This is a genomic window from Shewanella xiamenensis (assembly GCF_014647135.1).
Taxonomy (GTDB): domain Bacteria; phylum Pseudomonadota; class Gammaproteobacteria; order Enterobacterales; family Shewanellaceae; genus Shewanella; species Shewanella xiamenensis.
The window spans coordinates 1-57,671 of record NZ_BMOP01000014.1 but is presented as its reverse complement, the minus strand read 5'-3'; the positions used below and the strand labels follow the sequence as shown (position 1 = coordinate 57,671).

The 57,671-nt window shown below is 45.2% G+C and carries 49 protein-coding genes (1 of these 49 running past the window's edge); 20 read left to right on the top strand and 29 right to left on the bottom strand.

Annotated features, from left to right (window positions below; translation table 11 throughout):
- Positions 1 to 416, top strand: the end of a protein-coding gene (locus tag IEY09_RS13150) for a lipopolysaccharide biosynthesis protein (RefSeq protein ID WP_144375961.1). 844 nt of this gene lie to the left of the window's left edge; only the last 416 of its 1,260 coding nucleotides appear in the window; its start codon lies off the left edge, out of view; its stop codon occupies positions 414 to 416.
- A 121-nt stretch (positions 417 to 537) separates the two neighbouring features.
- On the opposite strand, the gene IEY09_RS13145 is transcribed toward IEY09_RS13150, so the two are convergent.
- A complete protein-coding gene (locus tag IEY09_RS13145; protein ID WP_144346315.1) occupies positions 538 to 1,332 on the bottom strand; it encodes a TIGR00266 family protein in 795 nt (264 codons plus the stop codon).
- Positions 1,333 to 1,480: 148 nt separating this feature from the next.
- Positions 1,481 to 2,395: a LysR family transcriptional regulator gene (locus tag IEY09_RS13140; protein WP_037417642.1), complete on the bottom strand. Its 915-nt coding sequence runs from the start codon at positions 2,393 to 2,395 to the stop codon at positions 1,481 to 1,483.
- A gap of 216 nt (positions 2,396 to 2,611) precedes the next feature.
- Here IEY09_RS13140 and IEY09_RS13135 point away from each other — a divergent pair, with 216 nt between their 5' ends.
- Positions 2,612 to 3,772 carry a homogentisate 1,2-dioxygenase gene (locus tag IEY09_RS13135; protein WP_037417639.1) on the top strand — a complete coding sequence of 387 codons (1,161 nt, stop codon included), beginning with the start codon at positions 2,612 to 2,614 and terminating at the stop codon, positions 3,770 to 3,772.
- Between the two features lie 115 nt (positions 3,773 to 3,887).
- Positions 3,888 to 4,928 carry a 4-hydroxyphenylpyruvate dioxygenase gene (gene hppD / locus IEY09_RS13130; protein ID WP_037417636.1) on the top strand — a complete coding sequence of 347 codons (1,041 nt, stop codon included), beginning with the start codon at positions 3,888 to 3,890 and terminating at the stop codon, positions 4,926 to 4,928.
- A 94-nt stretch (positions 4,929 to 5,022) separates the two neighbouring features.
- Here the strand turns inward: hppD and IEY09_RS13125 are convergent, their stop codons facing one another.
- From IEY09_RS13125 to IEY09_RS13105, 5 genes are all read right to left on the bottom strand, one after another.
- Positions 5,023 to 5,517: an Atu1372/SO_1960 family protein gene (locus IEY09_RS13125; RefSeq protein ID WP_037417633.1), complete on the bottom strand. Its 495-nt coding sequence runs from the start codon at positions 5,515 to 5,517 to the stop codon at positions 5,023 to 5,025.
- Positions 5,514 to 6,425 carry a glycine betaine ABC transporter substrate-binding protein gene (locus IEY09_RS13120; protein WP_229777909.1) on the bottom strand — a complete coding sequence of 304 codons (912 nt, stop codon included), beginning with the start codon at positions 6,423 to 6,425 and terminating at the stop codon, positions 5,514 to 5,516. Before IEY09_RS13120 ends, IEY09_RS13125 begins: the two co-directional genes overlap by 4 nt.
- A gap of 88 nt (positions 6,426 to 6,513) precedes the next feature.
- Entirely contained in the window at positions 6,514 to 6,975 is a 462-nt protein-coding gene (locus IEY09_RS13115) for a VOC family protein (protein ID WP_037417625.1), read from the bottom strand.
- Between the two features lie 24 nt (positions 6,976 to 6,999).
- Positions 7,000 to 8,160 carry an L-dopachrome tautomerase-related protein gene (locus tag IEY09_RS13110; RefSeq protein WP_188871389.1) on the bottom strand — a complete coding sequence of 387 codons (1,161 nt, stop codon included), beginning with the start codon at positions 8,158 to 8,160 and terminating at the stop codon, positions 7,000 to 7,002.
- Positions 8,161 to 8,170: 10 nt separating this feature from the next.
- Positions 8,171 to 8,698 carry a YbhB/YbcL family Raf kinase inhibitor-like protein gene (locus IEY09_RS13105; RefSeq protein ID WP_229777908.1) on the bottom strand — a complete coding sequence of 176 codons (528 nt, stop codon included), beginning with the start codon at positions 8,696 to 8,698 and terminating at the stop codon, positions 8,171 to 8,173.
- Positions 8,699 to 9,054: 356 nt separating this feature from the next.
- Between IEY09_RS13105 and IEY09_RS13100 the strand changes: the two genes are divergently transcribed.
- Both IEY09_RS13100 and IEY09_RS13095 read left to right on the top strand, forming a co-directional pair.
- Entirely contained in the window at positions 9,055 to 9,483 is a 429-nt protein-coding gene (locus IEY09_RS13100) for a hypothetical protein (RefSeq protein WP_188871386.1), read from the top strand.
- Positions 9,484 to 9,850: 367 nt separating this feature from the next.
- Positions 9,851 to 10,474 carry a LysE family translocator gene (locus IEY09_RS13095; RefSeq protein ID WP_023265678.1) on the top strand — a complete coding sequence of 208 codons (624 nt, stop codon included), beginning with the start codon at positions 9,851 to 9,853 and terminating at the stop codon, positions 10,472 to 10,474.
- 109 nt (positions 10,475 to 10,583) lie between these two features.
- Here the strand turns inward: IEY09_RS13095 and IEY09_RS13090 are convergent, their stop codons facing one another.
- Positions 10,584 to 11,852 (bottom strand): GNAT family N-acetyltransferase, encoded by a 1,269-nt coding sequence (locus tag IEY09_RS13090; RefSeq protein ID WP_188871384.1) that lies wholly within the window; start codon positions 11,850 to 11,852, stop codon positions 10,584 to 10,586.
- Between the two features lie 109 nt (positions 11,853 to 11,961).
- On the opposite strand from IEY09_RS13090, the gene ggt reads away from it, so the two are divergent.
- Positions 11,962 to 13,701, top strand: coding sequence for a gamma-glutamyltransferase (ggt, locus tag IEY09_RS13085; RefSeq protein ID WP_037417613.1), 1,740 nt, complete (start codon positions 11,962 to 11,964; stop codon positions 13,699 to 13,701).
- A 264-nt stretch (positions 13,702 to 13,965) separates the two neighbouring features.
- Here ggt and IEY09_RS13080 read toward each other — a convergent pair whose 3' ends face one another.
- The gene (locus IEY09_RS13080; protein WP_188871427.1) at positions 13,966 to 16,059 is read right to left on the bottom strand and encodes a TonB-dependent siderophore receptor; all 2,094 of its coding nucleotides are present in this window, start codon (positions 16,057 to 16,059) and stop codon (positions 13,966 to 13,968) included.
- 354 nt (positions 16,060 to 16,413) lie between these two features.
- Between IEY09_RS13080 and IEY09_RS13075 the strand changes: the two genes are divergently transcribed.
- On the top strand, positions 16,414 to 16,629 hold the full coding sequence (locus IEY09_RS13075) for a hypothetical protein (protein ID WP_144375970.1): 216 nt from the start codon (positions 16,414 to 16,416) through the stop codon (positions 16,627 to 16,629).
- Positions 16,630 to 17,151: 522 nt separating this feature from the next.
- Here the strand turns inward: IEY09_RS13075 and IEY09_RS13070 are convergent.
- Positions 17,152 to 17,814, bottom strand: a complete 663-nt coding sequence (locus IEY09_RS13070) for a RelA/SpoT domain-containing protein (protein ID WP_188871383.1) — start codon at positions 17,812 to 17,814, stop codon at positions 17,152 to 17,154.
- 3 nt (positions 17,815 to 17,817) lie between these two features.
- Complete coding sequence (locus IEY09_RS13065; RefSeq protein WP_188871381.1) at positions 17,818 to 18,924, bottom strand: ParA family protein; 1,107 nt, start codon at positions 18,922 to 18,924, stop codon at positions 17,818 to 17,820.
- Between the two features lie 381 nt (positions 18,925 to 19,305).
- On the opposite strand from IEY09_RS13065, the gene IEY09_RS13060 reads away from it, so the two are divergent.
- Positions 19,306 to 19,548: a hypothetical protein gene (locus tag IEY09_RS13060; RefSeq protein WP_188871379.1), complete on the top strand. Its 243-nt coding sequence runs from the start codon at positions 19,306 to 19,308 to the stop codon at positions 19,546 to 19,548.
- Between the two features lie 89 nt (positions 19,549 to 19,637).
- On the opposite strand, the gene IEY09_RS13055 is transcribed toward IEY09_RS13060, so the two are convergent.
- Positions 19,638 to 21,233 carry a dipeptidase gene (locus IEY09_RS13055; RefSeq protein ID WP_144375973.1) on the bottom strand — a complete coding sequence of 532 codons (1,596 nt, stop codon included), beginning with the start codon at positions 21,231 to 21,233 and terminating at the stop codon, positions 19,638 to 19,640.
- A gap of 273 nt (positions 21,234 to 21,506) precedes the next feature.
- Here IEY09_RS13055 and IEY09_RS13050 point away from each other — a divergent pair, with 273 nt between their 5' ends.
- A complete protein-coding gene (locus IEY09_RS13050) occupies positions 21,507 to 23,735 on the top strand; it encodes a M3 family metallopeptidase (RefSeq protein ID WP_188871377.1) in 2,229 nt (742 codons plus the stop codon).
- An 86-nt stretch (positions 23,736 to 23,821) separates the two neighbouring features.
- Here IEY09_RS13050 and IEY09_RS13045 read toward each other — a convergent pair whose 3' ends face one another.
- On the bottom strand, positions 23,822 to 26,353 hold the full coding sequence (locus IEY09_RS13045; RefSeq protein ID WP_188871375.1) for an Ig-like domain-containing protein: 2,532 nt from the start codon (positions 26,351 to 26,353) through the stop codon (positions 23,822 to 23,824).
- Positions 26,354 to 26,573: 220 nt separating this feature from the next.
- On the opposite strand from IEY09_RS13045, the gene IEY09_RS13040 reads away from it, so the two are divergent.
- The 4 genes from IEY09_RS13040 (at position 26,574) to IEY09_RS13025 (ending at position 30,572) form a co-directional block, all read left to right on the top strand.
- Positions 26,574 to 27,887 carry a dicarboxylate/amino acid:cation symporter gene (locus IEY09_RS13040; RefSeq protein ID WP_169546781.1) on the top strand — a complete coding sequence of 438 codons (1,314 nt, stop codon included), beginning with the start codon at positions 26,574 to 26,576 and terminating at the stop codon, positions 27,885 to 27,887.
- 157 nt (positions 27,888 to 28,044) lie between these two features.
- On the top strand, positions 28,045 to 28,371 hold the full coding sequence (locus tag IEY09_RS13035; protein ID WP_099457929.1) for a hypothetical protein: 327 nt from the start codon (positions 28,045 to 28,047) through the stop codon (positions 28,369 to 28,371).
- Positions 28,372 to 28,557: 186 nt separating this feature from the next.
- Positions 28,558 to 29,232, top strand: coding sequence for a response regulator (locus IEY09_RS13030; RefSeq protein ID WP_011072043.1), 675 nt, complete (start codon positions 28,558 to 28,560; stop codon positions 29,230 to 29,232).
- Positions 29,223 to 30,572, top strand: coding sequence for an ATP-binding protein (locus IEY09_RS13025; RefSeq protein WP_188871373.1), 1,350 nt, complete (start codon positions 29,223 to 29,225; stop codon positions 30,570 to 30,572). The genes IEY09_RS13030 and IEY09_RS13025 overlap by 10 nt, the downstream gene beginning before the upstream one ends.
- A 5-nt stretch (positions 30,573 to 30,577) precedes the next feature.
- On the opposite strand, the gene IEY09_RS13020 is transcribed toward IEY09_RS13025, so the two are convergent.
- Positions 30,578 to 31,273 (bottom strand): 2OG-Fe(II) oxygenase, encoded by a 696-nt coding sequence (locus tag IEY09_RS13020; protein WP_037417437.1) that lies wholly within the window; start codon positions 31,271 to 31,273, stop codon positions 30,578 to 30,580.
- Positions 31,274 to 31,389: 116 nt separating this feature from the next.
- Between IEY09_RS13020 and IEY09_RS13015 the strand changes: the two genes are divergently transcribed.
- Entirely contained in the window at positions 31,390 to 32,652 is a 1,263-nt protein-coding gene (locus tag IEY09_RS13015; RefSeq protein ID WP_037417439.1) for an HD-GYP domain-containing protein, read from the top strand.
- Between the two features lie 68 nt (positions 32,653 to 32,720).
- On the opposite strand, the gene corA is transcribed toward IEY09_RS13015, so the two are convergent.
- From corA to cobB, 4 genes are all read right to left on the bottom strand, one after another.
- Complete coding sequence (gene corA / locus IEY09_RS13010) at positions 32,721 to 33,668, bottom strand: magnesium/cobalt transporter CorA (RefSeq protein ID WP_037417441.1); 948 nt, start codon at positions 33,666 to 33,668, stop codon at positions 32,721 to 32,723.
- A gap of 126 nt (positions 33,669 to 33,794) precedes the next feature.
- Positions 33,795 to 34,157, bottom strand: coding sequence for a hypothetical protein (locus IEY09_RS13005; protein WP_055648120.1), 363 nt, complete (start codon positions 34,155 to 34,157; stop codon positions 33,795 to 33,797).
- A gap of 151 nt (positions 34,158 to 34,308) precedes the next feature.
- A complete protein-coding gene (locus IEY09_RS13000; RefSeq protein WP_144375976.1) occupies positions 34,309 to 34,758 on the bottom strand; it encodes an ATP-binding protein in 450 nt (149 codons plus the stop codon).
- Positions 34,759 to 34,769: 11 nt separating this feature from the next.
- A complete protein-coding gene (gene cobB, locus IEY09_RS12995; protein WP_144375977.1) occupies positions 34,770 to 35,516 on the bottom strand; it encodes a Sir2 family NAD+-dependent deacetylase in 747 nt (248 codons plus the stop codon).
- A 256-nt stretch (positions 35,517 to 35,772) separates the two neighbouring features.
- Here cobB and fur point away from each other — a divergent pair, with 256 nt between their 5' ends.
- Positions 35,773 to 36,204: a ferric iron uptake transcriptional regulator gene (gene fur, locus IEY09_RS12990; protein WP_037417447.1), complete on the top strand. Its 432-nt coding sequence runs from the start codon at positions 35,773 to 35,775 to the stop codon at positions 36,202 to 36,204.
- A gap of 98 nt (positions 36,205 to 36,302) precedes the next feature.
- On the opposite strand, the gene IEY09_RS12985 is transcribed toward fur, so the two are convergent.
- From IEY09_RS12985 to sdhC, 10 genes are all read right to left on the bottom strand, one after another.
- Positions 36,303 to 36,800: a GNAT family N-acetyltransferase gene (locus IEY09_RS12985; protein WP_037417581.1), complete on the bottom strand. Its 498-nt coding sequence runs from the start codon at positions 36,798 to 36,800 to the stop codon at positions 36,303 to 36,305.
- Between the two features lie 53 nt (positions 36,801 to 36,853).
- The gene (gene rnk, locus IEY09_RS12980; RefSeq protein WP_037417450.1) at positions 36,854 to 37,261 is read right to left on the bottom strand and encodes a nucleoside diphosphate kinase regulator; all 408 of its coding nucleotides are present in this window, start codon (positions 37,259 to 37,261) and stop codon (positions 36,854 to 36,856) included.
- Between the two features lie 377 nt (positions 37,262 to 37,638).
- Positions 37,639 to 38,511, bottom strand: a complete 873-nt coding sequence (gene sucD, locus IEY09_RS12975) for a succinate--CoA ligase subunit alpha (RefSeq protein WP_037417452.1) — start codon at positions 38,509 to 38,511, stop codon at positions 37,639 to 37,641.
- Entirely contained in the window at positions 38,511 to 39,677 is a 1,167-nt protein-coding gene (gene sucC / locus IEY09_RS12970) for an ADP-forming succinate--CoA ligase subunit beta (RefSeq protein WP_037417455.1), read from the bottom strand. The genes sucD and sucC overlap by 1 nt, the downstream gene beginning before the upstream one ends.
- Before the next feature lie 118 nt (positions 39,678 to 39,795).
- Positions 39,796 to 40,986, bottom strand: a complete 1,191-nt coding sequence (gene odhB / locus IEY09_RS12965; RefSeq protein ID WP_037425611.1) for a 2-oxoglutarate dehydrogenase complex dihydrolipoyllysine-residue succinyltransferase — start codon at positions 40,984 to 40,986, stop codon at positions 39,796 to 39,798.
- A 47-nt stretch (positions 40,987 to 41,033) separates the two neighbouring features.
- Positions 41,034 to 43,853 carry a 2-oxoglutarate dehydrogenase E1 component gene (sucA, locus tag IEY09_RS12960; protein WP_037417459.1) on the bottom strand — a complete coding sequence of 940 codons (2,820 nt, stop codon included), beginning with the start codon at positions 43,851 to 43,853 and terminating at the stop codon, positions 41,034 to 41,036.
- A 215-nt stretch (positions 43,854 to 44,068) separates the two neighbouring features.
- Positions 44,069 to 44,776, bottom strand: coding sequence for a succinate dehydrogenase iron-sulfur subunit (locus IEY09_RS12955; RefSeq protein ID WP_037417461.1), 708 nt, complete (start codon positions 44,774 to 44,776; stop codon positions 44,069 to 44,071).
- Between the two features lie 14 nt (positions 44,777 to 44,790).
- A complete protein-coding gene (gene sdhA, locus IEY09_RS12950) occupies positions 44,791 to 46,557 on the bottom strand; it encodes a succinate dehydrogenase flavoprotein subunit (protein ID WP_069454768.1) in 1,767 nt (588 codons plus the stop codon).
- Positions 46,558 to 46,905 (bottom strand): succinate dehydrogenase, hydrophobic membrane anchor protein, encoded by a 348-nt coding sequence (gene sdhD, locus IEY09_RS12945; RefSeq protein WP_011622411.1) that lies wholly within the window; start codon positions 46,903 to 46,905, stop codon positions 46,558 to 46,560. It abuts the gene before it with no gap.
- Positions 46,899 to 47,294 carry a succinate dehydrogenase, cytochrome b556 subunit gene (sdhC, locus tag IEY09_RS12940; protein ID WP_037417467.1) on the bottom strand — a complete coding sequence of 132 codons (396 nt, stop codon included), beginning with the start codon at positions 47,292 to 47,294 and terminating at the stop codon, positions 46,899 to 46,901. The genes sdhD and sdhC overlap by 7 nt, the downstream gene beginning before the upstream one ends.
- A 416-nt stretch (positions 47,295 to 47,710) precedes the next feature.
- Here sdhC and IEY09_RS12935 point away from each other — a divergent pair, with 416 nt between their 5' ends.
- From IEY09_RS12935 to IEY09_RS12920, 4 genes are all read left to right on the top strand, one after another.
- On the top strand, positions 47,711 to 48,997 hold the full coding sequence (locus IEY09_RS12935) for a citrate synthase (protein ID WP_037425617.1): 1,287 nt from the start codon (positions 47,711 to 47,713) through the stop codon (positions 48,995 to 48,997).
- 305 nt (positions 48,998 to 49,302) lie between these two features.
- Positions 49,303 to 50,367, top strand: a complete 1,065-nt coding sequence (locus IEY09_RS12930) for an efflux RND transporter periplasmic adaptor subunit (RefSeq protein ID WP_037425620.1) — start codon at positions 49,303 to 49,305, stop codon at positions 50,365 to 50,367.
- A gap of 12 nt (positions 50,368 to 50,379) precedes the next feature.
- Entirely contained in the window at positions 50,380 to 53,643 is a 3,264-nt protein-coding gene (locus IEY09_RS12925; protein ID WP_188871371.1) for an efflux RND transporter permease subunit, read from the top strand.
- Positions 53,640 to 56,705 carry an efflux RND transporter permease subunit gene (locus IEY09_RS12920; protein WP_188871369.1) on the top strand — a complete coding sequence of 1,022 codons (3,066 nt, stop codon included), beginning with the start codon at positions 53,640 to 53,642 and terminating at the stop codon, positions 56,703 to 56,705. Before IEY09_RS12925 ends, IEY09_RS12920 begins: the two co-directional genes overlap by 4 nt.
- Before the next feature lie 53 nt (positions 56,706 to 56,758).
- Here IEY09_RS12920 and yqfB read toward each other — a convergent pair whose 3' ends face one another.
- Complete coding sequence (gene yqfB, locus IEY09_RS12915) at positions 56,759 to 57,076, bottom strand: N(4)-acetylcytidine aminohydrolase (RefSeq protein ID WP_069454765.1); 318 nt, start codon at positions 57,074 to 57,076, stop codon at positions 56,759 to 56,761.
- A 156-nt stretch (positions 57,077 to 57,232) separates the two neighbouring features.
- On the opposite strand from yqfB, the gene IEY09_RS12910 reads away from it, so the two are divergent.
- A complete protein-coding gene (locus IEY09_RS12910; RefSeq protein ID WP_069454764.1) occupies positions 57,233 to 57,436 on the top strand; it encodes a DUF2986 domain-containing protein in 204 nt (67 codons plus the stop codon).
- The last annotated feature ends 235 nt before the right edge of the window (positions 57,437 to 57,671 follow it).

Below are 57,671 nucleotides of genomic sequence, written 5' to 3'. Positions count from 1 at the left end.
AAAAACGCTTTGAGGAGGTTCAGCAAATCAAATCATGGCTGACAAAGGTTTCGTTGTGGGTCAGCGGAATATTTTTCGTGATGATGTTATTCGCAAGTAAGCCATTGGTGGCTTGGTTGTTTCCTGAGCAATACCTTAAAGCCGCTCCGGTATTAATGCATTTCTCCATGTTCTTTATCTTTATGATGCTTAATGGCTATCAGTTAGCCAATCTCAAAGCCCATGGCTATTTTACCCAAAGCCTACTCATACGCCTTAGTGGTATCGTCGTACTGATTGGCACTTTCTACGCTTATCGATTGTATACAGAAAATGTTGTGGCGGTGATTTTGGCCTTAGGCACAGGTTATTTAATGATGTATTTGATATCGAGACAGGTTGAAAAGCGCATTCAGCAAGGTCTTAAACACAAATAAAACCCGCTTAATCAAACCAAAAACGACAATAAAAAGGCATCCCATAAGCTAGTTTGGGATGCCAGACCAATAGAAAGCGCGATTACTCGAGTGTGCAGTTTATGTCGATTTGACCGATAACTTAACGGCCATCAATCATACGACCAAGACCGCCGAGGACTGAACCTTCACCGCGGTCGCTACCGCCAGCAGAAGGGGCGTGAGCAATAATACGATCGGCCATACGCGAGAACGGCAGACTCTGCAACCATACCGTGCCATGGCCCTTTAAGGTCGCTAAAAATAACCCCTCGCCACCAAAAAACATCGATTTTAATGAGCCTGCACGCTCAATATCATAGTCAATGCCTGGGGTAAAACCGACGAGACAACCGGTATCGACCCTTAAGGTCTCACCTTTTAGTTCCTTTTTAATCAGCGTGCCACCTGCATGGATAAACGCCATGCCATCGCCTTGTAAACTCTGCAAAATAAACCCTTCACCACCAAAAAAGCCTGTACCTAAGCGGCGGTTAAACTTCATGCTAACGCGAGTTCCGAGGGCCGCAGCGAGAAAACTGTCTTTCTGACAAACCAGCTCGCCACCATATTGGGCAAGATCTATCGCCAAAATCGTACCAGGATAAGGCGCAGCAAAGGCGACTTTGCGTTTTTGATGTCCGAGGTTCGTAAAGTGCGTCATAAAGATGCTCTCCCCGGTCAACGCCCGCTTACCCGCTCCCATTAATTTGCCAAAAAAGCCTGACTCTGGCTCGGAGCCATCGCCCATCTTAGCCTCGAAGCTAATGTCCTGCTCCAGATAATTCATTGCCCCCGCTTCAGCTATTACGGTTTCGTTTGGGTCAAGTTCTACCTCAACCAACTGCATACTGTGGCCGATGATTTCATAATCCACTTCATGACAACGTCTAGACATACGATTCCCCTTTATTCTGTCGGTCCTTATTGACTGGGCGTACTACATCCACATCGCCCACTTCTGTGAGTCACTTTATGACATAAAATGTCAAAAGGCGATTATTTTTATTGTTCTCGTTGTTTCAAATCATTTCGTAATATGAGGTTTATCCTAATCCAACGCCGTTAAACTGCTCTGCTTTAGCAAATTCCTCTAAAATCAACTCCGTAAATAGCTTACCCGCACGCCCTAGGGGCCGCTCAAGGGTCGATACTAATTGGGGGATAAAGGTATAACGACTGCCACCGACAAAGTCGACCTCCACCAACTCACCGCTCAAAAGTTCCTCTTGCACTAAAAAGTCTGGCAGCCAGCCAAAGCCGAGTCCTTTTAATAACGCATTCTTTTTCATAATAAAACCAGAAAGATAAAACACTTTATCGCCGCCGAATTGCAGCTCATCTCGATAGGTTTTATTGGGAGAGGAATCTTCGATAGTCAACTCAACGTGCTGCTGTAACTCGGATAAACTGATTTTGTTTAATTGCGCCAACGGATGTGACGCGCTAGTCACCAGCACGCTAGTAATCGCTGGCAGCGGCTGTGGATGATAATAGGGGCCGGTGCGATAATCTTTAACTAACATCAGATCCGCATTATCACGTTCGAATCTATGCTGCACACCGCCCAAAAACTCCATATTAAGCTGAATTTTTGTCGGGATTTGATGCTCAGCCATTCGTTTCAGCGCCGTCATAATCGGCTCCATCGGCAAGGCGCCATCGATCACTAACTCAAGCTTAGGTTCCCAACCTTCACTAAAACGACTGGCTAGATGTTCAATATTGGCAAGGTGTTGCAGCAATCTTTGACCTTCAGCCAAGATCACCCGTCCCTCACTTGTTAATTCGGCGCGGTATTGGTCACGGCTAAAAAGCTGCACACCTAAATGTTCCTCTAGCTTTTTAACCTGATAGCTCACCGCCGATTGCGCCTTATGCAAACGCTCGGCAGCCTTAGCAAAACTACCCTCTTCCACCAGCACTTGCAGCACATTAAAAGCATCAATATCGATGCGCATGGGGACTCCTTAGCCGAATAAAAATGTCACGCAATCGCTACGAAGCGTAAAGTAGTTAATACCATCTATTTTTTAGATTGAGATGACAGATTTATTATTCTTTTTTTTGTTCATCTAAGCAACTAAATTGATAAGAAGATCACAGTAATGCAACTTGCAACATAACAATAAGCACTGTAGGCACAGCTCACAGCGCATAAAACTCAAGGATCCACCATGCCATTTTATGTGAAACAAGGCCAAGTACCCCATAAGCGCCATATCGCATTTGAGAAGGAAAACGGCGAGCTATACCGTGAGGAGCTGTTTTCAACCCATGGTTTTTCCAATATTTACTCGAATAAATATCACCACAATATGCCGACGAAGGCCTTGGAAGTCGCGCCCTACCACCTCGGTCACGGTGCCCAATGGGAAGATTCATTAGTCCAAAACTATAAACTGGATTCGCGCACAGCCGATCGTGAAGGCAACTTCTTTAGCGCCCGCAATAAAATCTTCTATAACAATGATGTGGCACTTTACACCGCGAAAGTCACCCAAGACACCGCTGAGTTTTACCGCAATGCCTACGCCGATGAAGTGGTGTTTGTGCACGAAGGTGAAGGCACGCTCTACAGTGAATACGGCACCCTAGAGATTAAAAAATGGGACTACTTAGTGATCCCACGCGGCACTACGCATCAGCTCAAATTTAACGATTACAGCAATGTACGTTTATTCGTGATTGAAGCCTTTTCAATGGTGGAAGTGCCTAAGCATTTTCGTAATGAATACGGTCAGTTACTCGAGTCTGCCCCCTATTGTGAACGCGATCTGCGTACACCCGTATTACAAGCTGCTGTGGTTGAGCGTGGCGCCTTCCCGCTAGTCTGTAAATTTGGTGATAAGTACCAACTGACCACCTTAGAGTGGCATCCCTTTGACCTTGTAGGTTGGGACGGTTGTGTTTACCCCTGGGCATTTAACATCACCGAATACGCGCCTAAAGTCGGCAAAATTCACTTACCCCCTTCAGATCACTTAGTGTTTACCGCCCACAACTTTGTGGTGTGTAACTTTGTGCCGCGCCCCTATGACTTCCATGAGCGCGCCATTCCCGCGCCTTACTACCACAACAACATCGATAGTGACGAAGTACTGTACTACGTCGATGGCGACTTTATGAGCCGCACCGGGATTGAAGCTGGCTACATTACCCTACACCAAAAAGGCGTAGCGCACGGCCCGCAGCCCGGCCGCACCGAAGCCTCGATTGGCAAAAAAGAAACCTATGAATATGCAGTGATGGTGGACACCTTCGCCCCACTGAAACTAACCGAACATGTGCAAAATTGCATGAGTAAAGACTACAACCGCTCCTGGCTAGAAAACTAAATCTGCGCAGCAGAACTAGTGAAGGGTTTATTAACTAAGCAACTAGCCGTAAGTCACCACCGCAAACAAGGCAAAAAGAGTGACTGCGTGTTGAATTAATCAAGAGGAACAGATCATGGCAAGCGAACTTAATCCATTGGGCCTACTCGGTATCGAATTTACCGAATTCGCCAGCCCCGACAGCGATTTTATGCACAAAGTGTTTATCGACTTTGGTTTTTCACTGCTGAAAAAAGCCAAGAATAAAGACATTTTGTACTACAAACAAAATGATATTAACTTCCTGCTCAATAAGGAGCGCGAAGGGTTTTCGGCAGAATTTGCCAAATCCCACGGTCCTGCAATTTGCTCTATGGGCTGGCGTGTAGAAGATGCAAGCTTTGCTCACCGCGTAGCGGTGGAGCGCGGCGCCAAAGCCGTAGCCGATTCGGCCAAGGATCTGCCCTATCCTGCAATTTATGGTATTGGCGATAGCTTAATTTATTTTATCGACACCTTCGGTGCCGACAACAATATCTATGCCACTGACTTTGAAGACTTAAGTGAACAAGTTATCACCCAAGAGAAAGGCTTTATTGAAGTCGACCACTTAACCAATAACGTCTATAAAGGCACCATGGAACATTGGGCCAACTTCTACAAAAACATCTTTGGGTTTACCGAAGTCCGCTACTTCGACATCAGCGGCGTACAAACCGCACTGGTGTCTTACGCCCTGCGCTCACCCGATGGCAGCTTCTGCATTCCGATTAACGAAGGTAAAGGCAACGATAAGAACCAAATCGATGAATACCTGAAGGAATACAATGGTCCTGGCGTACAACACTTAGCCTTTAGAAGCCGTGATATCGTAAAATCCTTGGATGCGATGGAAGGCAGCTCAATCCAATGCTTGGATATTATTCCCGAATATTACGACACCATTTTCGATAAAGTCCCGCAAGTGACCGAAAATCGTGAACGTATCAAGCATCACCAAATTCTGGTGGACGGTGACGAATCAGGCTATTTATTGCAGATCTTCACTAAGAACCTGTTTGGCCCAATCTTTATCGAAATCATTCAACGTAAGAACAACTTAGGTTTTGGTGAAGGTAACTTTACCGCCCTGTTCCAATCGATTGAACGCGATCAAATGCGCCGCGGCGTACTGTAACAACAGTGAGTGAGATAGATTGAATGATGCCGCTCGCTTTACTGCGAGCGGCATTTTTATCGCTAAGCTTTTTAACCGCAAACATGGGTTAGGTTTATGCCGTCTGCTGCGCGAGTTGAGAATCCTCATGTAACTCGGCAAATAAATAGACCAAACACAAACTGTTTAACGGCATGACGGGGTTAGTCCAAATCATTCGGCTGTGACGCCCAGCGTCGCCGAAAATCTCGAGCAATAAATCCGAAGCGCCATCGAGTGCTTTGGGATGTTCAAAGCAAGATTGATGAACATTTAGCACCCCTTCTAAGCGGTAAATTTGTTTTATTCGCGACAGCTCACCACAAGCCTGTTTCAATTGCGCTATGGCATTTAGGGTAGCAAGACGACAGGCCGCGTAACCTTCAGCAACAGTATGATCTGCGCCCAATTGTCCTTGATACTTAAGCTTCCCCTGTAAATAGGGAAACTGACCCGAAGTCATTAATTGGCTACCAACAATTGAATAAGGTTCGTAATTTCCAAGCGCCGCTGCAACTTCAGGTAATTCAAGCCCAGCAGCCACTAACCGCGATTCGGGAGTGTTCATCATAATGTCACCTCCTGAGATGTGACATTCGAAGGATTAAGCAGCGGAGCTAACCACGTCGTCAAATGCGAAGGATTGGCTTCCAGCCAGTTCGCAGCGGCCTCATCTTCCGTCATTCCTTGTCGATTAACCGCATAATCGAGTTCTGCAACAATTTGATTCGATAACACTATGCTATCAAGTACTTGAATTTGTGCAGGCGAGAAATTAATCGCTAACTCGCGTTCACGGGCGAGCAAAACCGCTTTATCTTTTCCCCCGAGTAACCCTTTTGAGTCCTGAAGATCACGAATACCATATTGATGGTGTAAAAATTGCGGATGCCACAATGGCACAATGACCCAGTCCCGTACTGACACTGCCGATTCAAATGCCGCCACACAATCGGCCTGAGTACCCGTTCTAAACTGATAACCTGCCGCAGCTAATCCATATTGCGCCATGATATTTTTAGAAAAACGGGTGATACCTGCACCTTCACCAATACCTTGAATAATCGGCCGCATCCGTTGTTTTACCTCAGGTTTAAGCAAGTCTTCGATGCGTGAAACCGCATCTTCAGGCACATAATCTGGTACACCCCAAAGTGCGTAAGGCTCATAATGTAGCCCTAATTCACGCGTTGCGGCTTGAGTCTCAACCTCCTGCCGATACACGCCATGACTGTGAGGTAACCAAGCCGAGCAAAGCAAATCTATCTGCCCAAGCTTGAGCCGATTAAAATTGGCCTCATGCAGGGCATAACTTAGCTCAACTTGTTTGCCCATCCGTCGCATTACTTGGGCAACAACTGCCGCCGTTACCCGATGAAAGCTTAAATCCGTTACACCTAAACGAATTGGCATTGTGTGATGATGGGCATGTTGGTCATTACATAATTGTTTTTGTTGAAGATCATCGATTAAGTTCATTGCTATCGCTCCAAGGGAAAACAAGCTAGATGAGGCAACACGCCCACGGTTATCAATTGTGCTATCGTGCGAGATCGACTTGCGACATTTAGGCTGATCCCTCAGGCAAAATTGCCAGTCTTTCCATCGCGACACCCACGATGGCGTTATCTCTTGCATAGGGAAAAATCATTTCCACCGTAATGCCATTGGGATCTTCAATAAATAATTGATGCTCTCCAATCTCTGGGACAATTCGCTCCCTAAATGGGCATTGTTGTCGACATAGATGCTGCTGCATTTGGGCCAAATTCGTCCCCCGAAAAGAAAGGTGATCAACCCGACCCGAACCAAACAGTGCACTGCTCTCGCCCAAATAAGCATCTAACGCTCGACTGCCAACTTCCACTAAATGCAAAATAGGTTTCTCTTGCGCATAAAGCCAATGACCAGGAAAACCAAACCGTGGCCGCCAACCTTGCGTTAATCCAAGGATGACTTGATAAAACTGAACCGTTTCAGCCAATATCGGGGTACGGATCGTAAAGTGGTCTAATCCAACAATATTCATGTGATTTACTCCTGGTTTTAACAGTTAGTTACCCGGAACACCGGCAGCTAATGGCTTAAAGCGGAAGATATAATAAGGTGGACGATTTTCTGCTTTGCCATTGTTTAATGCAGCGGACAGCGGCAGTTGGGCAGCGCCAGTATACAGGTAGCCCTCTTTGCCAAAGCTCACACCATCAGGCCATACCATGCGCTCGTCATGCACATAGGTTTGATATTGGCGACCCGTGGCACGGATAATGCCGATAGCGCGCTCACCCACATCGGTTAGATAAAGATTATCTGCTGAATCAATGCTTAACCCGCCGTTATTTGGCTTATCCGCGTATTCTTCAACCTTGGCGGATAGCGCCTTCGGGCTGAGATCCGGGTTAAGTAGATCTGCCATCGCGACACGATAGACTTTGTCCTTATTCATCGGCGCAAAATAAAGCCAATGTTGGGCACTGTCTAAGGCAATACCATCGGCGCCAACAAACACGTCAATACGCTTTGGATTGGCACTGGTACTATCAATAATCAGTGGTCGCTTCAGATCAGGCATCACGCTAGTATCCCCCTGTAATACACGCCGACTCTTACCCGTGGTTAAATCCACGACAACTAAGGCAGCCTTATCACCAACAGGACCCGTTGCAATACCTTCATCAGCAATCACAATCGCTTGATGACGGTTTGAAATAACAAAGTCATTGTGCTGCGATTCAGGAATAGACACAGGGAATGGCAACGGAATAATCCGGTCTAATTGATTTTTACGGGTATCCCATGCCACCAACTTAGGCTCAATTCGGGGTTCAGCTTGGCCAGAATCGAGCAACCATACTCGGTCCCGATCGTCGGTTCGCAAACCTAAAACCCAATTTAAACAAGTATTAGGATCTTTCGGTTTTCCTTGAGGATCATGACATTGTTGCCAATCTGAATTAGGAAATGGGTTTACTTTGCCATCTGCCAACAATTCACCCACCTTGACTTTAGGTTGATAAAAAGGGTGATAACTAAAGATAAGCCTATCGGTTGAGGTAAAACTAATGCCGCCAACAGCACCATCAAGTGTGGCATAAACCTCAGGTTGTGCCTGTGGTATTGCAGCTTGCTGAGCCATCAGGTTAGGTGAGATAAATGCTTGGCCTGTTAACATGACGAGCGAAGCGATGAGGGGGTGATAAGAATTAAATTTCATAAGCTTGCTCCTATTTTGAACCCGCTAATACAGTCAAGTTCGCTTCAGCTAAGCGATGTTGCCATAGATAAAAACCCACTAAGGCAGGACTAGCATTGGCGTCAATCGGTAACTTCGCAACATCCAAGGCATGCACTGTCCATACATATCGGTGTTCACGTCCCTTAGGTGGGCAAGGGCCAAAAAATCCTGGCTTACCTAAATCCGTATTGGCCTCAATCGCCTCAGCGGGTAATGTTCCTCCATTTACCCCACCTTCCAATTGATTGATTTGTGATGGAATGTTGTAAACCACTCGATGCCAGAAACCACTACCAGTGGGGGCATCTTTATCATAAAAAGTGACCGCAAAACTTTGAGTACCTTTTGGGGCGTGTTCCCAGGTTAACTTTGGAGCCAGATTGGCACCCGAACAACCAAATTGATTCCAATAATAATCGGCCGGAATAGAGGTATTAGGTGCTAAATTACTCTGCAAGCTAAACGTTGTAGCGCTATGTAATGAAGTCGTTTTAATGGGCTTATCTTGCGCACTCATGCTTGCCGGACTTAATAACATAGCACTGGTTATAAGAGACAATTGAAACAAATAAGCAGTAGAAAATCCTTGTATCATCGTATTCACTCACTATAGAAATAGAATTGTGAACAAGCATAACCTGAGTTCTTAGTTTGATAAGTCACGCTTTATTGATATTAGTTTCAAAAATTATTAGATAATCTCTTAAGGTTTTTTTTAATTGAATAAGTTATGCTGCATTCTAATCACTAAATCACATCAACATAATTTACCGTATCTCGCTGCCATAAAACTGCAATGCCACTTAATATGACCTTTATGCTTAGGCTGCTTTCTATTCAGCTGCTTTCTATTCAAAAAATGAGGAAAAATCCATGTATCAGCCTTGGTTTCCACTTAATACTCCGCTAAAGCTCTATCCACTTGTACATTGCCAACTAGATAATCTTTCATTAACACTTAGTTGGCAGCAAGACTCTGTGACCATGACAATCCATTTCGATACCATTGCGGGATTACAGGTAGTTGATGAATCAAGCTATCAGACTTATTTGAGTCATGTTGGTAATCGTAATATTACCTTTCCGTTAGATGAAGACCTAAACATCAGCGCAAAAAGCAGTGAATATTTTAGGTTGCCATGGCCGATATGGAAGTCGGTAAAAAATACCCGGCTTGATTGTTATGGTGAGCTAGGCAAACACATTTACACTCAGTTATACAGTTATTATATTGTTAGCCAAGAATGCGTATATTTAATTGATACCGAATGCGAACCTGAAGTTACACAATTGCTCATTTAAACATAATTGATTATTTTAAAAGCACTGTTTTAAAAGTCTTATATCAATATCAGCCTAATTGGGTTCACGGTTAATCACATGTAAAAACGCGAGCATAGCCTGCTCATCTTTAAACGATACGATTACAAGAGACTTGTTTACAGGAAATCCTATTTAAACAAGCCATAACCGTTCTTTTTGTAAATTGGACAACTAGCTCTTGGCAATCATCCTGATGGTTCACTCCTCCCTCGTTCGAAACAGAGAGTTAGCGGTAAGTAACCCCATTCAGCCATAGAAAAAGAAACATCATCCTGTCTACGTTGGCTAACTTAAGCATTTTCATTACACTAGCGTTCCAGTTAATTTAATATAGACCGCTTAGACCATGCCAGACTTTGCCTTACTCGCTGTTTTTATTCCGACGTTCTTTTTTGTTTCTATCACACCGGGTATGTGTATGACACTTGCCATGACGCTTGGGATGAGCATTGGTGTGCGCCGTACCCTGTGGATGATGCTCGGCGAGCTTGTTGGGGTAGCCTTGGTCGCGACCGCTGCGGTCATGGGAGTGGCCAGCATTATGCTTAACTATCCAGAAGTCTTTCAGGTATTTAAATGGGTGGGCGGCATCTACTTAGGCTATATCGGCGTGCAGATGTGGCGCGCCCGAGGCAAGATGGCCATGCTTAGCGATGATGACACTAACCCAAAAGCCAGTAACTTTACGCTGATTTCACAGGGTTTTATTACCGCCATTGCTAACCCTAAGGGTTGGGCGTTTATGGTGTCACTTCTGCCGCCATTTATTAATGCCGAACGCGAGGTTGCGCCGCAACTTCTTGCCCTCCTAAGCATTATTATGGTGACAGAGTTTACTTCCATGTTGGCCTACGCCAGTGGCGGTAAGAGTCTGAGAATATTTTTAAGTCGCGGCGATAATATTCGTTGGCTAAATCGTATCGCCGGTAGCCTAATGATTGGCGTTGGGATCTGGTTAGCTGTGAGCTAATCAAGTATTCACTCTTGAGTGATATGTACTTAGCACATCACTCTTTTATGTAGACCCATTAGCGTCGCAGCAACGCATTTGTTGACGCGACGCTTCACTTTTGTGGTGGTTATTGGCCCTTTTTATAGGGCAACAGTTCACACATCTGCTGCATATACACTTGCATTTGCGCGGCTTCCTCCTCGGTAAAATGAGCAATCGCTCGCTTAAAGTCGGGATGGGCAATATTATGATAGGAATAGAGTGCTACAGGCTCAAAACCGCGCAGCACTTTATGTTCCCCCTGCGCGCCAGCATCAAATACATCAATCCCATGGGCGATGCAGTATTCAATGCCCTGATAATAACAGGCCTCAAAGTGTAATCCCTCAAGCTCAACAATACTGCCCCAGTAACGACCAAACAGGCATGTCTGCCCCTGCTCGTTGCGCCCCGTAAAATACAGCGCGCCCGCTAACATCTGCCCTTTCGCATCACTCACAACAAGCAAGACAATTTGCTCGGCCAACCGCTCGGCAATCATGTTAAAAAATGTTGGAGTTAAATAGCCCCTATGGCCGGAGCGCTTAAGGTAAGTTAATTGATAACATTCAATAAAATGCTGCCATTGCTGACTGCTAATATCCGCTCCCGCGACAAATTGATATTGCAATCCATAGGGTTGGAGCTGAGCGCGCTCCTTGAGGATGTTTTTACGCTTACGGGAAGTCAGCACCGCTAAAAAGGCTTCAAAATCCTTATAGCCACGGTTATGCCAATGGAACTGGGTGCTTAAACGCCGAAGTGCGGTGTGATTAGATGCCTCTGCAAATAGCGCTTGCTGCGAAGACGAGACAAATAAACTATGCCAAGAAGACATAGGCGCATCCGCATTGGCTAATTGCTCATTTAAACACGTAAATACGACGCGACTTAGCTGCTGCGCTTCCTCTGCCAAAAGCGTAGGCGATAACCCCAACCGCCGCCCCTGCACCGGCGTAAACGGAATGGCATTTAATAATTTAGGATAATATTCAAGGCCATGACGCTCATAGGCCTGCGCCCACGCCCAATCAAACACATATTCGCCATAGGAGTGAAATTTTTGATAAAGCGGCATCAATGCCAGCAGCGGTAAAGCCATAAAATCTGCGGCATCTTTTGGACTAATGATTACGGTATCCGACGCTAATTCTTGTGCAAACTCACTGCCAGTGGCGTCGAATACACACAGATGATGTGGACGCCACCCCGTGGCGGCGCAGGCCGACAAACTCTCCTCTAAGCTCAGTAAATAGGCATGTCGGACAAAGGGATTATCCCTCCCCATCAAGCTATCCCAATTATCGGCGTCAATACTCTGCACCGCGCTGGCAAAAGCGAAAATGAGTTGTCTCATGAGTTGAATTCTTATCCGTTAAACACACTAAGCCAAGATCCAAGGTTGCAATTAAGCCTAATTCTCGGCACATTGCATAGTCATAATGAAAATAAATTCAGGATTGAATATGCGCCGCGCAGTACCTTTTAGACCTCTAATTCTCGCCATCGCCATGGCACTGCCTTTATTGTCTTCGCCCACTCTCCATGCTGAAGAGCCTTCGATTTTCAGCCAAATGGCCACGGCACAACCCGTATGGGCAAAACATGGCATGGTCGCCAGCCAAGAAACCTTGGCCAGTCGCACAGGGGTTGAAATCTTGAAACAAGGCGGTAATGCCGTCGATGCTGCGGTGGCGGTGGCATTCAGTTTAGCGGTTACCTTACCCCGTGCTGGCAATATTGGCGGCGGTGGCTTTATGCTCGTTCATCTGGCCAAAGAAAATAAAACTATCGCTATCGATTATCGGGAAATGGCGCCATCAAAGGCAAAAAAAGACATTTTCCTCGATGAGAATGGCGATGCGGTGACTAAATTAAGCCGTGAACATGGCCTTGCTGTCGGTGTACCTGGCACCGTAATGGGCATGAGTTTAGCCCTTGAAAAATATGGCACTATGACCATGGCACAGGTCACAGCGCCCGCCATCAAAATGGCACAGGAAGGGATTAGCGTTAGCCCAGATTTGGCGGTTTCCCTTGCAGGCTTAAAGCGCCGCATGAGTCAATGGCCAAGCACAGCAGCCATCTTCTATAAGGCCGACGGTAGCGACTTCCAAGTGGATGATATTTTAAAGCAGCCAGAACTCGCCCACTCCCTGCAACTCATCGCCGAGAAAGGCACCAAGGGGTTCTACGAAGGTGAAACTGCAGAAAAGCTGGTTAAGGCCGTGCAAGAAGCTGGCGGTATCATGACCTTAGAAGATCTAAAACACTACAAAGCGGTTGAGCGTGAACCCGTTCGTGGTCAATACCGAGGATATGAGGTGGTTTCGATGCCACCGCCATCTTCAGGTGGTGTGCATATTATTGAAATGCTTAATGTGTTGCAGCAATTCCCTATCGATAAATTCGGTCACAATACGGCGCAAACTATCCATGTGATGGCTGAAACCATGAAGCATGCCTACGCCGATCGCAGCGAATATTTAGGCGATCCCGATTTTTATAAAGTGCCCGTCAAGCAACTAACGGATAAGGACTACGCCCAAAAAATTGCCAGCCAAATTGCCCTGAACAAAACAACGCCAAGCGAAGAAATCAAACCCGGTAATCTAGCGCCCTATGAGAGTGACCAAACCACGCACTACTCGGTGGTCGATAAATGGGGTAATGCGGTGTCCAACACTTACACCTTAAACTTCAGCTACGGCTCGGGCTTAGTCGCCAAAGGCACGGGGATTTTACTCAATAACGAAATGGATGATTTTTCCGCAAAACCAGGTACCCCTAACGGTTATGGCTTAGTGGGTGGCGATGCCAACGCGGTGGAAGGTAATAAACGTCCATTAAGTTCAATGAGCCCCACCATAGTGATGAAAGACGGCAAACCCTTCTTAGTAACGGGCAGCCCAGGCGGTTCACGCATCATTACCACCACGCTGCAAATCATTATGAACGTAATTGACCACGGCTTAAACATTGCCGAAGCCAGCAATGCTGCGCGGGTACATCACCAATGGCTCCCCGATGAACTGCGGGTCGAAACCAGCCTGAACCGCGATACTATTTCATTACTCGAAGCCAAAGGCCATAAGGTGAAAGTGCAATCGGCCATGGGTAGCACTCAATCCATTATGGTGACAGACCAAGGGATATTTGGCGCCACCGATCCCCGTCATTCAGGTAGCGAAGCCGTCGGTTACTAATAGCTGATTGATACAAGTGATATGTAAAAAGGCAAGGAAGCCATGGATTGGAGCGATAAGGCTAAGCGCAAAGCTGCTGGATATTGAGCATTCAAGCTAAGCCGCGATAACGGCTCTCTCAGCAAGAGTCAAGCAAACGACAAAAGCAGATTATTACTAGCAAATGTCGGGCTTTACATTCGCTAATCTCCTATCACTTAGTGATGTGAATGCCGTGTCGTAATAGACACGGCATTCACAGCTCTAACTTACAGGAATGATTATTTAAAAGTTATAGCTTAGGTTTAACTCAATATTCCGTGGTTCACCGAAGAAACCTTGGTTGTAAAAATCAATGCTGGAGTAATATTTTTTATCAAATAAGTTATTGATATTTAGTTGAACTTTAGCATCATCTGTCAGTTGATAGCTTGTCATCAGATTGACTAGATAATAGCTATCTTGCTCGGAACGCTCGCCATTGGGACCTGCGTCATCTTTGTAAATTCTACTCTGCCAGCTTAAGTTACCACCGACTGTAAGATCCGCGAGTGCACCATCAAAGTGATAAAGCGAGGATAAACGAATCAGATCCTTCGGTAAATGAGTGCTAAAGGCTGCCCCGTCTTGATCTTCAGATGTACTATGGGTATAGCTGAAAAACAGATCCCAATCTTCTACTGGTCTACCGTTCAACTCAACTTCATAACCTTGGTTACTGGTTCCGTCCACTCCACGCATTGGATAGCTACCATCTGGTAGAGGTGTGGGATAATTTGGGTCACGTTCTGCCACATTTTCCTTTTGCACTTTAAATACGGCAATACTGGCGGTCAGTTTCTCATCGAAGAAATCCCCTTTCGCACCCAGTTCTATATTATTTCCGGTCATGGGATCTAAGCGCTTATTGTTCGCGTCTTTTGCATCCTGTGGCTGGAAAATTTCGGTATAACTGGTGTAAATCGAGATGCTATCGTTCAGGTTGTATATAAGGCCCGCGTAGGGCGTAAAAACATCGCTATTGTTGTAGTCAGCCGCCGCGTTTGATTCAAACTTATATTGGCTAATGCGGCCACCCAGTAACAACATCCATTGATCATGTAAATTAATTTGGGTCGCGAGATAGGCCCCTTTTTGAATTTCCTCACCTTCTTGATAGATTGGCGTCGACGGATAATTAGGTTCGGCAACTGAGCCATCCCATTCGAAGAAGTTACCAATACTTATGCTATTCAATGGGTAATAGGAATCTGCGGTTGTGTCTTGCTTAGAATACAATAAACCCGCAGTCAATTTATGCTCGCGACCAAAGAGCTCAAATGGCCCTGAAGCAAATAGTCGCGCTGCATCTTGTTTACGGGTCGATTGATAGATCATCGCCGATGCCCCCATTCCTAACCCTGTCGTTTTATCCGGTGCGCCATAGAGATACAGCAAGTGTCCGTCCATCTCATCTTCACGATGTTCGACGTCAAATTTAAGGTCCCAATTATTATCAAAATCATGTTCAAGCGTGGCAAAGACATTCGCGCCATTACGTTGCCAACTCGACCAAGAGGCTGCGGTTGTGGTCGAGCGAGGTAGATCATTGGCCAAACTGCCATCCGCATAAAATAGAGGAAGACCACCCCAAGTTGAGCCTTTTGGATCACGGTCACTGTAATCAGCACCTAGGGTAAATAAGGTACTGTCACTGAGTTTTGCCGTGATCACGCCATAAACTTGGAGGTTTTCATCTTTGGCAAGATCAATATAACTATCTGACTTCTCATAGGCCGCGGCAAAACGAGCCTGCACAGCACCACTATCCGTCACATCAACAGAGGCATCGCCTTCAACGCGGTAGCTATCCCATGAACCGACTTTTGCGCTGACATAGCCGCCAGGTGTCGCTTTAGGACGCTTGCGGATAAGGTTAATTGCCGCCGATGGTTCACCCGCTCCTGTTAAGAGTCCCGTTGCTCCACGGACCACTTCGACGCGGTCAAATAATATAGTGTCAGTTGAGGCGTCATTAAAGAAACTCGAATAGTTAACGGGCACACCATCAAACTGGAAATTAGTAATGGGATTACCACGAGAGCTAAAGAAATAGCGGTTGGTTTCAGCTTTTTGAGCATAAATGCCAGGGGTTAAAAACATTAAGTCCGCGACACTATTAAGTGAGAAACTTTGAATAAACTCTTGATCGATAATGGTAACGGATTGTGGCGTTTCCCGCAGAGTTAAAGGTAACCCTGTTGCCGTTGCGGCCTTATCTAAACGACTTCCCTTGATACTGATGACCTCAATATTAGTCGCGGACTTGTCTTCACTTGCGTAGGTGCTTGGTGCGAATAAAAAACTCGCAATGAGTGTAGCTAACAGCGTTTTTTGCATCATGATTCCCCATCATTGTTGTTTGAGAGATGTATTCTAATTGAAAATAATTATCAATACACAAAATTGATAACAATTCTCATTACATTTACACTCTGAAATTCGTAAAATGCTGGGAACATCACATGCTGAAGGCGGGCCTCAATGTTGGTTTATGTAGCATGGCTAGCTAGATCGCCATCTAGATCTTATTCGATACCCTCTGTTTTACGGGCCTTTAGGATTCACTCAGCAATAGATGAAACTCACCTATTGCTTACCGCCATGCGTTCAATCCTTATGAATAAGATTGACTTAGCATTCACTCACTCTATATTATCCAGCTCTAACATATGAATTAAAAAGGAATTTATTGTGTCAATGTTCTTGCTGATTTTGCTGTTGCTCTTCGCTAGCATGATGTTTTTCGGCATATTGAGTTATTCACTCGGTCGCAAAAAAACGACAAATCCTAAGCTCACAGGGATGCTAGGTGCAGTACTGGGATTGTTTCCGTTATTGGGCGTTATTTTCTTGATTGTCTTAGTGCTAAAAGCTGATATCACAACCCCGAGCATCCCCCAGGAATAGTCACAAGCTCTAGTTAATTTAGAGCGAAAATATTATCGTAATGAGTTGTTTCGCCAGAAGCACTCTTCAAGAGACAGTTGGATTTGTGTTGGTTTCAACTGTCATTTCGGATGTCGATCTTAAAGAAGATACTGACTCGCATTGGGACAAAACCTTGTTAGATTATTCAATCTCATTCTCCAGATTCGGATTAGTTATTCTATTAGTAACGCCTCTTTTGACTACAAACTAATCAACGCTCGATATAACTAGTAGTAATGGGCATAACGCGGACATGAATCAGTTCTCTAGAGATTTGATTCATCTTAAGGGAAAAAACCGCCCCCAGAATAGCCGCAAACGGGGGATTGGGACGGGTTTTAGCGGGTGGCGTGAATCAGTCTGTCCTAGAGTGATTCACGGGCACAATTTAAGTTAAAACGACCATTAGGAAATCTATGGCTAACGCCATCAATTGCTTATCAGTTTTGTGCTGTGTGACTGGTTGCTGAGTCAGATTACATGCCCTTGTTAGCATTATTCCTACTCATTGTGAGTTCTAAATATTGAATCTGCAAGCCTTGTACCCGTCGATACTAATTTTGACAGCACCCTCAGCTGCTCTTTACATGAGTTTTTTTTAGTAGGTTGTGGGTAATTTATTGTATGATCTATTTCGCCCCAGATTTCTTCGAATAAGGTTCTAATCTGAATCTCACAACATATATTAGAATCCTTCTTTGGCTTAACTACATAGTGAATGCTTGTATAGTAAGAGTCTTTAATTTTTGGCTCAAGCCCCAGTCCTTCAAAGAAACTTCTTGATTCAGGATCCCATGAATACGCCACTGGATTCTCACGTAAAAACCAATCGCCGTTATCAAGTTGTTTCTGTATAAGACTGTGTAAACATGAAAACTGATCTTGGTAAAGATGAAGAACTCTAACGCCAGCCAGATCTGTAACTCTTTCAAAAAGGTTATCAGGTGTCAAAGGGTCTTCATCGTCCCACTTTCTTTCAACCTTTTCCCTTAAGTGATCTACGTCTTTTAGGCGTTTTTTTATTGTGTAAATTATTGGATTCCCATATTTATTTAGTTCAGGCTCTAGTCGAAATGTATCGACTACTGCATTCATAAATCGCTCGAACAGATATTTTTCATCAATATAAGGCTGGATAACTTGATCAATAATTTCCTTATTCATTGATTACTCCAACAACTCAATGCGAGATAAAAGGTCTTTACAGAATTCAAAGTAACCATCTTTTGTTTGCCTATATTTATTGCCAGCACCTCGCAAAGTATTCTGATGCTCTTTTTCAATATTATCTAAATCTGGTACTTTCCACATTGGTTTATTGTAGTGTTGGGCCATTGATGGAAATGTATTATGCGTATGCATGACAGATGTTTCTCCGATAGGGCTTGCCATCAATTCATCTGTCAAATGTGATCTCATATCCTTCTGGATATTTTCTTCAATTGTTGCAGGAATCTGATTTGCATAGTTTAAATGTGCATGAGCCAAATCCCATTTGTTCTTGTATCCTGCATATTTCTTTGCGTTGTATATTGTGTATCCTAAGAATGTAACAAAATTTTCTGGAAATACATGCCTTTTTTCTTCTGAGATTAGCTTGTAAATAATACTAAATTCATCTTTCCATGCAGCCAATGCTTTACCAATATTCTTAATGCCATATAGGCTAAATAAATCTGGTGAAGCTGGAACAAAAAAACCATCAACCGTGGATATTATTACTTTGTTTAGGGAGCCTAAGCTTGGCGAAGTATCAATAATCACATATTCGTAACCATAAATTTCAGCATATTTTTCTGCCAAAGTTCTAATTCTAGTAATGGTTCTAATGGCAAGGGGCTCGCCTCTATAAATATCAGTCCAGCGGCTAGCTACTTTTTCCTCGTATAAATGTAGAGTCAACCTACCAGGTATAATATCTAAATTTTCTGTAAGAATGGCTGGAGGAGGTAGCAGCTCATGATCACCAGTACCTTCTTCAGTGGGTTTAAGTAGAAAATGGAGGCTACGGGGAGTCGATGTTATTTTTTCATATTCATCAACACTACATTTCTTCTTTGAAGACTCATAGCCTTCATCAATAAATTGGTCCTCTGCAGCCCACAGGTTATGTATATACTCCTGATCCAAAGAATAAATTGTTAAATTACATTGCGGGTCGGCATCAATCACTAGTACTTTCTTACCCATTTCAGCAAGAGCATGTGCAATATGGTAAGTTAACGTCGTTTTTCCCACACCTCCCTTATTATTGAAAACCGATATTACTTTCATTTTTTTCCTTTTTTTTCAATTCATTATTTAAAATCTTAGTAAGATTTTACTGAGTAACTCTGGTGCTAAAATTTGTATAATGCGCATATATTTTGAGAACGCGCATGAAAATTTAACAAACCTATTATTTAAGCCTAGAAAATCAAAAATATTGATTAATAAGCACTCTAACAGAGTCATGATGTATAAACGAGCTCGAAGTCAGCGTACCGCATAATGACAGATTTATGCGCGAGAACCAATCTAGGCAAGTCTGATTCACTGTAACGATGCTTGAAATCCCTCATGGTCAGGTCTTACTTTTGGGTGCCCATTATTTTATGTATCTCAAATTATCAGATAACAAAGGGCTGATCTTCGAGCCATAACACANACAGTTCAATGATCGTAAAGATTGCCATTGTTGCAACTGTGATCGTTGGCGGCATGGATGCCGCCGTCGAGCCCTCAGGGATGAGTTTATGGCGTGTCACAGGGGAAACAATGGCAATTCATCCTACACACCTGACGACAAACTTATCTCGCTTTGGGGCAAAAGCTTTTAGCCGGATAAACAGTTGTTATCTTGTTTTAACGGTTAAATGCAATGGCGGCTATTTCGGATTAGCCGCCATTATCTTATAAACCGATGAGTTTGGCGTGAAATCAGCGCCTTTCACCCTATGTTGTATTTTACCCATCGCTTTAATTAATCAAGCCCATTAAAAAGCACACTATTTTGCAGCGGTTAACTCAATAAAAGCGGCGGTGTACATTTTCAGATTCAGCATAAACTGTTTATGGGTAATAAATTCTTTCTCGGTGTGGCCAGTGTATTCCACGCCCGGCATGGCGGGGCCAAAACTTAAGGCGTTGGGGAATAATTTACTGTTGGTTGAGCCGCCAATGGCCACAGGTTTGGGTGATGCTATGCCAGTAAAGTGGGCAAATACATCGAGTAAAGTCTGCTGATGCGGTGCATCCTTCATCACCATAGGCTCGCCCCAATAACTTTCCACGTCGATGAGTGTCACTTGATGCTCAGTTTGCCATTTGTTCAGCGCGTCCTTGGCTTGGGCTGAGAGTAACTCAGGCGTTTTGCCCACTGGTCGACGTAAATTAATGGTGACTTCAGTCCCTTTACTCGTTTGCGCAACGACAGTGGGGGCCAGCGTTAAAGCGCCCATAAAATCATCTTTATAGGCCAGCTCGCCAAACTGCTCGGCATAAATCCCCAACCCCACTAACTCATTCATGGCGGCGACAGTGAGTGCCGCCGTGGTTTTAGGCCAAGTGTATGGCTTCAGTAACGCGGCCAAATGCGTCACAGCATTCACCCCATCTTCTGGTGTAGAGGAATGGGCCGCCTTACCGTCGGCAAGAATATGCAAGTCGCACACGGCCTGCTCGCAAGTACGCTCGAATCGATACTTCATCCCCTGCTGCTTTGCGGCGCTCGCCTGTAATTGTTCAAACAAGCTTGGGGTAATGGCATGAATTTGCGCCTCGGCTTGCTGTGGCACTTGGCTAGCAAAATAGCCGCCTGAGAATGTCGTTATGCTAGGAACTTTTGCAACGCCCTGCTCCTGTGTTGACTCAAGATTCGGTACAGTAAAGCCAATCTTACTCCAACCCTTTTCGGCGGTGACGACTGGATACTCGGCATCAATGGTGATATTCATCTGCGCTGGAGTGTAATGGGCTAAAAAGGCTTTTAGTGGATCCCAATCGGACTCTTCGGCTAAATACACCAACAGCTCAATGCGTTTTTCCCGTTTGAGTTGTTTATCTTTGATGGCCTTCATCGCATACATGGCGGTGACAATCGCGCCTTTATCATCTTCGGTACCGCGACCTATCAGCTTGCCAGGTTCAGACTCGGTATCCAGCACATAGGGGCTCTTAGTCCAGAGCGCGGGATTGGCGGGCTGCACGTCGCCGTGGGTAACGATTCCTAATTTCTCAACCTGTGAGCGTTGGGCATCGACAACATTGGCATCGAGGCCAATCAATACAACATAACCGTGGTCGGCATAATCGAGCCCGAGTTCTTGGCTCAAGCTTTTTAAACTCGACTTAAAACCAATAAAAGCGGGGTTGGTATCGGGTGTTTGCCCCTCCACTGCTTGGGTATTAAAACTGATTAAATGCGCCAAACTCTTAACCATCTGCGTGTCATAGGTGCTCACCGCATAATCGGCCACCTTAAGCGCATCTTGGCTAAGGCTAGTGGATGACGCTGCAGCTTGCGATGTCCACAACGCAGTGGCTAATAGGGAATAAGAAAAACGACGACAAAGGCTCGTACAGTCAAACTGAGGCAATTCCATAGAGGTCCTATTTATTATTTGTATGATGAGGGACTTACATTCAAACGCACCAAAGTAATGGCTTTATCCTTTGCCGAATATTGCCTTAGTGCGGGGCTCAGTTTGCCATAGTTCTTCCGTTAAAAACCGCAGGCTAACCATTTGTTACAAACAAAACACAAAATCGATGGAACCCTTAGGCGAATACATGCTAAACAGTCAGCTTAAAATAAGCTTAATGGTTGTTAACACCATTAATCCGACAGAATAATAATCACCTAACGGGGAATTGACATGCAGGGACTAAGCCTAAAATCACAGGCCCTTAACGCGCGAACACTCAAACCACGCGCAATCACACTAACCTTTAGCGCTATCACGCTCGCCCTCGCCTTAAGCAGTTGCAGTGCACAGCATAGCGATGCTGCGGCGCAGGCGAAAGTCGCACCGAATGCCATGTCGGCACAGATCATCAGCCAAAATGCCAGCAACCCATTCTTTAAACCCTATGATACGTTTATGGAAATTCCGGCCTTCGATAAAATTAAGCCCGAGCACTTCCTCCCTGCCTTTAAGGCGGGTATCGCCCAACAACACGAAGAAATCCAAGCGATTGTCGATAATAAAGACAAGCCGACCTTCGCCAACACCATTGAAGCGATGGAGTTTTCGGGCGATCTCGTGACCCGCGTATCCAACGTCTTCTTTAACTTAACTGGCGCGGATACCACTCCAGAGCTGCAAGCGATTTCCAAAGAAGTCTCGCCAATGTTATCGTCGGCCGAAGACGATATCTTATTGAACGATAAGCTGTTTCAACGCGTTAAAGCCGTTTATAACAGCAAAGACAGCCTAAAACTCAACACGGCTCAGGCCAAATTACTGGAAGACACCTATAAATCATTTACCCGTGGCGGTGCTAACCTCAGCGAGCAGGATAAAACCAAGCTGCGCGCCCTGAATGAAGAAATCGGCAAACTTAACTTAGCCTTTGGTGACAATCTGTTAGCCGAAACCAATGCCTTCGAGCTAGTGATTGATAAGCAAGCTGACTTATCAGGTTTACCGGCCGATGTGGTTGCCACCGCTGCCGAAACCGCGAAAAAACGTGGCCATGAAGGCAAATGGGTATTTACCACGTCACGCCCGTCTATCACGCCGTTTTTAACCTATGCCGATAATCGCGAACTACGCGAAAAACTCTATAAGGGTTATATCGAGCGTGGTAATAACAATAATGCCAATGATAACAAAGTCATTCTGGCAAAAATTGCCGCACTGCGCGCCGAACGTGCGCAGCTCATGGGCTATAAAACCCATGCGGATTTTGTGTTAGAAGATCGCACCGCCAAGACGCCTGAAAATGTCTACGGCTTACTCAATAAAGTTTGGCCAGCAGCCCTTGCCCAAGCCAAGGCTGAGGTTGCAGATATGCAGGCCTTAATCGACAGCCAAGGCGGCAAGTTTAAGCTGCAAGCTTGGGATTGGGATTACTATGCCGACAAAATCCGTGTTGCGAAGTACAGCTTTAACGAGCAGCAAACTCGTCCTTACTTCTCCCTCGACAGCACCCTAAAAGGCGTGTTCTACACGGCCAATCGCCTCTATGGTTTAACCTTTAAAGAACGTACCGACTTACCCAAATACAACCCCGAAGTGCGTACCTGGGAAGTGTACGATAAAGACGGTAAGCTCATGGCCATCTTTATGGGTGACTATTTTACCCGTGATAGCAAACGCGGTGGCGCCTGGATGAACTCGTTCCGCAAGCAATACCATATGAATGGTGTCGATTCTAAACCCATTATAGTCAACGTGTTGAACTACCCTCGCCCAGCGGGTAATGAACCTGCGTTGCTCACCTTCGATGAAGCCAGCACCCTGTTCCATGAGTTTGGCCATGCGCTGCACGGCATGTTATCCAATGTTGAATATCGCTCACAGGGCGGAACGGCAGTACCTCGCGACTATGTGGAGTTCCCTTCACAGGTCAACGAAAACTGGATGACTCAGCCCGAAGTGCTCGCGCAATTTGCTAAGCACTACAAAACCGGTGAAGTGATCCCGCAGGAACTGGTGAAAAAAATCCAAGCCGCCAGCAAATTCAACCAAGGCTTTGCGACCGTTGAATATATGGCCGCCACAAAGCTCGATTTAGATTGGCACACCCTAACCGATATCTCGCCTAAGGATGCCGCCAAGTTTGAGGCCGACTCCTTAGCCGCCATGGGATTGATTAATGAGATCAGCCCACGTTACCGCAGCACTTACTTCTCGCATATCTTCGCGGGCGGTTATTCAGCCGGTTACTACAGCTACCTCTGGTCGGATATTTTAGGTGCTGATGCCTTCGAAGCCTTTAAAGAAAATGGCATTTTCGATAAGGCGACCGCCGATGCCTTCCACAACAACATCTTGTCTAAGGGTGGCAGTGACGACCCTATGTTGATGTATAAAAAATTTCGTGGAAAAGAGGCAGGAATCGAACCGTTGTTGCGTAGCCGCGGTTTACTTGCTGAGTAATCAACCACCCGCACAGTGAAAACAATGCGGGTATTGTATTTATGAACAAAAAATAAGGTGCCATCGGCACCTTATTTTTTTAGTTCTTATTTAACCACGATGGGAATATTAAGCACCTCAGATGCCGTCCCTACGAGTCCAACATCACTTAAGCCTGGCGTTGTAACTGTGACAATTAAATTACCAGAGTCGGGCTGATCGCCACCTTTTAAGCTTACAACAAACTGTCTACCACCATTATAATTTGTACTTGGCCAAGTATAACTACCTGAACTCGTGACAGTAGCGCCTGTAGCTTTAAAGTTAACCACTGTTCCAGCAGGCATTTGCTGATTATTAATATCAGCTATAGTAAACACAACAGATGCGCTACCTTTTAGTCCGATATCAATTTGGTTGTTACCTGCAACATTATCAGTAATCACAACATTTCCAAGACTGGTTGCGTAAGCCTCACTGCTTGACATTACAAGAACAAGCGAGCGCCGAACCGAAATTGAAGCTTGTGGGCTACATTTTACCCCAGGAACTGAAGCGTCACATAACACACCGCTGTACTCTCCATCCGCTAAGTTAAACTCACCTTGTCCTGTTGGATTCACGGGATCAATAAAGTCAGTGAAGGTTTCGCGAGCACCGGAGGTATCCGTAGTACTTGCTGTCATATACTTCGGCGTATAAATACCATCTTCGTTATGATCAACGTAGGCTTCGGTCAAGTCATAACAGTCTCCGCTGTTATCACGGCCACAATTTGTTGAGGTACCGACAAATAAATTAAATTCATTCGCGGTATCGAGAATATTGTTGCTATTTAGATCAGGGAAAGACTCTTCACCAATTGCTGTAGCAGTAATAGTGACTCGTCCACCATAGGGTTGGCCATAATAGTTCCCAAAATAGCTTCGACCAGCGAGATTGACCTCTTGCTTTAATAAAGCAGTAGGATCTTTAACGCGATTACCAATGCTATCGAAAAAAGGCCCATTAGCGGCAACACCAACTGGACGAGGTTGTTGACTAGTCCAAACTACAGAACACACTCCTTTTTTTGTTTGGCATGAACTCTCAATTGAACCACCTTCCGCAGTGAACACTACAGCAGTACCATCTGGCACAGGGTTGTTAAAAGCGTCAGCTAAACGGGCTGTTACAGTCACTTTAGCGCCATCATAATCCCAGCCTTCAACGTTTAAAACTGACGCGGAAAGTGAAAAGCTGTCTTGATCAGGCTTACCCGTTGAAACGACTAATACATTAGATTGGCTTGAAATGATTGCCCCATTGGACCCTTGAGTCGTTGCAGTCACACGCACCGTGGTTGCGACAGTACCAGAATTCACTACTGTTTGTACGTAGCCTTGATTATTCGATGTCACAGTTGCAGGTGTTAAGCTTAATCCAGCAGAATCATTGTTAAGCTTAAAATCGACCGATTTATTCGCTACAGCATTGCCATTTGTATCCAACACTCTAAAACGCAAAGTGGCAGATTCTGCAGTGCCTGTGCCTTTGATACCAATATTCTGAGGTGTTGCATCAACGAAAACGATACTACCTACACTTGCTGACAACACTTTAATAATACCTGTAGCGGAAAGGTTTTTACCCCCTACATCTGCAGTAACAGTAATATTATCATCACCGACACATCCTTTTGCGAGATAGGTACTCGTTGCTTGGCCGCCGACAGCGGTAACAGGAGTACTTAACACTGCTTCTGGTGTCGCCTTATTTGAACAAGTTGAAGCAAATTTAACATCCACAGGCTCGGTAAATGGATTACCGTTACTATCCTGAAGGAGGACAGAAATCGTTGCAGTTCCTCCTGCTGATAATGTGGTAGCACTTACATCTGCTTTGCCTGACACGAAGGGCGAGCCACTTCCCATTAATACATTGGTAGCGCCCACTACAAAGACTTGCTCACCAAACTCACCCGTGTTCAACGATGCTTTTGCAGTACCCGCACCAGGAAGACTTCCCGCATATAAATTAACGCTAGCTTTGCCATTGATATCTGTAATAGCAGTTTTTACTGGTAGATCGCCAATTGTTGTATCAAAAGTAACAATGGCTGCTTTTGATAATCCAGTTACTGTTGCAGTTAAAATGCCAGGTGTCGTAGATGTAATACTGTCAATTGCATTACCTGCCGTATTAGTGAGTTTTAAGGTAACTTGAGCCCCTCCCCCAGCATTTCCCCCATCACCAGCCATGACAAAACCAATTTTACCGGACTCCCCAGTATCAATCTTTCCGGTAACAGTCCCTGCACCAGCAATCGTTGCCGTATTTAAAATAATAGAGGCAATCCCATCACTATTTGTTAATGCAGTGGCCGAAGTCGGGAAAAAAGATCCCATACTTGAATTGCTTAGGTTGAAAGTGACCAATTCCCCCGCTAAGGCACCCACTTTTGAATCCACTACCTTCGCGGTAACAGTAGCAGGAGTATTTGCTGAAATGTTGGTATTGGAGATCCCCATCGTAACGGTAATAACACCGGGAGTGGGAGGAGTGCCAGAGCCATCATCGGAGATACTGCCTCCGCCTCCACATGCAACCAAAAAAAGTGAACATAGTCCTGCGAGAAAAACCTTATACGCTGACTTCATTGTCAGGCTCCCTGTTATTCTAATGATAATACTAAGATTGACGCTTATAACTTATAGGCTAACATTACACAATTTTCACGTAACTTTTCCATTACTCTCTTATTTTATTTTGCATATTTTGAACTTAGTTTAACATTAGAACTCATTTAAACTTCTGCATTTTCTTGCTAGTCTTGTCGTCGCCAATATTAGAACGTATAAAAAACACACAGGAACCCCCATGGCAACCTCATCACAACATAAACTCGGCCTTACCAGTAAAATTTTAATCGGCATGGTTACGGGTATTGCAATTGGACTATTTCTACGTAATTACTTTCCGGATAGTGCATTTATTAAGGACTATATTACCAACGGCTTTTTACATGTTATCGGTACGATTTTCATCTCAAGTTTAAAAATGTTAGTCGTTCCACTGGTATTTATTTCCTTAGTCTGTGGGACATGTTCCTTAAGTGAACCCTCAAAATTAGGGCGATTAGGCGGCAAAACATTAGCCTTTTATTTATTCACAACCGCTATAGCCTTAGTACTAGCTATTATCAGTGCAGTGATAGTCCACCCGGGTAATGCTTCACTCGCGTCAGAGAAAATGCATTACGTTGCAAAAGAAGCGCCGAGTCTCGCTGATGTATTAATCAGCATAGTGCCGACCAATCCAATGCAAGCCATGAGCGAAGGCAATATGCTGCAAATCATTATTTTTGCAGTGATTTTTGGGTTTGCTATCGCTCATATTGGCGAGCGTGGTAAACGTATTGCTGTATTGTTTGAAGATTTAAACGAAGTGATTATGCGCGTAGTGACCCTGATAATGCAGCTTGCGCCTTACGGTGTTTTTGCTCTAATGGGTAAACTTGCCTTAACTCTCGGCGTAGAAACTTTCAGCAGCGTGGTTCAGTATTTCTTTGTCGTACTCGTCGTATTGCTTATTCACGCTTTTATTGTATATCCCATTTTACTTAAGGTGTTTTCAGGTTTAAGTCCGTTGATCTTTATTCGCAAAATGCGCGATGTACAGTTATTTGCCTTTTCCACCGCCAGCTCTAACGCTACCTTACCTATTACCATAGAAGCTTCAGAACACCGACTTGGTGTAGATAATAAAATCGCCTCTTTTACCCTGCCATTAGGTGCCACCATTAACATGGATGGCACGGCTATTATGCAAGGTGTCGCAACGGTATTTATCGCTCAAGTATTTGGCATTGAGTTAACCATTACCGATTATGCGGCGGTGGTTGTAACCGCGACTCTGGCCTCGATTGGTACTGCAGGCGTCCCTGGTGTTGGCCTCATAATGCTCGCGATGGTGCTTAACCAAGTTGGCCTCCCCGTTGAAGGTATTGCATTAATTATTGGTGTCGACCGACTACTGGATATGGTTCGTACCGCAGTAAACGTCACTGGCGATTGTGTGGCCACAGTCGTGATCGCTAAATCAGAAGGCGAATTTAATGAAACCGTCTTTAATAATACTCAAGCTGGCAAAGTTGCCCCAAGCTTCGATGAGCAAGTCCATAAAATAGATTAAAAATATCTCTATAATTTATCGTTTATGTGATCATTCCAAGCCCAACATTGTTGGGCTTGTTTATTCTGCAATATCACCATTCTGTGAACAAGCAAATAGAATAGTCCTTTAAACATCGCTATATTAGCCTGCATCAATATTAGCGTTGGAGAAGATTATGTGGTGGAGAGTGAGTTGGATGATTGTCGCATTTTGGCTGTTAAGCGCACATTTTTTACGGTATGACCAGCTTGTATTCACAAGCCTTTTTGCTATAGCACCTTTTTTCCTGCTTATTAAACAACCACTTGTGGTTCGAATAGTTCAAACCGCTTTGTTTATCAGTGTCATCACCGTTTGGGGAACCACTGCAATCGATGCTGTACAGATACGGCTCGCTCATGGAGAGCCTTGGTTAAGACTGGCGATCATCATGGGCAGCGTAATGCTATTTAGTTTAGGAGCTGTGTGGAGCGGCAACGGCATCTGGAATAAAGCGAAATAAAAGCAATAGCCATTAACAATACATTAAAGATAATGACTTTAAAGACAATGGATTAGTACTTATTTTCACCACTAACGAACCTTGGTCAGCCGAGGTTAAGTTCCTTGTGGGTAAGATAAGACAATATTTGGCTCCCGCGTATAATTTGCGTACACTGAGTCCAGTCGACGTTAAGGCATGAGTATTATGAGAATTTTGGTTGTTGAAGATGATCTTATTTTATCCCATCATCTAAAAGTACAGTTAAGCGATTTGGGCAACCAAGTTCAAGTGGCCCTCACTGCCAAAGAAGGTTTTTTCCAAGCCACCAATTACCCCATAGATGTTGCCATTGTCGATTTAGGTTTACCCGATCAAGATGGTATTAGTCTTATCCAACAATTACGTGAAGAAGGCGTTAAAGCCCCCATTCTTATCCTCACAGCGAGGGTGAATTGGCAAGATAAAGTTGAAGGCCTCAATGCGGGCGCTGACGATTATTTAGTCAAACCCTTCCAAAAAGAAGAACTTGTCGCAAGACTTGACGCCTTAGTCAGACGTAGCGCCGGCTTTGTCAAACCTGTCATTACCAGTGGTGAGTTAAAACTTGATCTTGCCGCTAAACAAGTAACGCTCGGCAATGACATTATGGAAGTCACCGCCTTCGAGTACCTTATCCTCGAATATTTAATGCGCCATTGTCATGAAGTCGTCGCAAAACAGCGGCTATTAGATGTCATTTATGGCGACAAAGAAGGCGATCCTAATACTATCGAAGTGATGGTGAGTCGCTTACGTAAAAAACTCACCCGCGATGGCATTGATAATCCGATAGCCACAATCCGTGGCCAAGGATATAAATTTAATCTGCCATGCAACTAAGGCTCAAATTCAAGAAACGTCTGCTTACCCGGATGTTTCTCACCTCGTTATCTATCATCACCTTAGTAGGGTTTGGCCTCGCTTGGATGGTCAACATTCTGCATGCGCAAAATAGCTATAACGAAGAAACCGCCCAGCTTATCGCCGAAATTCCACAAGTTGCCGCCGAGCTTAGAGAACATGATCTTATTCCTGATACCAGTGCTTGGTTAGAGGAAAACAACAAGCAAGAGCGGTATGTAATCGCAAGTTGTGATGAGAAGTTTAAACAAGTATGGACCTCATCCCTCGCTGTTGACCGTGGCCTCTTCGATACCTGCGAACGTTTCAACGAAATCCGTAACGACTCTCCGCCCTATTACCTCACCATGGCCGATGACAGAGGTTACTTTGTGTATTTGCTCGCGGTAGAAATCGCTGGCGTACATTACAACCTGCTTGTAATGAAAGATGCAGCCAAGCTCGAGCAGGAATACAGCAAATTCAGTAAACGCACCTATATCCGTCTGGCCATGGTGCTCGCTCTCGCACTGATTCTGCTGGTCAGTGCGGCATATTGGGGGATGCGTCCACTCGTAAGGATGCAAAACGAGTTGCAGTCGATAAACCAAGGTAAGACTAAGTCACTTTCAGAAGGTTACCCCGTTGAGCTTGAAGGCGTAACTCAAGCGCTTAACCAACTATTACAGCAATCGAGCGCCCAACAACAACGCTATCAAAACGCGATGAACGATCTGGCGCACAGCTTAAAAACTCGTCTTGCAGCCGTTCACGCCATTACCGATGATACAAGTCTGACAAAGCAATCTGCCAATGAAAAAATCATGGAGCAGATCAGCCAAATGGATCAGCTGGTTAAATATCAACTAAAACGCGCCATGTTAGGTCGCCAGGGATTAAAGCAGGAACACACCGCTATTGCCCCACTTGTTGAGCAACTCGCACAAATGCTATTTAAAATTTACCGTGACAAACAGGTGAAATTTAAAGACAACATACCGACTAATTTATTGTTTCCCGGTAATAAAGGCGATTTAATGGAACTCTGCGGTAACTTAATGGAAAACGCCTTCAGGCTATGTATTAGCCAAGTACAGGTAACAGCACATTTTAATGAGCAGGGTGATTTTGAATTGATCGTCGAAGATGATGGCCCTGGCGTAGAAGAACAACTTAGGCAAAAAATTATTCAGCGCGGCGTGAGAGCTGACAGCCAATCGCCGGGGCAAGGGATTGGCTTAGCCGTATGTGATGAAATTGTCAGTAGTTATGGCGGAAATCTAAATATTGAAGAAAGCCATCTTGAAGGCGCGCGATTCAGAATTACCATCCCAACCTAACTATCCTATGCATAAACAGCATAAAGCTGCTCGGCGCGATTAAACATCACCCAAGAGGTGGCAATGTACTTATCATTACTGATAGGCATATTGCCACGATGGGAATGAGTAAAACCTGCTGGCGCAATCACCATTGTGCCTTTTTTAGGTGCGATTTTACGCTGCTGATAATAAAACTCGGTCTCGCCGCCCTCTTCTACATCATTTAAATAAAACATGTAAAGCACCACACGGTGTAAGGCCTCGTTGTGATTAAGCTGAGGAAATTGCTCTGAATGCCAGTGGGGATATCCACCTTTATTCTTTTGATATTTCTGAATATTAATACTACCACTGCGGTATAAATATTTGACCAATGCTTCGGCTCTCGGCTTACCAAGACGCTCAAAATTCGTTGGCGTTAGAGTCACAGCTTGACCTTGTTCATCACTAACAGAAACCGCCACCGCCCCCATCAACGCCATCGAATATTGAGTAAAATAATCAGCGGTCCCCTTAAGGGTATAAGATAACAACTCATTCTTAAGTGGCTGTAAATCTATGAAATTATCTAGTGTAAGATCTCGACTGATCTTTTTTTCAAGATCGACCCCATTACCGGTTTGCCCATCAACCACACCTGAGTGGTTTTCGAACGCAAGAATGAGACGATCACATAGGTCTTCAGGTATCGCATTAGGGTATACTTCGATAAAATCCATATAGGCTCAATGCTTCGGTTATTTTCCAATCTTACTATGCTGACATGTTAGTTAAGTAATTGTAAAGCTGCACCATTGATATAAAATAACGCCATTGGCTTCACGATAACAAAAATATGAAAAAAAGCTGTAAAGTATCAATTCATCAATTACAAGTGGGTAATTTTGTGCGGTTACCCGTTGCTTGGAAAGATCATCCTTTTTTATTCAGTAGCTTTCACATAAAACAGGCTGCGCAAATTGAATTAATTAAAAATCTCGGTATTGAACACGTAATTGTCGATTTAGAGCGCAGTGAAACCGCACCGCTAAATCCTGAGGCCATTAACCCTATCAAGCTGCCACCGAGTCCAGAACTGCACGATCTTAAAAATGATATGGATGTCTATAAGGCTGAGCAAATCGAAGTCCAGAAAAAACTCCGCCGAGATATTCATAAAACGGAACAAAACTTCACCCGTTCAGTGGCCATGATGCGCAGTATGATTTCTAAACTACGCAATCGACCATTGAATGCCGTTGATGATGCTAAGGTGTTAGTCCACAGTATGGTGGAACAGCTGTTAACTTCCGATAATCTAGTACTGCACTTAATGAGTGACGCCAAACAGGATGAGAGTATTTACTACCATTCATTAAACGTTGCCATACTCGCCATGCTGATTGCTAAAGAGATGGAATGGGACCGAAGTGAAATTGAATTAATCGGTTTAAGTGCGCTATTTCATGATGTGGGTAAACTCAAAGTGCCACCGCAGATTTTGAAAAAGACCACACCTTGGTCTGCGCCTGAGCTTAATTTTATTAAGCAACATCCCCTTCTTGGGATTGATTTACTCAAACTGGCTGAGAATTTCCCTGAGGCTGCCTTCCCTGCTATCACCAATCACCATGAGTTTCTTGATGGCACAGGTTACCCCAAGGGATTGCAGGAAACGGATCTTGATAAGATGTCCCAGCTATTAGCAGTGGTGAATGAATATGACTCCCTGTGTTACCCAGGTAATCAGGGTAAAGCTCGTATGCCATACGCCGCGTTGGGACACTTGTATAAACAATATAAAACGAAATTAAATCAGGAATATATTGGCAAAATGATCAAGATGCTTGGCATTTATCCCCCCGGAAGTGTGGTGGAATTGTCAAGCGGCCAATATGCGATGGTGATGTCGGTTAACTTGCAAAAACTACTTTGCCCTAAAATTCTCGTTTACGATGCATTAGTGCCAAAAGATCAAGCGCCTATCGTTGATCTTGAAATCGAAGGGATCAGTATCGTCCGCTGCCTTCCTCCCGCGGCACTACCTGAAAAAGTTCACGAATATCTCAACCCTCGGGAACGCGTCAGTTATTACTTTGGTGGCGATAGCCGCAAATAATCCCCATAAAAAAGCCGGAGAAACTCCGGCTTTTTGCTAATACTTTGCGATTAAATCAAATTGACCAATTACAGCCAATGCTTACGCTTAAAGAAAAAGTAAGTCCCCGCAGCGCTCGCAAGCATCATTAGAATCGCCATCGGATAACCATATTGCCATTCTAGCTCGGGCATACCATTAAAGTTCATTCCGTAGCTACTCGCGATCAGTGTCGGAGGCAGAAAGACAACGGCAGCGACCGAGAAAATTTTGATGATCTTATTCTGCTGTAATCCACTAAAACCCATCGCAGCATCCAGCAAGAAGTTTAACTTGTCGAAGATAAACTGGCTGTGTGGCATTAAAGACTCAATGTCCGAGAGCATTTCACGTAAGTCTTTTAAGTGTTCATCGGATAATTGCCCGCGGTAATATCGCTGCATATAACGTAGTGAGCGCTGGGTATCGAGCAAACTTAAGCGAATCTTACCGTTGGAGTCTTCTTGCAATGTGATCAGCTTAAACACATCATCAAGCTCTTCACTGTCAAAAACCTGCTCACCGACATTTTCAAGCACGGTATACACGTCTTCGATCAAGTCAGAGAGATAATCCACTTTTAAATTAAATAGTTCGAGAAACAATTCCTGAGGGGTTGATACTTCTAGCCGACCTAACCGCAGATAGTTTCGTAATAGGCGGATAAGTCCGACATCCTCTTCGCGGATAGTCAGTAGAAAATTAGTACGCAGGTTAAAGGAAACGTTCACCCCACGCACATCTTGCCCCACCCGTTGTGGGAATAAGGAATTGATATGCAGCCCGTCGCTGTTTTGATAAAAACGTGCCGACGCCTCAATCTCGTTGATATCTTCTTCGTCTGGCACTTCTTCAACTGAAAAATGACTTAACCACTCTCGCTCTGCATCATCAGGTTTATAAAGATCCAACCATATGGTCGACGCCGGAATACTGTCCTGAGTGTTAATCTCTGTCACCGTTAACTGACGGTTTTTATAGACGTAGGCAGTAATCATGTGTCCTCCTGAAAAAAACTTAAGCTAAAAAGTCCACTTAAGTGCAGGCTAAAAAATTGTCGCTAGTTTAACGCATAACTTCGCAATGAAAAGGCGGGAGAGATAAATTCGTAAAATAAATATGCCTTAGTCTTCGAGGATCTCTAGTCGCTCAGCATTTGAAAAACGAATATGTACCCCCTCAACCGTGACCATCTTTGCTTCTGAGATATCACCTTTACGGGCATGATAAACACCGAAACTGTCACCCGATGGGGATACAATTGTCACGGTCACCACTTTATGCTGATCGTGCCAATACCACACACTGTAGCTTAAAACACAAAGCCCAAGCAGTAAAAATACCCCACTCATAGCGTAGCGCCGCAATAGACTCGGCAACACAGGCGTATTTTGTAATGACGCTTGAACCACACCAGGCTTACGTTTAGCGAGCAGCAAAATCGCCATAATGATGACGGCGAGGGTGAGCAGCAGTTTTGTTAACAAGGTACACTCCAGAGGAACTAACTCGCCGTAGTATAATCGACAAATAAAAGGGAAACTGTCATTAAGATCAAGCTTATGAAACTCTTACTCAGGGGCTTGGACATTAATTTTGAATCGAAGATAACACCAAAAGATGACAAACAAAGGAAAGTTAACAATCCTCAAATTGTTTTGCCATCCTGCGAATTTGAATTAACGGCACACCGTGACGATTACGTTCAGCACACAGTTTTTGATGAACAGGATCTGATGGATTACCAACAAGTATAATTCGCACTTGATAGCCAAGGGCTTTGGCTGCGGCCTCGTAAGCCATGTACTCCCAGCGGCAGAGATTAGTATTATCACAAATCACCACAGGCTGGGCATTGCTGAGTGCTTGAATAAATGCAGTTAAATTACGTTGATGGTATTCGGAAAGTTTTTTCGCATCGAATCGATACACCTCTCCCTCGTAAAAAAAACTGTCGGTCGAGAAAATACCACCTTGACGGACGCGCAGCGCATATTCTAACGGCAGATTAGCGACAAACTGTTCAACCCAATAGGATTTACCGCAGCCCGGCAAGCCACGCATGATAATCGCCAGTTTTTGCGTCATGGGCTCGTTGCTCATTCTTTTAAATCAGGCTCGGCTAAATCGGAGCCAATAACACGCCCAGCAAGAATTGTATCGACTAATCTAGGTACGATATTCCCTGCCTTACCGGTTAAATGATATTGAAACTGGCTGTGTCGATCAGGCGATTGTAAATTAACCTCGACAGTTTGCGCCCCATGATGATTTGCCGTGTCAACAAAACCCGCAGCGGGATATACCGTGCCCGAGGTACCAATGGCGATAAATAAATCACAATTATCGAGCGCATCGTGAATTCTATCCATGCCTAACGGCATTTCACCAAACCACACCACATGGGGACGTAACCTTTGTGCAGGAATACAACACGTACAACAGTTGTTTACCCCAAAGGGTTCTCTTAATAAAAAGGTCTGACGGGAGCGAGGACAGCGGCCTTTAGATAATTCCCCATGCATATGCAGTAAGCGACGCGATCCAGCCCGCTCATGTAAATTATCAATATTTTGGGTGACAACCAATAACTGTCCAGAAAACTCAGCCTCTAACTTGGCTAACGCTTCATGAGCCGCATTAGGCATCACAGTACCACTGTGTAACTGCTCCCAACGGCTGTTATAGAAACGTTCAACAAGCTCGGCATCTCGGGCATAACCTTCGGGGGTGGCTACATCTTCAATATGATGCTCCTCCCACAATCCATCTTGATCGCGAAAAGTTCGTAATCCCGACTCGGCAGAAATACCCGCGCCAGTTAATACCACAATATGTTTGTACATACTGTTTCCTTTTATTGTAATTATTCTATTTATTGTCCCGAATTTTTCGCATCCTGAACATTATTCCTTGGTATAACCTTACAAAAACTATGCTTGAATTGCCGCAATTTATTGCGATTTCACGCTCAGTAACACAATTTATCTGCATATAGCCCCATAAAGCTAGAACAAAGGTTTAAGTTTTTAATTTGAGCCTCTATAATGGCAATCACTATCCACGGATGAACCTATTGGTTCTGCAATCAAGAGATTAGCAATGACAGATGGAAATCAAGCGCTAAAAAAAGCCGGTTTGAAAATCACCCTGCCACGAGTCAAGATCCTAGAACTGATGCAAGGACCTGAAAACCAACATATCAGTGCAGAAGACTTATATAAGAAACTGCTCGATTTAGGCGAAGAAATTGGTCTAGCGACAGTTTACCGTGTATTAAACCAGTTTGATGATGCCGGCATAGTCAGTCGTCACCACTTTGAAAGTGGTAAAGCCGTGTTCGAGTTATCGACTCAGCATCACCACGATCACTTAGTTTGCCTGTCTTGCGGTAAAGTAATTGAATTTTCAGATGAAGTGATCGAACGTCGTCAAGAAGAATTGGCCAGTAAGCATAATATTAAGCTGACAAACCACAGTTTATATTTGTACGGCCATTGCACAAACGACACCTGTGATCATAACGACGAATAAGTTCGCTCGAAGGCATATTTCAATAGTGTCTTAGCTGTAAGCTATATCATAAAAAAAACCAGCCATCGGCTGGTTTTTTTTAAAATACAAATGGTTAGTTATAAAGTTTTGGCGTAGACGTTGACTTTATACCCCATAAACTCGCTAGGTTCACGCCAATGCATTCCTATGCGTTTAGCCACTGCTTCAGAACCTAAATTCCCCTCTAAGATCAAAGCGATGATTTGCGTAATGCCAAACTGCGGGAACACGCTGATTGCTGCTTGAGCAGCTTCGGTACCGATGCCTTTGCCCCAATATTCAGGAAAATAACGATAGCCAATTTCGACTTCGTTAAACTCAGGAATAAATTTTGGCCCACAAAAACCAATCACCTTGCTATCAGCCTTATGCTCAACAGCCCAGCGGCCAAATCCCCGTTGTTGATAATCCTGAAGGATCACATTGTGGAACAGTTCACGAGCTTGCTCACGCTCAGTAAAAGGCTCGGTTGGAATATATTTCAACATCGCAGAGTTACTGTTCATCAAATAGAGGGCATCGATATCCTGCTCGGTAAAGGGTCTAAGAATTAAACGCTCTGTCTGTATAATCATATTGGCTTCCTTCATATTGCCCTCTATATACTCACTCATGTCCAGCTTAGCGACTAACGATGAAAATCACCGCTACGCTCTGGCTGATAAACAATTTCTTCAATACGGACTTTTACCATTGAGCCCCCAGGGCCTGGCCACTCGATTTCATCACCTTGTGATAAGCCCAATAAGGCGCTGCCTACGGGAGCGAGGATGGAAATCGTGCCCTCACCCGTCGCATCCTTAGGATAAACTAAACGCAAACAAAAAGTGTCGTTACTGGATGACACACTAAATTTCACTTCAGAATTCATCGTCACCACATTAGCGGGCATCTGCGCTGCAGGCACAATGTCTGCTCGGTCGAGTTCCGCCTCCAATGCTGCACGTCCCGGAAATGCATTCGCAGGTAATGACTCCAGCAGACGCTCGAGTCTTTCTAAATCGATTTCTGAAATAATAATCTTTGGCGTTTTCACAGTCTTTCCCTCATGTAAATAGATGCCCCTTAGGGTTAGCCATCTGCTCTGGGCTTATCCTCCCCCAATGGGATAAGCCAATAAAAATACGCTCGCAGCTTAATGCCGCAATCGAGTGATAATTAAGTACAAGATTTATAGCTGAACAGCCATGGGGCCATAAGCGTAAGGCTTAGGGTTGTGGCTCTACGGATACATTTGCACGTCAATCAGATTATGACGCCCAGTAGAGAACCCCAATCTAACCCTTTGCCAACTAAAATGCTAGCCTGCATGGTGTTAGCTTTGTCCATTCTCACACTTCCACCAGAGTACTGGCTAACAGATGCACAATAAAAAAGGCGCCTTAGGCGCCTTTTCGTGTGTTAACGGTTAGATTACCAACCGGTTTTAGCACGCAGCGCTTTGCCGATATCCGCTAACGAGCGGACGGTGGTCACGCCCGCTGCTTCTAATGCAGCAAATTTGTCAGCAGCAGTACCTTTACCGCCGGCGATAATCGCACCCGCGTGACCCATACGCTTACCCGCAGGAGCAGTAACACCCGCGATGTAAGAAACAACTGGTTTAGTCACGTTAGCTTTGATATAAGCTGCCGCTTCTTCTTCAGCAGTACCACCGATTTCACCGATCATTACGATGGCTTCTGTCTGTGGATCGTTTTGGAACATTTCCAATACGTCGATGAAGTTAGTGCCTGGAATTGGGTCACCACCAATACCTACGCAAGTAGATTGGCCGAAACCTTCGTCAGTGGTTTGCTTAACCGCTTCATAGGTCAGCGTACCAGAACGAGAAACGATACCCACTTTACCTTTTAAGTGGATGTGACCTGGCATAATACCAATCTTACATTCACCTGGGGTGATAACACCTGGGCAGTTTGGACCGATCATGCGAACGCCAGTTTCTTCTAGCTTCACTTTCACTTCCAGCATATCCAGTGTTGGGATACCTTCAGTGATACAAACGATAAGCTCAATACCACCGTCGATAGCTTCGAGGATAGCGTCTTTACAGAAAGGCGCTGGAACGTAGATAACAGAAGCGGTTGCGCCAGTGGCAGCGACAGCGTCTTTCACAGTGTTGAACACTGGCAGACCTAAGTGCTCGCTGCCGCCTTTACCTGGAGATACACCACCGACCATTTGCGTACCGTAATCGATAGCTTGTTGAGAGTGGAAAGTACCTTGACCACCGGTAAAGCCTTGGCAAATTACCTTGGTATCTTTGTTAATTAATACAGACATTATTTGCCCTCCGCAGCTTTAACTACTTGCTCAGCCGCATCAGTCAGACTGTTAGCTGCAATGATATCAAGACCTGATTTAGCTAATACTTCACGGCCTAATTCAGCGTTAGTACCTTCTAAACGCACTACAACTGGAACTTTAACGCCAACTTCTTTAACCGCGCCAATGATACCTTCTGCGATCATGTCACAACGTACGATACCACCGAAGATGTTAACCAGAACGGCTTTCACATTGCTGTCAGACAGAATGATCTTGAATGCTTCAGCAACACGTTCTTTCGTCGCGCCACCACCTACGTCGAGGAAGTTAGCTGGCTTGCCGCCGTGCAGGTTAACGATGTCCATAGTACCCATTGCTAGGCCAGCACCGTTCACCATACAACCCACGTTTCCGTCCAACGCAACATAGTTCAGTTCGAACATTGCAGCGTGAGCTTCACGGGCGTCATCCTGTGATGGATCGTGCATTGCTTTGATTTTTGGCTGACGGAACAGTGCGTTGCCATCGATACCAATTTTACCGTCTAAGCAGTGCAGGTTACCTTCAGTGGTGATAACCAGTGGGTTGATTTCCAGCAGTGCGAAATCGTGATCAACGAACATCGTTGCCAGACCCATGAAGATCTTGGTGAATTGCTTCATTTGAGTTGGGTTTAAGCCCAGTTTGAAGCCAAGATCACGCGCTTGGTATGGCTGAGGACCCGTCAGGGGATCGATGATCGCTTTGTGAATGAGTTCTGGCGTTTCTTCGGCCACTTTCTCAATCTCAACACCGCCTTCAGTTGATGCCATAAACACCACACGACGGGTGCTACGGTCAACTACTGCACCTAAGTACAGTTCGTTAGCGATGTCGGTGCAGCTTTCTACTAAAATTTTAGCAACTGGCTGACCTTTCTCATCTGTTTGATAAGTCACCAGATTTTTGCCTAACCAGTGTTCGGCAAAGGCTCTGATTTCTTCTTTATCGCCAGTGACTTTAACGCCACCCGCTTTACCGCGGCCGCCTGCGTGTACTTGACACTTAACAACCCATAAATTTCCGCCAATACGGCCAGCTGCTTCTACAGCTTCTTGGGCTGTATCACAAGCAAAACCTTCTGACACTGGTAAACCATATTCGGCAAATAAGGATTTTGCCTGATACTCATGCAAATTCATGATGATCTATCCGTATACTTCTAATCAAATCCAACTGGCCCGTTTGGACCAGTCACGAGGGTATGTCTTACTTTTGTCTTTAATAAACTCTTTAAACTGAATCGTTTATTGAGTTGGATTACAGATCAAGCAGCAGACGAGTTGGGTCTTCCAAGAAGTCTTTAATGGCGACTAAGAAGCCAACTGACTCACGGCCATCAATAATACGATGGTCATATGAGAGAGCTAGGTACATCATGGGCAGGATTTCAACCTGACCATTGACTGCCATTGGGCGGTCTTTAATGGCGTGCATGCCTAAAATCGCGCTTTGTGGCAGGTTTAAAATTGGGGTAGACATTAACGAGCCAAATACACCACCGTTAGTCACAGTGAAGTTACCGCCAGTCATATCCGCCACAGTCAGCTTGCCATCACGGCCTTTAATCGCCAGATCGCGTACTGCTTTTTCGATATCAGCCAAGCTCATGGTATCGGTGTCACGTAGCACTGGTGTTACCAGACCACGCGGCGTAGATACTGCGATGCTCACATCAAAATAGTTGTGATAAACGATATCGTCACCGTCGATTGACGCATTCACTTCTGGGAAACGTTTCAGGGCTTCAGTCACCGCTTTCACGTAGAAAGACATGAAACCTAAACGGATACCGTGGCGCTTTTCAAAGATATCTTGGTATTGCTTACGGATATCCATGATGGGCTTCATGTTCACTTCGTTAAACGTCGTGAGCATCGCGGTAGAGTTTTTCGCTTCTAATAAACGGTTAGCGATAGTCTTACGTAAACGTGTCATAGGTACACGTTTCTCGCTGCGACCCGCCGCTAAAGGTTGTACCGCAGGAGCCGCAGGTGCTACAGCCGCTTTAGGTGCAGACTTGATAAAGGCTTCAACGTCTTCTTTAGTGATACGTCCACCCACACCAGTGCCCTTCACTTTGCTAGCATCAACATTGTGTTCAGCCAGTAAACGGCGTACTGATGGGCTTAACGCATCGTTAGACTCTTCTGTCGCAGCAGCAGGTGCAGCAGCTTCAGCTTGCGCTTTAGTCACTTCTTGTCCAGAAACCGCGCCAGCAATGAACTTAGCAATCACTTGCTCGCCCAGAACGGTGTCGCCTTCGTGGAATAGAAATTCACCAATATGACCATCTTCTGGTGCAACCACTTCTAGCACCACTTTGTCAGTTTCAATATCAACCAGATTTTGATCACGAGAAACTTGTTCACCCACTTTTACGTGCCAAGTGGCGATAGTTGCGTCGGCAACAGATTCTGGCAGTACGGGTACCTTGATTTCGATACTCATGAAAAACGATCCTTTTTATAAAATGTCTATGACTACAGTCTTATCAATTAGAGCTTTAACGCACTGTTCACTAAAGATTCTTGTTGGTGAGCATGCAGCTCTGGGTAACCACAAGCTGGTGCAGCAGACGCTTCACGGCCAGCATAGGTCAGTTTTGCACCCGCAGGGATAGCAGCCCAGAAGTGATGTTGGCTAGAGTACCAAGCACCTTGGTTTTGCGGCTCTTCCTGACACCATACAAAATCCTTCACATGTTGGTAATCAGCTAAGGCTGCAACCATTTCTTCATGCGGGAACGGATATAACTGTTCGACACGGATTATTGCGACGTTATTGATATTTTCTTTACGGCGTTTTTCCAGCAGCTCGAAGTATACCTTACCGCTACAGAACACCACGCGATCGACCTTGCTCGCCTCTAACGTATCGATTTCTCCGATCACGTTTTGGAAGCTGCCATTAGCCAATTCTTCCATGCTAGAAACCGCTAATGGGTGACGTAGCAATGATTTAGGTGACATAACCACCAGTGGACGACGCATTGGGCGCACCACTTGGCGACGCAGCATATGGTAAACCTGAGCTGGCGTTGATGGCACACACACTTGCATATTGTGGTTAGCACATAGCTGCAAGAAACGCTCTAAACGGGCGCTTGAGTGTTCTGGACCTTGGCCTTCATAGCCATGTGGTAACAGCATGGTCAGACCGCATAAACGGCCCCACTTCTGCTCACCAGAGGACAAGAACTGGTCGATAACCACTTGCGCACAGTTGGCAAAGTCACCGAATTGGGCTTCCCAAATCGCCAGACCGCCGGGTTCAGCTGTTGCATAACCGTATTCGAAGGCAAGTACTGACGCTTCAGACAATACTGAGTCAGTGATGTCGATTGGGCCTTGGTTTTCGGCAATATTACGCAGTGGTAAATACGTAGTCGCATCGTTTTGGTTGTGCAGAACCGCATGACGGTGGAAGAAGGTTCCACGACCAGAGTCTTGACCAGTAATACGAACACGTTGTTTATCTTCAAGAATCGTTGCGTAAGCTAAGGTTTCAGCAAAGCCCCAGTCGAGTAACTTCTCACCTTTTGCCATCGCGACGCGGTCACTATAAATCTTAGCAACACGGGATTGCAGTGAATGGCTTTCAGGCACGTAGCTCAACTTATCGGCTAGTTTCTGCAAACGTTCGATAGGCAGTGAAGCGTCATAGGCTTCATCCCATTCGCGACCAATGTAAGGAGTCCAATCCACGGTGTGCAGTGTCATTGGACGCCATTCTTTCACTACGCAATCACCTTGATCTAAGGCATCACGATAAGTGTTGATCATGCTAGTCACATCATCGGCAGCAATGGTGTTTTCTGCGATCAGTTTGTCAGCGTAAATCTTACGTGGCGTTGGGTGTTTCTTGATCTTGGCATACATCAGTGGCTGAGTTGCACTTGGCTCATCAGCTTCGTTGTGGCCATGACGGCGGTAACACACTAAATCAATCACCACATCACGTTTAAATTCGTTACGGTAATCAACGGCCAACTGCGCAACAAAGGCAACCGCTTCTGGATCGTCTGAATTTACGTGGAAAATCGGCGCCTGTACCATCTTAGCGATGTCAGTACAGTATTCAGTTGAACGCACATCGTGGTGATTTGAAGTGGTAAAGCCCACTTGATTGTTTACAACGATGCGGATACTACCACCCACTTTAAAGCCACGGGTCTGAGACATGTTGAATGTCTCTTGTACGATACCTTGACCAGTAATGGCAGAGTCACCGTGGATAGTGATTGGCATCACCTGTAAACCATCTTTACAACCGCGGCGGTCTTGACGAGCACGTACAGACCCCATAACCACAGGGTTAACGATTTCAAGGTGAGACGGGTTAAAGGCCAGCGCTAAATGCACATTGCCACCCGGTGTTTCAAAGTCAGATGAAAAACCTTGGTGGTATTTCACGTCACCAGAACCATGAGTATCAGCATGCTTACCCGCAAACTCATCAAACAGTTCAGCAGGACGCTTACCTAATACGTTCACAAGGACGTTCAAACGACCACGGTGAGCCATACCGACGACGATTTCTTTAGTGCCCGCTTCACCTGCACGATAAATAATTTCGCGCATCATAGGGACTAACGCATCACCGCCTTCTAACGAGAAACGTTTCGCACCAGGGAATTTAGCACCTAAGTATTTTTCAATGCCTTCAGCAGCATTTAGGCCTTCAAGAATGCGGGTCTTAACGTTTTTATCGTAGTTAGCTTTACCTAAGGATGGTTCGAGACGTTGTTGGATCCAACGCTTTTCATCGGTGTCGGTAATATGCATGTATTCGGCGCCGATAGAACCACAGTAAGTGGCTTTTAGCGCTTTGACTAAATCAGCCAACTTCATGGTTTCGCCGCCATGGGCGAATGAGCCAGTGTTGAACTCACGCTCCATGTCTTCTTTGGTTAGACCGTGGAATGCGGGATCTAAATCGGCAACAGGTTCACGTTTCCACAAACCTAACGGGTCAAGGTTAGCACCTTGGTGACCACGGAAACGGTGGGCGTTGATTAGCTGTAGCACTTTAACTTGCTTAGCATCCAACTCAGGATCGGTCACACGAGCTGCGCTCTTATGACGTCCTTCCATCGCTAAACTGCGAAAATAATCACGTACTTTTGAGTGGGCCGCTTCTGGCGCGTCTTTAGAGGCACCGTTCACCGGAGGGAGATTATCAAAAACCGCACGCCAATCGTCAGAAACTGACTGAGGGTCTTCTTGATAGGCTTCATACATCTCTTCTACGTAGGTCGAATTTGCACCACTTAAGTGAGATGATTCGAGCCAGGCTTTCATGATGCCTTGGTGCATTTCTATTCCTTTCAAACTTTATACACGTGCTTAGCCATAGTTTTTTTATGTGATCTCAGGTCAGGACCTTTGATACATAATTTCTGCCGCCCCTAGAATATCCAGATTTCACGGCGCGTTGTCTTCCATTACATACACAAAAGAGCCACCTTCTATGCCCAGAAAGTGACTCTTTGAGAGCTATATTATTATTGATTTCAGCTCAGGTTCTCGCATTACACCGCTCGCTTAAGCAGCATTGACTTAATATGACCGATTGCTTTGGTCGGATTAAGTCCTTTTGGACAAACGTCAACGCAGTTCATGATGCCGTGGCAACGGAACACGCTGTAGGCGTCGTCCAGCTCAGAAAGACGTTCTTCTGTTGCTGTATCGCGACTGTCGATCAAGAAACGGTAAGCATGCAGCAGACCGCTAGGACCGATAAACTTATCAGGATTCCACCAGAATGATGGACAAGCCGTTGAACAACAGGCACACATGATACATTCATAAAGACCATCTAAATGGGCACGTTGTTCAGGTGACTGTAAATGTTCACGAGCAGGCTGCTTATCATCGTTGATAAGGAAGGGTTTAATCTTCTCGTATTGCTTGTAGAACTGAGTTAAATCAACCACTAAATCACGTACAACTGGCATACCTGGCAGTGGACGAATTTCCAACTTCTTACCTTTAAAAGTAGAGATTGGGGTAATACAAGCCAGACCGTTTTTACCGTTCATGTTCAGGCCATCGCTGCCACAAACACCTTCGCGGCAAGAACGACGGAACACTAAGGTTGGGTCTTGTTCTTTTAACTTGATCAGTGCATCGAGCACCATCATGTCAGTGCCAGCAGCCACTTCAAGGCTGTAATCCTGCATGTAAGGTTTTGTATCTACATCAGGATTGTAGCGATAAACTGCAAATTCCAATTTCATCTTTGCAACTCCTACTAGTAGGTACGTTTCTTCGGCGGGAAAGCTTCACGCAACTTAGGCGCCATATTCACAGCACGACGGTCCATGGTTTCAGTCACAGGGTCAAACAAACTGTGGCATAGCCAGTTTTCATCGTCACGCTCTAAATAGTCTTCACGTGAGTGAGCACCACGGCTCTCTGTACGGAAGTTAGCAGCATAAGCGGTAGCAATCGCCGTCGCCATCAAGTTGTCTAATTCTAAACACTCGATACGTTGGGTGTTAAACTCACGAGAGTTATCAGACAATTTAGCATTTTCTAAACGCTTACGGATGGCTTTTAACTGCTCTAAACCTTCGGCCATGGCATCGCCACGACGGAATACAGAGAAGTTTAATTGCATGCAAAGTTGTAAATCCTTACGGATTTGCACAGGATCTTCGCCATCTTTATTGTTTTCCCAGCGTTGTAAACGTGCCAGAGAAGCTTGAATATCAGCATCAGTCGCATCCTTAGGATCGGCAGTCTCATCGAGCGCTTTGCCTAAGTGTTGACCTGCTGCACGGCCAAAGACCACTAAATCTAGCAATGAGTTACCGCCTAAGCGGTTCGCGCCATGTACAGACACACAGGCAATCTCACCCACAGCAAACAAACCGACTACATCTTGCTCAGTGCCGTCAGCATTCTTACGAATAACCTGACCGCTCACCTTAGTTGGCAGACCACCCATCATATAATGACAAGTTGGCAGAACAGGGATTGGACCATCAGCCGGATCGATATGAGCGAAGGTACGAGACAATTCACACACGCCTGGTAGACGGGCTTCTAAAGTCTCTTTACCTAAGTGATCGAGTTTCAGTAAGCAGTGTGGGCCTAATGGACCATCTAAACCACGGCCTTCACGGATTTCGGTCATCATAGAACGTGCAACTACGTCACGAGATGCCAAATCCTTCGCGTTTGGTGCATAACGCTCCATAAAACGCTCACCGTCTTTGTTTAGCAGGTAACCACCTTCACCACGACAACCTTCTGTCACAAGTACACCCGCACCAGCGATACCGGTTGGGTGGAATTGCCACATTTCCATATCTTGCATCTGAACGCCAGCACGCATTGCCATACCGACACCGTCACCAGTGTTAATGTGAGCGTTAGTGGTAGAAGCGTAGATACGACCAGCACCGCCTGTAGCTAATACAGTGGCTTTGGCTTTGAAGTAAACGATTTCACCAGTTTCGATTTCAATCGCAGTACAACCTACGATGGCACCGTCTTTGTTCTTTACTAAATCGAGGGCATACCATTCAGAGAACACTTGGGTTTTGTGTTTTACGTTCTGTTGGTATAAGCAGTGAAGCAGTGCGTGACCGGTACGGTCTGCCGCTGCTGCGGTACGTGCAGCTTGTTCACCACCGAAGTTTTTAGATTGACCACCAAAAGGACGTTGGTAAATCTTACCATTTTCGAAACGAGAGAATGGTAAGCCCATGTGCTCAAGTTCAATAATGGCTTCTGGTCCGGTTTGACACATAAATTCGATAGCGTCTTGGTCACCGATAAAGTCGGAACCTTTTACGGTATCGTACATGTGTTGTTCCCAATGATCTTCATGGGCGTTACCCAGCGCAACGGTGATACCACCCTGCGCAGACACAGTATGAGAACGGGTTGGGAATACTTTAGATAAAAGCGCACAGCTCTTACCTTCTTTAGAAATCTGTAGTGCTGCACGCATACCTGCGCCACCGGCGCCGATCACAACAGCATCAAATTCGCGTACTGGAATACTCACTTAGACACCCCACACAATAACAATGCCGGCCGCTAAATAGCAGAAAACGGTAACGACAAAGGTGAACTGTAAAACACCGCGTAACGATGTGCACTTGACGTAATCCGTCAATACTTGCCATACACCAATCCAGGCGTGAACAAGCAATGCAACTAACGCGAGCAGTGTAAACACTTTCATTGGCAGAGCACTGAAGAGGCCATGCCACACGTCATAGGTGAGAGGGGAACTACATGCAATAAAGCCAACCATGAAAATGGTGTAACAGGCGAGGATTACTGCACTAGCGCGTAGTAGAATAAAGTCATGAACACCACTGCGTCCAAAACTTGCTGCATTGGTTACCATACCCATAACCCCGCTAAAATTGAAAAGGCTACCGTTAACACAAATACAGCTTTCGCTGAGGCGGTGCCCGAAGCCAACTCTTCCCAACGACCAGTATCCATCACTAAGTGGCGCAGGCCACCGAATAAATGGAAGGTCAAAGCAGTCAAAATGCCCCAAATGATGAACTTCACAACAAAGTTATCAAACAGAGATTGAACGCCTGCGAAACTTTCAGCGGAGGCTAAAGATGAATTTAGCAACCAAATAAGAATGCCAACAGCGAACAGCATGATGACACCGGATACACGGTGAAGAATTGACACAATCGCTGTTGCAGGAAAGCGAATGGTCTGCAGATCTAAATGGACAGGTCTTTGCTTTTTCACGTTCTGCTCACTCAGCTCCATTGAGCATTTTTTTTGTTATGTGAACCGCTTTTGTACAAACTTTAAACTGAGTGATTAATCACAGCAAAAGTAAACACAAAAGCAAAGTTTAAACAAACAGATAACTATTTGAACACTCACTCATTTAACATGTAAACAAAGGGTGCTTTAACATCATCGTTTGCAGCCATTATTAGGCGGAGGCAAGTATACTCGCGGGAAATGTCAAATACAAACATCACAGAATGCAAATTTTGTTTTTTTAGGAAAATTTTCGCGTAAGTGCCAGCTGTAGCAAGGAAAGTAAAGCGTTTTATACCATGGTCTAACAAATTTAAACGCTTATTTAAATTGAAATGTGATCTACAATGGCTGTAAAGTAATGGCGGTTTGACATGCCGCACTCACAGATAAGAACGAAGTAAGGAGAACGGGGTATGGCTGATTTAAAAGCCAAATTAGAATTACCAGGGAATGACTCGATAGAGTTGCCAGTAAAGCAAGGATCCGCTGGTTTTGACGTAATCGACATCAGTAAACTTGGCAGCAAAGGTTACTTCACCTTTGATCCGGGTTTTCTTGCGACAGCCTCCTGCGAATCTGCAATTACCTATATTGATGGTGATCAAGGTATATTGTTACACCGCGGCTATCCAATCGAGCAACTTGCCGTTGACTCCGATTACCTAGACCTGTGTTATCTGCTGCTTTACGGTGAACTGCCGACAAAAGAGCAATATGCTGAGTTTGTACACACAGTCAAAACCCACACTATGGTGCATGAGCAAATCGCCTTCTTCTTTAGAGGTTTCCGTCGTGATGCTCATCCTATGGCGATGTTGTGTGGTGTTACTGGTGCATTGTCTGCATTTTATCAAGACTCACTCGATGTCAACGATCCTCGCCACCGCGAAATCGCCGCTTATCGCCTAGTCTCCAAAATGCCAACGATTGCTGCTATGTGCTACAAGTACTCTTCAGGCCAGCCATTCGTTTATCCACGTAATGACTTAAGCTATGCAGGCAACTTCTTAAGCATGATGTTTGCCGTTCCTTGTGAAGAGTACAAGGTAAACCCAATTGTTGAACGTGCTATGGACCGTATCTTCATTCTACATGCGGATCACGAACAAAACGCGTCAACGTCAACCGTACGTTTAGCCGGTTCTTCAGGCGCGAATCCATTCGCGTGTATCGCTGCGGGTATTGCTTCTCTATGGGGCCCTGCACACGGCGGCGCGAACGAAGCTTGTCTACAAATGTTAGAGGAAATCGGTTCAGTAGACCGTATTCCTGAATTCATCGCCCGTGCGAAAGACAAGAACGACCCATTCCGTCTGATGGGCTTTGGTCACCGTGTTTACAAAAACTTTGACCCACGTGCCAAAGTGATGCGTGAAACCTGTCACGAAGTGTTAAAAGAGCTAAAAGTACAAGATCCATTATTAGATGTCGCCATGGAACTTGAGCGTATTGCGCTGGAAGATGAGTACTTCATTTCGAAGAAACTCTATCCAAACGTCGACTTCTACTCAGGCATCATCATGAAAGCCATTGGTATTCCTACCAGCATGTTCACTGTACTGTTCGCATTAGCGCGTACTGTGGGTTGGATTGCTCACTGGAAAGAAATGTTGGATCAACCTGGTCACAAGATCAGCCGTCCACGTCAGCTTTATACTGGCGAGACTGCGCGTGACTTCGTCGACCTAGATAAACGCTAAGCACTGCGGTTTATTGATTCAAAGCGCCCTCAAGGGCGCTTTTTTATTGCCATTTATCTCACTCTAACTCTAAGCATGTTCTACTAAGACAGTAGCCCCTCACCCGATGACATGCTTCTTGCCCCACGATGAAAACTTATTTAGCATTTTTCATCACTTTTTAAACTTTTTAGCTACATATGGCGTATTCATCTTAGCGCAAAATCGTCAAAAATAATAATTAACAAGTAAAAACAGCAACTTAACAAGTGGCACGTTTTATGCTGTTTAGCATCATTATATTCAAACAATAGGTAACAGTTCTTATGGAAAAGTCTAAAATGATTAAGTTCGCCCTACCCGTTTTATTAGTATCAATGTTGGCGGCTTGTGGTGAAGAGGAAGTAGCTAAAAAAGAAGAAAAATATGCTATTCCCGTTGAAACGACGACCGTGATTCAGGGTAATGTCTCTTCTTTTTACAGTACTACGGCCACCCTTGAAGCCCCACAGGAGGCGAATGTTGTCAGTCGAATCGCTGGCCTAATCGAAGCCATTAATGTGGAAGAAGGCGACCGCGTTAAAAAAGGACAAATACTAGCGGTTATTGATGCCAAACGTCAGCAATATGATTTAGATCGTTCCGAAGCAGAAGTTAAAATCATTGAGCAAGAGTTAAACCGCTTAAAGAAAATGAATAATAAAGAATTTGTTAGCGCTGACTCTATGGCCAAGCTTGAATACAACTTGCAAGCAGCTATTGCTAGACGGGATCTTGCCGAACTACAAGTGAAGGAAAGCCATGTGGTTTCGCCGATTGATGGCATTATTGCCAAGCGATATGTAAAAGCGGGCAATATGGCTAAAGAGTATGGCGAATTGTTTTATATCGTTAACCAAGATGAATTGCACGGCATTGTGCATCTACCAGAGCAGCAATTAACCAGTTTGCGCTTAGGCCAAGAGGCTCAAGTATTTAGCAATCAACAAAGTAAAAATGCTATCCATGCAACTGTGCTACGTATCAGCCCTGTGGTGGATCCACAAAGCGGCACATTTAAAGTCACTTTGGCCGTACCAAATCAAGACGCCCGCCTAAAAGCGGGGATGTTCACTCGGGTCGAATTAAAATATGACACTCATGAAAATGTGATTACCGTGCCCTACAGCGCCTTAATCAATCAAGATAATAAGCAAGCCTTGTACGTCATTGACGGCACCAATGCTAACCGTCGCGAAGTTCAAATCGGATACCGCGAAGGTGATTTAATTGAAATTGTTTCTGGTATCAAGCCTGGCGAACTCGTCGTTACCCGTGGTCAGCAAAATTTGAAAGACCAGTCCTTAGTTGAAGTCATTACCCCACTCGATTTGGCCTCAACGAAGAACTGATAGGAGTCTTTCATGTCAATCATTAGCACCTCAGTTAAACGGCCAGTCACGGTATGGATGTTCATGCTGGCCATTATGTTATTTGGTATGGTCGGATTTTCGCGCTTAGCGGTAAAACTCCTGCCCGATTTAAGCTACCCCACCTTAACCATTCGAACCATGTACGACGGTGCTGCGCCCGTTGAAGTGGAGCAACTGGTCTCAAAACCCATTGAAGAAGCCGTCGGTGTGGTGAAAGGCTTACGTAAGATCAGCTCTATTTCTCGCTCAGGCATGTCCGATGTAGTACTTGAGTTTGAATGGGGCACCACAATGGATATGGCAAGTCTCGATGTGCGTGAAAAACTCGACACTATCGCCCTGCCGCTCGATGTTAAAAAGCCATTACTACTTCGCTTTAACCCCAACCTTGATCCTATCATGCGCCTAGCGCTGTCTGTACCAAATGCCACTGAGACAGAGCTCAAACAGATGCGTACCTACGCAGAAGAAGAGCTTAAGCGCCGCCTAGAGGCTCTTTCTGGGGTTGCCGCTGTGCGTTTATCCGGCGGTTTAGAACAGGAAGTGCATATTCAGCTCAATCAGGAAAAATTATCCCAACTCAATTTGAATGCCGATGACATTAAGCGTCGTATCAACGAGGAAAACATCAACTTATCTGCGGGCAAAGTGATCCAAGGCGACCGCGAATATCTGGTACGAACCCTTAACCAATTCAATTCATTGGAAGAACTAGGGCAAGTGATCGTCTATCGCGACGCACAAACCTTAGTACGTCTATTTGAAGTCGCTACGATTACCGATGCCTTTAAAGAGCGCAGCGATATCACCCGTATCGGTAGCCAAGAATCGATAGAACTAGCTATTTATAAGGAAGGTGATGCAAACACGGTCGCCGTTGCCAAAAAATTGCGCGATGAGCTATTGAAGATCAACAAAGATCCTCAGCAGAACAAACTGGAAGTGATTTACGATCAATCCGAGTTTATCGAAAGTGCCGTCAGTGAAGTGACCTCTTCAGCGTTAATAGGCAGCATTTTGTCCATGCTGGTGATTTATCTGTTCCTGCGCAATATTATCCCGACGCTGATTATCTCTATCTCAATCCCCTTCTCGGTGATCGCTACCTTTAACATGATGTACTTTGCCGATATCAGCTTAAACATCATGTCATTAGGTGGTATTGCGCTGGCGATAGGTCTGTTGGTTGACAACGCGATTGTGGTACTCGAAAACATCGACCGCTGTCGCAGTGAAGGCATGAGTAAATTGGATGCTGCGGTAACGGGCACAAAGGAGGTTGCTGGCGCGATTTTCGCCTCGACAATGACGACGCTCGCGGTGTTTGTTCCCTTAGTTTTTGTCGATGGTATTGCTGGCGCCCTCTTTTCAGATCAAGCCTTAACGGTGACCTTTGCGCTCTTGGCCTCCTTGCTTGTTGCCTTAACCTCGATTCCTATGCTGGCCTCACGGGAAGGATTTAAAGCTTTGCCGGAGCTCATGAATAAAACGCCGAAGGAAAAACCGACCACTAAACTTGGCAAATTAAAACACTATAGTACGACGGTGTTCTCCTTCCCGATTGTGTTGCTATTTAGTTACTTGCCGAGTGCCTTACTCACCTTAGTGTTGATTATTGGCCGCTTCTTTTCGTGGTTGTTTGGCTTAGTGATGCGCCCGCTGAGCAATGGCTTTAATGTTGTGTACCACAGTATCGAGTCTATTTACCATAAGCTACTGGCTTTGGCGCTGCGTAAGCAAATCATGACGTTACTACTGACGATTGGGATCACTGGTGCCTGTATTAGCTTGCTTCCCCGTTTAGGAATGGAATTAATTCCACCGATGAACCAAGGGGAATTCTATGTTGAAATACTGCTACCACCTGGCACAGCTGTGGGTGAAACCGATAGGGTCTTGCAACAACTGGCGATGTCGATTAAAGACAGACCAGAAGTGAAACATGCCTACAGCCAAGCGGGTAGCGGAGGGTTAATGACCTCAGACACCGCTCGTGGCGGCGAAAACTGGGGCAGATTACAGGTCGTACTTGGAGATCACAACGCCTATCATCAGGTGACGCAAGTGCTACGAGACACGGCGCGCCGCATCCCCGAGCTTGAGGCAAAAATCGAGCAACCTGAACTCTTTAGCTTTAAGACGCCATTGGAGATTGAGCTAACAGGCTACGATTTAACCTTACTAAAACGCAGTGCCGATAACCTTGTTAAGGCGTTGTCAGCATCTGATCGCTTTGCCGATGTAAATACTAGCCTGCGTGATGGTCAGCCAGAATTGAGCATCCGTTTCGATCATGCTCGTTTAGCCGCATTAGGAATGGATGCCCCGACGGTTGCCAATCGCATTGCCCAACGTGTTGGTGGCACTGTCGCCAGTCAATATACGGTTCGTGATCGCAAGATTGATATTCTCGTTCGGAGTCAACTGGATGAGCGGGATCAAATTAGCGACATCGATACCTTAATTATCAACCCTGACAGCTCCCAACCCATAGCCCTTAGTGCAGTAGCAGAAGTATCACTGCAATTAGGCCCATCGGCGATTAACCGTATCAGTCAACAAAGGGTGGCCTTGGTATCGGCAAACCTTGCCTACGGCGACTTAAGTGATGCCGTAGCCCAGGCACAGCAAATCCTGTCTACGCAGGTATTGCCAGCGTCGGTGCAAGCCCGTTTCGGTGGCCAGAATGAGGAAATGGAGCATTCATTCCAATCACTAAAAATTGCATTGATCCTAGCTGTGTTCTTGGTATACCTCGTGATGGCAAGCCAATTTGAGTCACTGCTGCATCCATTGCTCATTTTATTCGCTGTACCAATGGCACTGGCTGGAAGTGTGCTTGGTCTTTATATCACCCAAACCCATCTAAGCGTGGTGGTCTTTATTGGCCTTATCATGCTGGCGGGGATCGTCGTCAATAATGCCATTGTATTAGTGGATAGAATAAATCAACTACGTGCTGAGGGCGTGCAGAAGCTTGAAGCCATAAAAGTCGCAGCGAAATCCCGTCTTCGCCCGATTATGATGACAACGCTCACCACTGTACTAGGTCTGCTCCCTATGGCATTAGGGCTAGGCGATGGCTCAGAAGTTCGCGCACCAATGGCGATTACCGTGATATTTGGCTTGAGCTTATCGACGTTATTAACCTTGATTGTGATCCCAGTGCTCTATGCCCTGTTTGACCGTAAAGAGTTTACGCATACCGCCACTGAGCAAGACAACACGGCAGAAACTGCGGAGGCTCGCCTATGAACCTCACCCATCTAGCGATAAAGCGCCCTGTCACCACCAGCATGTTTTTCTTTGCTATCTTGCTGTTTGGTCTGGCTTCTAGCCGTCTATTACCGCTCGAAATGTTCCCCGGTATCGATATTCCGCAGATTGTCGTGCAAGTGCCTTACAAAGGCTCTACTCCTGCAGAAGTTGAACGCGATATCACTAAGGTGCTCGAAGAGTCGCTCGCTACCATGGGCGGTATCGATGAACTTGAATCAGAGTCCTCCCAAGAGGGCGCTGAAATTGAAATCAATATGAAATGGGGCGAAAACGTTGCCACAAAAAGCTTAGAAGCACGCGAAAAAATCGATGCCGTACGGCATTTATTACCCAAGGATGTTGAGCGGGTATTTATCCGCCAATTTTCCACTGCCGATATGCCTGTACTCACTATACGCATTTCGAGCGACCGCGAGCTCTCTGGTGCATTCGATTTACTCGATAAGCAGCTAAAACGACCATTAGAGCGGGTGGAGGGCGTCTCTAAGGTGAGTCTCTATGGGGTTGAACAAAAGCAGATTGAAGTGCGGATCAATGCAAATAGACTCGCCGCCAGCGGTTTTTCAGCGACTGAATTACAAGCTCGTCTCGGGCGCGAAAACTTCGTGTTAAGTGCTGGCACCTTGAGAGAAAGTAACCTCGTTTATCAAGTCTCCCCTAAGGGGGAATTTAGAAACCTTGAGGATATTAAGGCGCTGGTGTTAATCCCTGGACTGACCTTAGGCGATGTTGCCGATGTGCAATTTTCCCTGCCTGAGCGTAGTGAAGGACGCCATTTAGATCAACACTATGCGGTGGGTTTAGATGTATTTAAAGCCTCCGGCGCCAATTTGGTGGATGTGTCCGACCGCGTACTTAAAGTCATTGAGCAGGCCAAACAAGACCAACAATTTCAAGGTATCCGTTTGTTTATTATGGAAGATCAAGCCTCAGGCGTGAAATCCTCTTTATCGGATCTACTGCTGTCGGGATTGATCGGTGCGTTGTTATCATTTGTCGTGCTTTATCTGTTCCTAAGAAACCTCAAGATGACCCTAATTGTGGTGTCCTCAGTACCAATTTCTATCGGTATGACGTTAGCCGCCATGTATCTGCTCGGTTACAGCTTGAATATTCTATCGATGATGGGCTTGTTATTGGCTGTAGGTATGCTTATCGATAACGCCGTTGTGGTCACCGAAAGTGTACTGCAAGAAAAACAAGGTAACTCACTCAAAACCAGCGCCCAAGACAATGAAAACGCTGTTATGACGGGGGTCGATAAGGTGAGTCTTGCGGTACTGGCGGGTACTATGACTACAGCGATTGTGTTTTTACCCAATATTTTTGGGGTAAAAGTTCAGCTGACTATTTTCCTTGAGCATGTGGCAATTGCGATTTGTATTTCGCTGGCAGCATCACTTTTGGTTGCTAAAACATTAATTCCATTGATGTTGACTAAGTTACACTTTGAGATTGCACCAGAGAAATCTGCGGGTAAATTGCAAAATTTCTACAATCGCAGTCTTAATTGGGTGCTTCTCAGACCTTGGCGTTCAGGGCTGATCGCCATCGCGATTCTCGCATCTACCGCCCTGCCCTTGTCAATGGTCAAGCAGGATCAAGAGGACAGTCAAAGTAAAGAGCGAATTTACATCAACTACCAAGTTGAAGGGCGCCATAATCTCAACGTGACCGAAGCGATGGTGGGTCAAATGGAGGAGTATCTTTATAAAAATAAAGAAAAATTCCATATTGACTCTGTGTATAGCTACTATGCTCCCGACGAAGCCTCATCGGTCATCTTATTGAAAAAAGATCTGCCCATGTCCCTTGATGAACTGAAGAAGAATATTCGCAGTGGCTTTCCTAAGTACTCCATCGCTAAACCTCAGTTTGGCTGGGGTGACGATAACTCAGGTGTACGCGTCACCCTCACTGGACGCTCCACCTCAGAGCTTATCTATTTGAGTGATCAAGTGTTGCCATTACTCTCGACGATCAAAGGCTTAGTGGATGTACGTTCTGAAGTCAACGGTGCTCAACAGGAAGTGGTTATCCGTATTAATCGGCAAATGGCGGCAAGACTGGATTTAAAACTGAACGAAGTAGCTTCCAGCATTTCAATGGCACTAAGAGGGACACCACTGCGCTCATTTAGGCACGATCCAAACGGGGAACTGCGTATCGAAATGGCCTATGAGAAGGAATGGCAAAAATCCCTCGATAAGCTTAAGCAATTGCCGGTAGTGCGAATCGATCAACGCCTTTACACACTTGATAACCTTGCCAGTATCGAAATCCAACCTAGATTCGATACCATCAAGCACTATAATCGCCAAACTTCGCTGTCTATCGGAGCGAACTTGGATAATCTCACCACAGAGGAAGCCCAAACTAAGATCAAACAAGTGATGGAGAATGTGCGTTTTCCTGATGGCTATAACTATTCGCTACGGGGCGGTTTTGAACGCCAAGATGAAGACCAAAGTATCATGGCAATCAATATGTTACTTGCTATCGCTATGATTTACATCGTGATGGCGGCACTATTTGAGTCCTTGTTATTACCGACGGCCATTATTACCTCAATCCTCTTCTCGATAACCGGGGTGTTTTGGGCGTTGCTGCTCACAGGCACGCCTATGTCGGTCATGGCGATGATCGGTATCCTGATTTTAATGGGCATCGTGGTAAATAACGGTATCGTCTTGGTCGATCAAATCAACCAAATGACACCCGATCTCGATAAGCTGTCGGACACCATTCGCGAAGTGTGTATTACCCGTTTGCGCCCGGTACTGATGACAGTAGGAACAACCGTACTAGGTTTAGTGCCACTGGCGATGGGCGATACCCAAATTGGTGGCGGCGGCCCGCCATATTATCCGATGGCAATTGCCATTATTGGCGGCTTGTCTTTCTCAACCGTAACTAGCCTATATTTGGTGCCATTGTGTTATCAACTCCTCTATAGAATGCGTTACCGCGCCGCAGTCCGACTTGGCGAATCGAATCGTATCGCCCAAAAACTCTTACCGTGGACAGCCAAAGCATGATATGACGGGATAGCTTGACATCACTCATTAAAAAGGCTGCATCGCAGCCTTTATTATTTTGTTAGCACCTTAAAACGGAGCATATATAACTGTTCAAGGCCGGGATAAATCTCGGCAATCACCTGGTGCAGTTCGGGTAGGGTCATATTTTCTTGTTGGGCGTGCAGTGTTGTGAGTCCAGACAATGTTATTGGCATTACCTCCAACACTTGGATGTCACAAAACCAACGATGAGTTTCAAAGGTCGACACTGGGAGGATTTGCCCTGGTATTACATGGGATTCGGCTTCATTACGTAACGTAATCGTTTTCTTGCCCATCAAAATATCGTGTTCAAAGCGTTCAAAAAAAGTGATGTCAGTTAACAAGATTAATCCCTCTATTTATCCAGTCAAAATGCCGATAGTACGGCACAAAATACAGCAAAACATGGTCAGTTTGCGCGATTTAAGTTAGAATTCGACCTCAATTGAGCCATTGGCCTCATATTCCTGCGCTTAGCGGGTGCGAACGACATTAGAGACTTTATGAACAAGAAACAAAAGATCATCAAAAAAATTGCGAAACGTGCTAAAGCTAGACTGAATAAAGTCGATCCAGCCACCATTGGCGCACCCGCAAAATCTGGCTATATCTCTAAGGCTGAACGCGCCAAGATCGCAGCACTTGCTGCGACTGCAGAAATAGAATCAGCAGCAAGTGAGCCACAAGAGGCAACAACTGAGCAATAATATTGTTTAATGAAAACAAAATTATGCGCTAATAAGACCAATAAGTAATGCCACAGCCAAACTGTGGCATTTTTATTTTAAATAGTCAGTTATTAGGGCCTGTTGACGTTTCAGGGTTATTTTTGCAGCAATGTGGCTGGCTTTTATGCAAGGCAAAGTCCGTGCAGTGTAGTTATTCTACATAAACGGACGATAACGCGGCAGAAAAGCCAGCCAAATGCTGCCCGAAGGGTTC

Bases quoted from the DNA above. Each gene is read 5' to 3' on its own strand.
- sucD (WP_037417452.1), bottom strand. From the start codon at position 38,511: ATGTCTGTATTAATTAACAAAGATACCAAGGTAATTTGCCAAGGCTTT.
- IEY09_RS13080 (WP_188871427.1), bottom strand. From the start codon at position 16,059: ATGCAAAAAACGCTGTTAGCTACACTCATTGCGAGTTTTTTATTCGCA.
- IEY09_RS13095 (WP_023265678.1), top strand. From the start codon at position 9,851: ATGCCAGACTTTGCCTTACTCGCTGTTTTTATTCCGACGTTCTTTTTT.
- sdhC (WP_037417467.1), bottom strand. From the start codon at position 47,294: ATGGAGCTGAGTGAGCAGAACGTGAAAAAGCAAAGACCTGTCCATTTA.
- IEY09_RS13020 (WP_037417437.1), bottom strand. From the start codon at position 31,273: ATGGATTTTATCGAAGTATACCCTAATGCGATACCTGAAGACCTATGT.
- IEY09_RS13070 (WP_188871383.1), bottom strand. From the start codon at position 17,814: ATGAATAAGGAAATTATTGATCAAGTTATCCAGCCTTATATTGATGAA.
- ggt (WP_037417613.1), top strand. From the start codon at position 11,962: ATGCGCCGCGCAGTACCTTTTAGACCTCTAATTCTCGCCATCGCCATG.
- IEY09_RS13125 (WP_037417633.1), bottom strand. From the start codon at position 5,517: ATGATGAACACTCCCGAATCGCGGTTAGTGGCTGCTGGGCTTGAATTA.
- IEY09_RS12925 (WP_188871371.1), top strand. From the start codon at position 50,380: ATGTCAATCATTAGCACCTCAGTTAAACGGCCAGTCACGGTATGGATG.
- IEY09_RS13100 (WP_188871386.1), top strand. From the start codon at position 9,055: ATGTATCAGCCTTGGTTTCCACTTAATACTCCGCTAAAGCTCTATCCA.
- odhB (WP_037425611.1), bottom strand. From the start codon at position 40,986: ATGAGTATCGAAATCAAGGTACCCGTACTGCCAGAATCTGTTGCCGAC.
- sdhD (WP_011622411.1), bottom strand. From the start codon at position 46,905: ATGGTAACCAATGCAGCAAGTTTTGGACGCAGTGGTGTTCATGACTTT.
- IEY09_RS13045 (WP_188871375.1), bottom strand. From the start codon at position 26,353: ATGAAGTCAGCGTATAAGGTTTTTCTCGCAGGACTATGTTCACTTTTT.
- IEY09_RS12935 (WP_037425617.1), top strand. From the start codon at position 47,711: ATGGCTGATTTAAAAGCCAAATTAGAATTACCAGGGAATGACTCGATA.
- IEY09_RS12985 (WP_037417581.1), bottom strand. From the start codon at position 36,800: ATGATTATACAGACAGAGCGTTTAATTCTTAGACCCTTTACCGAGCAG.
- sucC (WP_037417455.1), bottom strand. From the start codon at position 39,677: ATGAATTTGCATGAGTATCAGGCAAAATCCTTATTTGCCGAATATGGT.
- IEY09_RS13055 (WP_144375973.1), bottom strand. From the start codon at position 21,233: ATGGAATTGCCTCAGTTTGACTGTACGAGCCTTTGTCGTCGTTTTTCT.
- IEY09_RS13015 (WP_037417439.1), top strand. From the start codon at position 31,390: ATGAAAAAAAGCTGTAAAGTATCAATTCATCAATTACAAGTGGGTAAT.
- corA (WP_037417441.1), bottom strand. From the start codon at position 33,668: ATGATTACTGCCTACGTCTATAAAAACCGTCAGTTAACGGTGACAGAG.
- IEY09_RS13145 (WP_144346315.1), bottom strand. From the start codon at position 1,332: ATGTCTAGACGTTGTCATGAAGTGGATTATGAAATCATCGGCCACAGT.
- IEY09_RS13030 (WP_011072043.1), top strand. From the start codon at position 28,558: ATGAGAATTTTGGTTGTTGAAGATGATCTTATTTTATCCCATCATCTA.
- IEY09_RS13040 (WP_169546781.1), top strand. From the start codon at position 26,574: ATGGCAACCTCATCACAACATAAACTCGGCCTTACCAGTAAAATTTTA.
- IEY09_RS12920 (WP_188871369.1), top strand. From the start codon at position 53,640: ATGAACCTCACCCATCTAGCGATAAAGCGCCCTGTCACCACCAGCATG.
- IEY09_RS12910 (WP_069454764.1), top strand. From the start codon at position 57,233: ATGAACAAGAAACAAAAGATCATCAAAAAAATTGCGAAACGTGCTAAA.
- hppD (WP_037417636.1), top strand. From the start codon at position 3,888: ATGGCAAGCGAACTTAATCCATTGGGCCTACTCGGTATCGAATTTACC.
- IEY09_RS13105 (WP_229777908.1), bottom strand. From the start codon at position 8,698: ATGAGTGCGCAAGATAAGCCCATTAAAACGACTTCATTACATAGCGCT.
- cobB (WP_144375977.1), bottom strand. From the start codon at position 35,516: ATGTACAAACATATTGTGGTATTAACTGGCGCGGGTATTTCTGCCGAG.
- IEY09_RS12930 (WP_037425620.1), top strand. From the start codon at position 49,303: ATGGAAAAGTCTAAAATGATTAAGTTCGCCCTACCCGTTTTATTAGTA.
- IEY09_RS13110 (WP_188871389.1), bottom strand. From the start codon at position 8,160: ATGAAATTTAATTCTTATCACCCCCTCATCGCTTCGCTCGTCATGTTA.
- IEY09_RS13120 (WP_229777909.1), bottom strand. From the start codon at position 6,425: ATGAACTTAATCGATGATCTTCAACAAAAACAATTATGTAATGACCAA.
- fur (WP_037417447.1), top strand. From the start codon at position 35,773: ATGACAGATGGAAATCAAGCGCTAAAAAAAGCCGGTTTGAAAATCACC.
- IEY09_RS13000 (WP_144375976.1), bottom strand. From the start codon at position 34,758: ATGACGCAAAAACTGGCGATTATCATGCGTGGCTTGCCGGGCTGCGGT.
- IEY09_RS13140 (WP_037417642.1), bottom strand. From the start codon at position 2,395: ATGCGCATCGATATTGATGCTTTTAATGTGCTGCAAGTGCTGGTGGAA.
- sucA (WP_037417459.1), bottom strand. From the start codon at position 43,853: ATGCACCAAGGCATCATGAAAGCCTGGCTCGAATCATCTCACTTAAGT.
- IEY09_RS12955 (WP_037417461.1), bottom strand. From the start codon at position 44,776: ATGAAATTGGAATTTGCAGTTTATCGCTACAATCCTGATGTAGATACA.
- IEY09_RS13115 (WP_037417625.1), bottom strand. From the start codon at position 6,975: ATGAATATTGTTGGATTAGACCACTTTACGATCCGTACCCCGATATTG.
- IEY09_RS13025 (WP_188871373.1), top strand. From the start codon at position 29,223: ATGCAACTAAGGCTCAAATTCAAGAAACGTCTGCTTACCCGGATGTTT.
- IEY09_RS13050 (WP_188871377.1), top strand. From the start codon at position 21,507: ATGCAGGGACTAAGCCTAAAATCACAGGCCCTTAACGCGCGAACACTC.
- IEY09_RS13065 (WP_188871381.1), bottom strand. From the start codon at position 18,924: ATGAAAGTAATATCGGTTTTCAATAATAAGGGAGGTGTGGGAAAAACG.
- IEY09_RS13135 (WP_037417639.1), top strand. From the start codon at position 2,612: ATGCCATTTTATGTGAAACAAGGCCAAGTACCCCATAAGCGCCATATC.
- IEY09_RS13035 (WP_099457929.1), top strand. From the start codon at position 28,045: ATGTGGTGGAGAGTGAGTTGGATGATTGTCGCATTTTGGCTGTTAAGC.
- IEY09_RS13060 (WP_188871379.1), top strand. From the start codon at position 19,306: ATGATCGTAAAGATTGCCATTGTTGCAACTGTGATCGTTGGCGGCATG.
- IEY09_RS13090 (WP_188871384.1), bottom strand. From the start codon at position 11,852: ATGAGACAACTCATTTTCGCTTTTGCCAGCGCGGTGCAGAGTATTGAC.